The organism is Thalassospira sp. CH_XMU1420-2 (assembly GCF_037029325.1).
Classification (GTDB): domain Bacteria; phylum Pseudomonadota; class Alphaproteobacteria; order Rhodospirillales; family Thalassospiraceae; genus Thalassospira; species Thalassospira povalilytica.
In genome coordinates this window covers 173,015-229,298 of the sequence record NZ_JAYMEG010000003.1, presented here as the reverse complement: position 1 = coordinate 229,298, position 56,284 = coordinate 173,015, and the positions used below count along the sequence as shown (strand labels likewise).

The following is a 56,284-nucleotide window of genomic DNA, read 5'->3' as shown; positions in this document are numbered from 1 at the left end:
GGCGACCATCACCATGTCAGACAGATCGACGATCTCGTCGAGATGCTCGATTGCCTGTGGCTTTTCGAGCTTGGAAACGATCGCGGCACGACCCTGAATGATCTTGCGGGCTTCGGCGACATCTTCCGGGCGCTGCACGAATGACAGGGCGACAAAATCAACGCCCATCTCAAGACCATATACCAGATCGGCACGGTCCTTTTCGGTCAGCGGCGACAATGGCAACATCACATCGGGAAGATTGACACCCTTGCGGTTCGAAAGCGGACCACCGGTGATCACGGTACATTCGGCTGACTTGTCATCGCATTTTTCAACGCGCATGCGCAGCTTGCCATCGTCAAGCAACAGGTTCGCACCCGGCTTCAATGCGGCATAGACCTCGGGATGCGGCAAGGAGACGCGCTTATTGGTGCCCGGGGTCTTCTCCATATCAAAGGTGAAGGTATCGCCGGCTTCGAGTTCGACCTTTTCATCGGCAAAGGTGCCAACACGGATCTTCGGCCCCTGAAGGTCCATCAGAATTCCGATCGGACGGCCGAGCTTTTCTTCGACCGCGCGGATGGCTTCGAACCGGGCCAGATGTTCAGCGTGTTCCCCGTGCGAAAAGTTCAGGCGAAATACATCGACGCCCGACTTTACGATTTTCTCAAGGATTTCTGGCTTGGAACTCGCCGGCCCCAGGGTCGCGATGATTTTCGCCTTACGTTGACGGCGCATCGGCTACTACCTCTTGTTATTTGGTTTACACGTGAGCCCTGCCGCTTCGGCCTGCATCTGCGGCGAGGCGTCAAGGCGTCCTGATCTTTTTCTGGGGGTAACCCCTTAATAGTCAATCAGCCCCTATTTGAACAGGGGCTTTTCATTAAATGCCTTTACAAAAATGTGATTTTTCACTGGACAATTACAAGAAGCCCCCTCTTAAAAGGTAACCGGACACGCATCCGGGCAATGGGCAATCACCTGTCGATTGCCGCTTTTCAGTGACGCAAACAGGGCTTCTTTCGATGAGCAAATGGCACCACCGTTTTCTGGGCCTCGCCGCCCACATCGCAGACTGGTCAAAAGACCGCAGCACCCAGGTCGGTGCCGTTGTCATCGGCCCGAAAAAGGAAATCCGCGCAGTCGGCTATAACGGATTCCCGCGCGGCGTCGATGACGAAGTCGAAAGCCGCCATCAGCGTCCTGAAAAATACGCCTATACCGAACATGCCGAACGCAATGCCATTTATAATGCAAGCTATACCGGCACATCCCTTGATGGCTGTTCGCTGTATGTGACCCATTTTCCATGTTGCGACTGTGCGCGCGCCATTATCCAGGCCGGCATCGCCGAGGTTTTCGTCGATAAAACCAAACTGACCGCCGATTTTCTGGAACGCTGGGAACAGGATATGAAAATCTCGACCGAGATGTTCGAGGAATCCGGCGTTGCCGTGCAAGTCATTGATGATGATGGCACAACCGAACCGATGAAATAATCTATCAGCCCCTTTACTATTGCCCAAAGCCCCCAATATGGTGGGCGTGCAACTCGGGTACGAGCACCAATAAAAAAAAGACTATCGCGCTTTCTGTTCACAACCAGCGGCTGGTCCGGCGTCAGTATTTGTCAGATTCTCGGGGCTTCTCACGGGCGGTTTGACCTTGCTGGAAACCAGACAAAGGTATAAGGGTTTATACAACAGCAACCGAATTGATTTGCTGCTGTTGGTCCCTGAACAGCGACGCATTTCGTGATGATGCTCAGGAAACGAGGCCGGATGAACGCGAAAATCGACTTTAGTAAAATCAGTTTTCTGATCGTTGACGGGGACAAGATTTCAGCTCAAGTAGTGTACGACACGCTGGCCTATCTCGGCGCCAGTCACATTCAGCGCGTAAAGACACCGAATGACGCGTTTGATGTTCTGCGCAGTGAAAAGATTGATATCGTTGTGTGCGAATGGCGACTCCGGGGCATGGATGGCCTTGAATTCCTTGACGTCATGCGCAATTCGACCAATTCGCCCAACAGGTTCATTCCTGTGATTATGCTGACTGCACATTCGGAACACCGTTACGTGACCACTGCACGTGACCTTGGCATTACGGAATTTCTTGCCAAGCCCTTCAATGCCAAGGCACTTTATAGCCGACTGGTGTCGGTGATCGCGCGGCCCAGACGTTTCATCAATACCGGAACGTATTTCGGCCCCGACCGTCGCCGCAGACAGGTCCAGTTCGACGGCCCTGACCGAAGGAGCCTTGACGAATGACCCATTATGACTGGGGAAGCGGAGCAATCGTGAAACCGGAAGAGCCTATGAAAAAGAAGAATGTTCAGATCATCCCCGCACAGACTGACCTGAAGCGGCGGGCTGTCAACTTCGTCAAGGGCTTTGACATAAATCTGTCGCCTGAACAGCTCGAAGAGCTGGAAAAAGTCGTGCAGCGCAGCTCGGAAACCTTTGTGCGTGATATCGGCAAGGATCTGATGGATTGCCGCCGCATGATCATTCAGGCGCTTGGCGACAAAACCAAACGCCAGGATGCGGTTGCGACCAGCTCCGACCTTGCCTATTCGGTCAAGGCGCTTGGTGGCACCTTCCAGTATCCGCTGATGACGCAGATCGCCAAATCGATGGAAAACTTCGTGGCGGACCGCACCACCGCCAATGAAAAACAGCTGCTGGTCATCCAGCTGCATATCGACTCACTCTATGTCATTCTTGCGGGCCGCGTGACCGGCTTTGGCTCGACCGTTGAACAGGCAACTGTTGCGGCCCTGACCAAACTCGCCGAACGCTACGAACAGCCTCGCGAATAGGCTTCTGGAGACGCAACCTTCATGTTTGCGTTTCCGCCTTTCTGATCCCGATCCGAATATCCCTGCCTGATCCCGTCCGTTGCGCCCCGTATCGCGGCACCATGACGTCTGCCTGCATGCCGGAATGCCCGATACAACGGAACCCTGACGCTTCTCAATCACGGCGGGTTTCTACCCACAGAAGAAACGACAAAGAAATTTGAAATTCCGGTCAAAAACCGCTTGCGCCCCCATGGGGTGGCTGCTAAAAACCGCGCCACACACCATGCGGGTGTAGCTCAGTTGGTTAGAGCGCCGGCCTGTCACGCCGGAGGCCGCGGGTTCAAGTCCCGTCACTCGCGCCATTCCCTCCCAATGGGAATGACATTCAAAAAAGCACCACGGTTCATCCGCTGGTGCTTTTTTGTTTTTATCCCCGATACAAACGCACTGCTCCCACCTCCCCTTACCATCCGGTGGTCAGACCAGTGGCAATTTCCCGCCGCCATCACGATCATCAATCTTGATTTTTCTGCCCCCGGGTTTGTTTTGGCCAACTTTTCGGACTTGGCCCTGGCACTGCGCGTTGATCGGGTCTGGGCCCAGTACAGACGGCCACCATCGGTCATATAAGCAGGCATCTGACGGGGCTGATAAAACCGCGCACAACCTTTTGATATCTGGCATTTTTTCCCGATCGGGATCGCCGGTCTTATACGACTGTCCTTTTTTTGCAAAAAAGCCCTTGCCAGACTGAACCGCCCCTTATATAAACCGCGCCACACACCATGCGGGTGTAGCTCAGTTGGTTAGAGCGCCGGCCTGTCACGCCGGAGGCCGCGGGTTCAAGTCCCGTCACTCGCGCCATTCCCTCCCAATGGGAATGACATTCAAAAAAGCACCACGGTTTATCCGCTGGTGCTTTTTTGTTTTCGGCTCAAAGCCGCGCCAAAACGGCACTTTCCGGTGGCATTATTTTTCTTTGAAAAATCTGACAAAAAGCCCTTGCCAGACCGGACCACCCCTTATATAAACCGCGCCACACACCATGCGGGTGTAGCTCAGTTGGTTAGAGCGCCGGCCTGTCACGCCGGAGGCCGCGGGTTCAAGTCCCGTCACTCGCGCCATTCTCTCCCAATGGGAATGACATTCAAAAAAGCACCACGGTTTATCCGCTGGTGCTTTTTTGTTTTATTCCTCTTTTTTCTCCGTCTTTGCTTTCGCTGTGCGGTCACACCGCATCGCGGGCAAAACCACCTCCCCGACGCCATCCTGACGGTCACAACCACATTTGCGTGTAACAACTGCGCAATAATTCAACCTTTATACGAAAATCCCGCAACAAATTTCGGAATTGATCAGTTTTGGGGCAATCCTGACCGTCTGGTCATTGATTAATCGTATAAATTATGCTCAGCTTCGCAGGCATTTAGCGAAAAACTTGCAGGCCGCCCCACTTTGGGCTTGTAGGCATTGACCGCGATCCGTCGCGCTGACCCATTGGCGTCTCGCCTGCGGATTGTTGTTTGATTGTCTATCGGTCTTCGCCTTGGCCTGCAGTCCCACAACAACAAAACGGGAGGCGCATCATGCGCAAACTAATCGCAGGGCTGGTCATGGGGACCGCGCTCGCTACCATGCCGTTGGCGGCACAGGCTGAAACGCCGAAAAACGCACTTGTGATGGCAAACGCCATCGACGACATGATCACACTCGATCCTGCCGGTATGTTCGAGTTTTCTGCCCTTGAATATGAAGGCAACACCTATGACCGTCTGATTACCTTTGACAACGAAGACGTTTCAAAGATTTCCGGTCAGGTCGCAGAAAGCTGGGACATTTCGGAAGACGGCAAAACCTTCACCTTCCACATCCGCAAAGGCATCAAATTCGCGTCGGGCAATGACCTGACCGCAGAAGACGCTGCCTTCTCGCTTCAGCGCGTGATCCTGATTGACGGTTCACCGGCATTCATTCTTGGCCAGTTCGGCCTGACGCCTGAAAACGTCAAGGACAAGATCCGCGTCATTGATGACTACACCTTCTCGATGGAAGTCGATCAGCCATACGCGCCGAGCTTCGTTCTCTACTGCCTGACCGCTGGCGTTGGTGCAGTTGTCGACAAGAAACTCGTCCTCGAACATGAAGTCGATGGCGACCTTGGCGCAGAATGGATGAAAACCAACTATGCCGGTTCCGGTCCGTTCAAGCTGAACAAATGGACCCCGGGCGAAACACTTAGCCTGACCGCCAACGAAGATTACTGGGACGGCGCGCCAGCAATGAAGCGCGTCATCATCCGTAACGTCAAGGAAGCCGCCTCCCAGCAGCTCCTGCTTGAAAAAGGCGACATTGATATCGCCCGCAACCTTGAAGCTGACCAGATTGCGGCCATTTCCGGCAACGCAGATCTGAAAGTCATGCCGAAGGGCAAAGGCGCTCTGTGGTATCTCGGCCTGTCCCAGAAAAACGAATATCTGTCCAAGCCGAAAGTCCGCGAAGCTCTGAAATACCTCGTCGATTACAAGGGTATTTCCGAAACCATCATGGCTGGTCGCGCTCAGACCCATCAGGCATTCCTGCCCGAAGGTTTCCTTGGCGCCTATAACGAAAACCCCTACAGCCTCGATATCGAAAAAGCCAAATCGCTTCTTGCCGAAGCAGGCCTTGCTGACGGTTTTTCCGTAACCATGGACACCCGTAACACGACCGCTGTTATGGCGATGGCCCAGTCGATCCAGGCCACCTGGTCGCAGGCTGGCATCAATCTGGAAATCATTCCGGGTGACAACAAACAGACCCTGACCAAATACCGCGCCCGCCAGCACGATATCTATATCGGTCGCTGGGGCCCGGATTATCAGGATCCGCACACCAACGCATCCACCTTTGCCTGGAACCCGGACAATTCCGACGATGCATCGGCCAAGCCGCTGGCATGGCGTAACTCTTGGAACCCCGGCAGCCTGACCGAAGAAACAGATGCCGCGATCCTTGAGCGTGACAACGCGAAACGCGAAGCGATGTATATCGAACTTCAGAAAAAAGTTCTGGCTGATGGTCCGTTCGTGATCATGTTCCAGGAAACTGAAATTGCGTCCATGCGCGGTAACGTGAACAACTTCGTTCTCGGCCCGTCATTCGACACCAACTACTATCGTTTTGTCACCAAAGACTAAGGAGACAACGGTCGTAATGTCCGCTGTTACACGCAAACAACGGGACGGGCGCAAACGCGCCCGTCTCATTTCAGGCAAGGCAGGAAGCCTCCTGCGGATTGTCTTCTCGCTCGCCATCACCTTTTTCGGCCTGCTGCTTGTCACCTTCCTGATCGGTCGCGTTTTGCCCATCGATCCGGTTCTGGCTGCAGTCGGCGATCGTGCCCCCCAGGAAGTCTATGACCGCGTCCGCGAAGAAATGGGCCTCAATCTGCCGCTTTGGCAGCAATTCTTTATGTATATTGCGAATGTCCTGCAGGGGGATTTCGGCAAATCGGTTTTGACATCGAATGCCGTCCTTGATGACATTAAACGTGTTTTCCCGGCGACCCTGGAACTGGCAACCATTGCCACCGTCATTGGTGTTACCCTTGGCATTCCCGCGGGCGTTTTCGCCGCGATCAACAAGGGTAAATGGCCGGACCATGTCGTACGCGTGATCGGTCTTGCCGGTTATTCCATGCCGATCTTCTGGCTCGGTCTGATGGGGCTTCTGGTCTTTTACATGAAGCTCGACTGGGTCGCAGGCCCCGGACGTCTGGACGCCTTTTATATCGACTTTATCGAGCCAACTACCGGCCTGATGCTGATTGATACCCTGATCGAAGGCGACATGGACCTGTTCTGGAATGCGGTATCCCATATCATTCTGCCCGCGTCGATCCTTGCCTATTTCTCGTTGGCCTATATTGCCCGCATGACCCGGTCCTTCATGCTCGAACAGCTTAGTCAGGAATATATCCTGACCGCCCGGGTCAAAGGCATTTCCGAACATCGCATCATCTGGCGTCACGCGCTTGGCAATGTCATGGTGCCTCTGGTGACCGTGATTGCGCTGTCTTATGCCAACCTGCTCGAAGGTTCGGTTCTGACCGAAATCATCTTTGCCTGGCCGGGACTTGGTCTTTACATCACCAACTCGCTGCTCAATGCCGATATGAACGCGGTTCTTGGCGGCACGGTTGTCGTTGGCGCGGTCTTTATCGGCGTGAACATGCTGTCTGACGTGCTTTACCGCCTGCTCGATCCCAGAGCGCGGAGATAATCATGAATACACAAACAACCATCTCCAAACCGGGCCTGAAACAGTGGCTGACTTCCGATACTCCCCGCTCGCGACTTCAGGCAAAATGCGGCCGCGCGTGGCTGGGCTGGATCAAATTCACCGAAAACAAGCTGGCCATGATCGGGCTTTCGATTGTCATCGGCCTGATCCTTGTCACCATTTTTGCGCCCCTTCTGGCCCCCTATGATCCGCTTGCTGCCGACCTTGCCAACCGCATTCAGCCCCCCGGGGCCGATCACTGGTTCGGCACCGATCAGCTGGGCCGTGATATTCTGTCGCGTCTGATTTACGGCGCGCAATATACCCTGCTGATTGTCGGCCTTGTTGCCATTACCGCCGCCCCGCTTGGCCTTCTGGTCGGCACCGCGGCCGGTTTCTTTGGCGGCTGGGTTGATGCGACATTGATGCGCATCACCGATATCTTTCTGGCCTTCCCAAAACTGATCCTGGCACTGGCCTTTGTCTCGGCCCTTGGCCCGGGGCTTGAAAATGCCATTCTGGCAATTGCGATTACCGCCTGGCCGCCCTATGCCCGTATCGCACGTGCTGAAACCATCACGGTGCGCAAATCCGACTTCATCGAAGCCGCCCGCCTTCAGGGCACCTCGAATATGGGTCTGATCATCGGCCATATCATGCCGATGTGCATGAGCTCGCTGGTCGTCCGCGTTACCCTTGATATGGCGGGCATGATCCTGATTGCCGCCGGTCTTGGCTTCCTTGGTCTTGGGGCACAGCCGCCAATGCCCGAATGGGGTGCGATGGTCTCGGACGGTCGTCAGTTCCTGCTCGAACAATGGTGGGTTGCCACGGTTCCCGGTATTGCCATTTTCGTCGTCAGCCTTGGCTTCAACCTTCTGGGTGATGGCCTGCGTGATGTTCTTGATCCGCGTGGAGGGGATTGATCATGTCAAACGACCCCCTTTTGAACGTCAAAAACCTCAAGGTCACCTTCAACACCCCCAAGGGTGAGGTCAATGCCGTGCGCGGTGTGTCCTTCAGCCTCGGGCGGGAACGCCTCGGGATTGTCGGGGAATCCGGTTCGGGCAAGTCCCAGACCGGGCGGGCCATTCTTGGCCTGACGGCGGCAAATGGTCGCATCACCGCAGACGAGCTTAAATTCCACGATGTCGACCTGGCCAACCTGACGCCCAAACAATGGCGCAAGGTGCGGGGCGCGCGTATTTCCATGATCATGCAGGATCCGAAATACTCGCTCAACCCGGTCATGACCATTGGCGATCAGATCATCGAGGCCTATCGCGAACACCACAAGGTCAACGCCAGAGAAGCCCGTCATCGCGCCATTGATATGCTTGAAGCAGTCAAAATCCGCGATCCCGAACGCGTCTTCAATTCCTATCCGCACGAAGTTTCGGGCGGCATGGGACAGCGCGTGATGATCGCCATGATGCTGATCCCCGAACCCGAACTGATCATTGCCGATGAACCGACATCGGCCCTTGATGTCACGGTTCAGCTTCAGGTAATGGCAATTCTTGACGATCTGGTGCGCGATCGCGGCATGGCCCTTATTTTCATCAGCCATGACCTGCATCTGGTCTCAAGCTTCTGCGACCGGGTTCTGGTCATGTATCAGGGCCACGTGGTCGAAGAACTGGCCGCTTCTGCCCTGCACGAAGCCAAACATCCCTACACCAAGGGCCTTTTGAACTGCTTGCCGAAAATGGATGGCGATCAATCCGATCTGCCGATCCTTGAACGCGAAGCAAGCTGGGCAGAAGGATAAGAACCACAATGATTGAAATCAGCAAACTCAACGCATGGTTCGATGATCATCACGTTCTCAAGGACGTCGATATCTCTGTGCCTGCAAACGGATCATTCGGGCTGGTCGGGGAATCCGGATCGGGAAAATCAACGGTCCTGCGTACCATTACCGGCCTTGTTGACGACTGGGAAGGCAATATTCTGGTCAATAACAAGGAACTGGGCACCACCCGCGACAAAGCCTTTTATCGTCTTGTCCAGATGGTGTTTCAGGACCCGTTCGGATCGCTCCATCCGCGTCATACCATTGACCGCATCCTGACCGAACCGGTCAACATTCACGGTCTTGGCAATTCCGATAGCCGCGTGGTTGAGGCGCTTAAACAGGTCGGTCTGGATAACTCCTTCCGGTTCCGTTACCCGCATCAGCTTTCCGGCGGTCAACGTCAGCGCGTGGCAATTGCCCGCGCGCTGATCCTTGAACCCAAAGTGCTGTTGCTTGATGAACCGACATCGGCCCTTGATGTGTCCATTCAGGCCGAAGTGCTTAACCTTCTCAGCCGTTTGCGCCGGGATCTGGGCCTGACCTATATCATGGTCAGTCACGATCTCGCGGTTGTGGCCCATATGTGTGACGATATTGCCATCATGAACCATGGTCGCATTGTCGAACGCGCCACCGCCGGTCAACTTGCCGAAGGGTCGCTTGAACACCCCTACTCCCAACAGCTTTACAAAGCTGCTGGCGGCTATGATCGTGCTGTGGTTGACAGTTTTGTCGATTGGGATTGATCCGCCCTTTCACGTCGCCACACCAAACGAAGAAACGGGAACCTGTTTGAATGACGATTGCCACCAACCCATCGCGCCCGGCAACCTATCGCCCCAGCTTTACCTGGGATGCACATGCCTGCCTGCCTTTGGATGAAAAAACACCCGAAAGCCTTCTGGACGAATATGTGAAGGGCAACGTGGATTATGTCTGTGTCAATGTCGGCATGGACATGAACACCATCCCCCACATTCTGCGCGTCATTGCCGCCTTCCGCGCCAAGATCGCCGCCCATCCCGACAAATACATGCAGATCGACAGCTTTGACGATCTTGCCATCGCCAAGCAAAAAGGCCTGCTCGGCGTCGGCTTCGATCTGGAAGGCTCGGTCATGCTGCAAGACATGCCCGCAATGATCCCTGTCTTTGCCAGACTGGGGGTCAAGCAGATCCACTTTGCCTATAACCGCAACAACTCGGTCGCGGGCGGCTGTCACGATGTTGATATGCCCCTGACCGACCTTGGGGTGGAAATGGTCAAATCGGTCAATGCCAATGGCATGATCATGGATTGTTCCCATACCGGACGGCAAAGCTCGCTTGATATCATGCGGGTATCATCCAAACCGGTGGTCTTCAGCCACGCCAATCCCAAGGTTCTCGGCGGTCATGAACGCTGCGTTGATGATGAACAGATCAAGGCCTGTGCCGATACCGGCGGGGTTATCGGCATTTGCGGTTTCCAGCGTTTCATCAAATCGCCCAACGCCCCCGAAGTCCCCGATATGATCCGCCACATCAAATATGCGGTCGATCTGGTCGGTGTTGATCATGTCGGCATCGGGCTTGATACCATGCCCGAAGTTGCCGGCTGCAACGACTTCCCCGATGGCGTTGACCGTTCCTATTACTGGCCGGTCGCAAGCGGCTATGGCCCGGGCGCAGGCGGTGCTGCGGTATTTGACCCGAAAAAACTCCCTGCCCTTGCCGATGCCCTGATTGCAACCGGCTATTCGACCGATGATGTCGATAAAATCATGGGTGAAAACTTCATCCGTGTTGCCAAGGCAAGCTGGTAGCAGCCTTCGCGACCCTGCCAGTCGCCATAAATGACAAAGCCCCGCCCGAGTGTCTCAGGCGGGGCCTTTGTTTTCTGAAATGCGCGCTTTGGCTCAGACCTTGGCTTCGTCGGAGCGTACCGGACGCGGGCGGCCTTCGGCGTCGATGGCAACAAAGGTAAAGGTGGCCTCGGTGACCTTGATGCGTGGCGGCTGGTTGCGGCGCAGTACCCAGGCTTCGAGATGCAGAACGATTGATGTATTGCCGATCCGTTCGATATCGCCATACACGCAAACCGTATCACCGACATAAACCGGACGCAGGAAGGTCATGCCGTCAACCGCGACGGTTGCAATTCGGCCTTCGGCGATCTGGCTTGCCAGAACACCCCCGGCAATATCCATCTGCGACATCAGCCAGCCGCCAAAGATATCCCCGCTCGGGTTTGTATCGGCGGGCATTGCCAATGTCCGGGTACAAAGATCGCCACGCGGCATCGTATTGTCGCTGACGTGTGTTTGCTCATTCTCTGTCGCCATCGGGCTCACTCCTGTTTCGGGCACGTTGAAAAAAGACGTGCATATTTTTTTATTGGACCTCCCGGTCTCGGTTTTCTGCGCCGCAGCTTTAAAAATGTGATCTTTGGCAAAGACCACCACTTGCATTGGACTTGAAAACACATTTTTATGGTCCGTGCTAACCGACATGTGGCACGAACCATCGAACATATGGTACTCGTTTAGCGCCGAGGCATCCAACGCTCAATATCGATCAACAGATATGCGTTGTTGGACCTTGTTTTAACACAATAAAAGAAGTTGCGTTCCGGGGCATGACCGACCTTTTTGAAGATTCAAACCAATCCACAGACAAAGCCTATTCCGCCAAGGACATCGAGGTTCTCGAAGGCCTGGAGCCTGTGCGTCGCCGCCCCGGTATGTATATCGGCGGCACCGATGATGCGGCCCTGCACCATCTGGTCGCAGAGATCCTGGATAACTCCATGGACGAAGCGGTCGCTGGCCACGCGGACTGGATCGAACTGGAACTGAAACCGGACAATACCGTACTTGTCCGCGATAACGGCCGCGGTATTCCGACCGATCCGCATCCGAAGTTCCCCGACAAATCCGCCCTTGAAGTCATTCTGACCACCCTGCATTCCGGTGGTAAGTTTTCGGGCAAGGCCTATGAGACATCGGGCGGTTTGCACGGCGTGGGTATGTCTGTCGTGAACGCCCTGACCGAGAAATTCCGGGTTGAGGTCTGCCGCGATCGCAAAATGGTATTCCAGGAATATTCCCGCGGTGTGCCGCAGATGCCGCTTCAGGATGGCGGTGCGATCAATAACCGCCGCGGCACCACGGTCATTTTCAAACCCGATCCCGAGATTTTTGGCGCCCGCGCCAAACTCAAACCGGGCACCATCTTCCGCATGGCGCGGTCCAAGGCCTATCTCTATAAGGGCGTTGAAATCCGCTGGTCGGTTGATCCGTCGCTTTTGACAAGTGATGACCCGACCCCGCAGCAGGAAGTCCTGAAATTCCCGAACGGGATTCTCGACTATCTGGAAATGACGCTTGAGGGCCGCGAACTCGTCACCGAACGCCCGTTCGCCGGCGAAGCCAAATTTTCCGACAGTCCCGGACGTGTTGAATGGGCAATTGGCTGGCCCGAAAGCGGCGAAGGCTATTTCCATTCTTACTGTAACACCGTCCCGACCCCGCTTGGCGGCACGCACGAGGCCGGTTTCCGCTATGCCCTGACCAAGGCAATCAAAGCCTATGGCGACATGGTCGGTCAGAAAAAGGCCGCGGCCATCACTGCCGAAGACGTGTTTGGCGGCGGCTGCATCATGCTGTCGGTCTTTATTCCCGATCCGCAGTTCCAGGGTCAGACCAAGGAAAAGCTCGGCACCCAGAATGCTACCAAACTGGTTGAAACCGCGGTCCGCGACCATTTCGACCACTGGCTGACAGGGGACACCGAAAACGCCAAACGTCTGCTCGAACGCATCATCCTGCGCGCCGAGGAACGCCAGCGCCGCAAGGAGAAAAAGGAAACCAAACGTCAGTCGGCGACCCGCCGCCTGCGTCTGCCGGGTAAACTTGCCGACTGCTCGCGCTCAATTGCCGCTGGCACTGAAATCTTCCTGGTCGAGGGTGACTCGGCAGGTGGTTCTGCCAAGCAGGCCCGTGACCGTGAAACACAGGCCGTCCTGCCGCTGCGCGGTAAAATCCTGAACGTTGCCTCGGCCACCCGCGAAAAGATGATGGCCAACCAGGAAATCAAGGACATGATCGAGGCCTTTGGCTGCGGTTCCGGGTCCGATTTCCGCCTCAATGACCTGCGCTACGAACGCATCATCATCATGACCGATGCTGACGTTGACGGCGCGCATATCGCATCACTTCTGATGACCTTCTTCTATCAGGAAATGCCCGGTCTGATCGAAAGCGGCCATCTCTATCTGGCGATGCCGCCGCTTTATCGTCTGACGCAGGGCGGAAAATCGATCTATGCGATGGATGACGCCGAAAAGGAAGTCATCCTGAGCACCGAGTTCAAGAACCCGAACAAGGTCGAGATTTCCCGATTTAAAGGTCTGGGTGAAATGCCCCCGCAACAGCTGCGTGAAACCACGATGGCGCATAAAAAGCGGACATTGCTGCGTGTCACCCTGCCCGATGCGGCCGAACCCGATGAACGCGGCCAGACCAAGGACCTGGTCACCCGCCTGATGGGCAAGAAACCGGAACTGCGTTTCCAGTTCATTCAGGAACATGCCCGCTTCGTCGAAGATATCGACGTCTGATCGGCAAACCGATTGCGAAAAACCCGGCCAGTGTGCCGGGTTTTTTATTGGCCCCGCCACAGCATCGCCGCAAAAGCGCGCCTTAATGACCGTCATATCTTTCAGACCGGGTGATCACGCCTGCAATGTGATAGGCTATCTTGCCCGATAAGCTGTCAAAGGACTTGTCCAATGAACATGCGCGCATTTTCCCGTTTTTTGCCGACCGCGACCGGCACGGCGTTGCTTTTGCTTGGCGGGTGCAGTGCCGCCCTGATCGAAGCGCCCAATTACAAGGTCACCGAAGTCCACAGCTTCAAGACCACCGGCGCGCCAAGTCAGGTCATGCTGCTTGAAATCGTTGATCCGGCCAACAGCCTTCCGGCCAAAACATGGACCGATGCACTTTCCAATCACGGCTTTGCGCCGCGCCTGCGCTTTGTCACCGATCCCGCCGATATTTCGGCAAATGAAACCATCAAACCGGAAAACCGGCTGGTGGCTGTGGTCAACCCGTCGCAAAACACCTTTGGCGATGCGATCTGCACCAACCCGCAAACCGGCGGCATGGAACACATTTCTGATCGCCTGATTGTGCGGTTCGGCTTTTGCTCCGGCGATAATGTCATCTCTGAAACCCGGGCGCGTTTTGTGCCTGAAAACTTTGAAAGCCAGCTGTTTGCCAATGCCGACACGCTAAGCTACCAACTGTTCCCGCGCCATATCCGCAACAATGACGATGACCGTTTCTGCAGCCCGTTCCAGACGGTTTGCTGATCCGGGCTGCCTAAACAATCAGTCAGCGATCAACATGTTGGTGAGAACCGGTAATGCAAACGCACGCATCCGCGATCAAGCATTTGCGTACTGATCAATGTCGGACTGCTGCGAAAACCTGTCTGGGGGAAAAGCGGTTTTCCCCCACCCAGAATTTCGGGCATGACGTAAATTTCAATTTCGTCAAGCGCACCTCGTTCAATGAACGCCATTTGCAGCTTTCCACCGCCCAGCATCCAGACATCCCCATCATCAAAAGCACGAAGTTCGGCAATCAATGCGTCAACGTCACTTCGCACGTCAATATCCGCGACAGGATTATCAATCGGACGGGATGTAACCACAATTACCCGCTTTCCGTGATAAGGCCATTCCGATGGTTGGCGTGCAACAAAGTCGTAGGTTGCCCGCCCCATCACCAGGGTTTGAATGCGCTTGATGAACTTGTTGTAATCGTATTCACCAAGATCCATCCCGTCATATGCAAACAACCAATCGAGATTGTCATTTCTGTCCGCGATCATCCCGTCAAGACTGGTTGCGATATACCCAAGAATTCTTGCCATGACCAAATCTCCATTGATTTATAAATGAATATACGTTTATAAATAATCATGGCAAGAAACAAGACAATTCCCGACGATCAGGTGCTCGACACCATCTTTGAAACCGTGGTTGAAACCGGACCGTCAAACCTGACATTTGCCCGGGCATCAAAAGCCTGCGGTCTCTCACCGGCGACACTTGTGCAACGCTATGGCACGCGTGATGCTCTGCTCGTTGCAACATTGCTCCGGGCTTGGGACCGCCTAGATTCTGAAACGCATGCTGCGGATCAGGAAGAAGCACTTGCCCCCAATGGCGCAATCGAAATTCTACTGCGCCTGATGCCCCCGGAAACGGCAGACCGGGACAGCACCAACGGCTTGCTGGTTCTGCATGAAGACATTTGCAACCCGCAACTTCGCGCACGCGGCGCGGCTTGGGGACATCACCTTGCCGCAATCCTTGGCCGCCGCCTGTCAGACCACCCCGAAGAGGGAAAAAAGCTTGGCTGGCAAATGGCCAGCATATGGCAAGGAGCACATATATGGTGGGCTTTCACCCGTGAACAGCCAGCCGATCAGTCGATCCGGGCAACGCTCGAAGAATGGGTTGCCCGTAACATATAAAAATGCCGCCCTACCGTAAAAGAAGGTCAACCAAAGCACGGGCAAAAATCGCAGGCTGTTCAAGCGGCACATAATGCCCTGCCCCGGCGACTTCGTGATAATTTGCGTCGGCAATCCGGCTTGCCATATCCCGGTGGCTTTCCGGGCTGATCACCTGATCGGCTTCGCCTGACATCACACAGCTCGGGATATCAATCCTGGCAAGCGTCCCCTGACTGTCGGGGCGATGGGCAACCGCGATGCTTTGACGCAGAAAGACCTCCGCACCGGCCTGCTCGGCCATTTTGCCCAAAAGCCGGATCAAGGCGTCATTGCTGCGATTATCGGGATGGATCATCTCGTCAAGCAGCGTGTCATTGATTCCGACAAAACGCTGCGCGCGCCCGGCAATCCGGGCAAGAAGGACACGACGGCGTTTGACTGCCTCTGTATCGGCTGTTGCCCGGGTATTAACCAGCATCAGATGACTGACGCGTGCTTTCGCCTGACGCAGGATTTCAAAGGCGACATAGCCGCCCATCGACATCCCCACCAGCGCAAACCGGTCTGGCGCAGCATCAAGAACCGCGCGCGCCATCGCCGCCACACTGTCCTGATCAAACAGATCAAAATGAACCGGACGGATCGCAGGTTTGCCGTCCATTTCAACCCGGCCATAGGCCGCAATTGCCGGTTCCCACATCCGCTGATCGGCCAGCATTCCTGATAAAAACACAACGGGCACGCCATCCATGCCGGCGTGCCCGAAATCCTGATCCGGTCCGGATGTCATTTGATCAGCGCACTTAATTCCTTGAATTCCGGGGTGCCGGCAACGCGCAGCCATTCAAACATCACGCTTTCGCGGGTGACGATCTTTGCCCCGGCATCGCGCATGCGTTCAAGCCCGAAAATCTTGTCCTGGGTGCTGCGCGATGTCACCGCATCGGCAACCACATAGACCTCGCGTCCGCGTTCAAGAAGCTCCAGCACCGTCTGAAGCACACAAACATGGGTTTCCATACCGATCACCACCACCTGGTCACGGCCCGGATTTTCTTCCATTTTTTCGATAAAGCCGTCCGCCGGGATTGCCGAAAACGCCACCTTGGCAACCACATTGCCGCCATCGGCAACATCACCGGGTTTTTCCACCAGATCCAGAATGGGTTTTGCCGTATGGCCAAGCCCCTTGGGATATTGTTCGGTGACGATCACGGGCACGCCAAGCCGGTTGGCACATTTGATCAGGAAACAGCAATTGGCAATGATCTGTTCGGGCTCCTGACAAGCCGGATAAAGCTTTTCCTGAACATCGATAACCAGCAAACTTGCGCGTGTCGCATCCATCAGCACGGCTTTTCTCCCATGTGTGATTGTTATTTTGACAGGTTACGCTGCCAAATTGTTGCAAACAAGCCTCTCAACAGGGTGTTTATCGGTTTTCGAAGCGAATTTTGCGGCGTTTTTCTTGACTTAATTCAGGGTTAGCTTTACGACCCAAACTGATTTTTGCATATCCGCTTCACTTAACGCATTCTATTGCGGGAAAACGAACCATATGAATTTCGCCGATCTCGGTCTGAGCGAAGATATCCTCAAAGCCGTTGCAGACGCCGGCTACGACACCCCAACCCCGATCCAGGCTCAAGCTATCCCGTCGGTGCTGATGGCACGCGACATTCTGGGCTGTGCACAGACGGGCACGGGTAAAACGGCCAGCTTCACCCTGCCGATGCTTGATATCCTGCATCACGGCCGCGCGCGTATGCGTATGCCGCGTTCCATCATTCTGGAACCGACCCGCGAACTTGCGACCCAGGTTGCGGCAAACTTCGACACCTATGGCAAATACATGTCCCTGTCGAAGGCATTGATCATCGGGGGCGAGTCCGCCGCCGAACAGGGCAAAATCCTGGAAAAGGGCGCAGATGTCATCATCGCGACGCCAGGCCGCCTGATCGATACCTTTGAACGTGGCAAGCTGCTTCTGTCTGACTGCAAATTGCTGGTGATTGACGAAGCCGACCGTATGCTCGACATGGGCTTCATCCCCGACATCGAAAAGATCGTCAATATGCTGCCCAAGCAGCGCCAGACGCTTTTCTTCTCAGCGACCATGCCCAAGGAAATCCGTCGCCTTGCCGACAAATTCCTGTCCAATCCCAAGGAAATCACCGTCGCCCCGCCATCCAGCATGGCCGCAACGGTTGAACACAAACTTCTGGTCCTTGATGACTTTGACAAGCGCGAAGCACTTCGTCAGCTGATCCGCCAGGAAAATGTCAAAAACGCCTTTGTGTTCTGCAACCGCAAAAAAGACGTTGATATCCTTTACAAGTCGCTGACCAAGCACGGCTTCAATGCCGGGCGCATGCATGGCGACATGGCCCAAAGCGAACGTACCGAAACGCTGGCAAAGTTTAAATCGGGCGAGATCACCCTGCTGGTCTGCTCTGACGTTGCTGCGCGCGGGATCGATATCGCCGATGTTTCGCACGTCTTTAACTTCGACGTTCCGTTCAACGCCGAAGATTACGTCCACCGTACCGGTCGTACCGGTCGTGCGGGCCGCGATGGCAAGGCCTTCACCCTTGCCGTGCCCGAAGACGGCAAACTGGTCGCAGCCATCCACAAGACGATCAACAAAGACATTCCGCTGACCGAACTTGACGGCATTGAAACGCTTGAGCTGGACTTCACCGGCAAAAAACGGCGTAACAAGAAAAGCCGCAAGTCCAATACGCGTGATGACAAACCGGCCCGTTCGGCAAAATCAAATGACCGTGGCAATGGCGACACCGCCAAGGCACAGCCGGAAACCCCGGCCCAGCCCGCCGCCGCCAAGGATGCCGATCAGAACAAGGCCCCTGCCCGCGACACAAGGGGCAGCAATGAGCGCTTTGATCGCAATGACCGAAACGATCGCAGTGATCGCAACAATAACCGCAACCACCGGCGCGATCGCGATGACCGCGATGACAAGCCGGTCATCGGTTTTGGCGATCATGTTCCGTCCTTCCTGCTGACGGCGGTTCCGGCTTCAAGCCTTGGCAAAAAGCCTGAGGCAGAAGAAGAAGCACCGAAAAAGACCACCAAACGCAAAACCGCGACGAAATCGGCCGCCAAGTCTGACGCCAAGTCGGAAAAGACCACGCGTGCCAAATCGCCGCGTCGTAGCGCGAAAAAGAAAACCGATGACAAGCCGGCAGAAGAAGCTGCACCAACTGCGGTTGATGCACCGATCGACGCCCCGGTAGAAGCCAAAGCAGAGGCCAAAGCTGACGCCAAGACCGAAACCCCGGTCGAAGCAGACGCCGCACCGGCCCCGGCCAAGACCGCAGAAAAGAAACGCAGCCCTCGTCGCCCGCGCAAAAAAGCAGCCCCCAAGGCCGCCAGCAGCGACACCGCCGAAAGCACCGCGCCAGCATCAGAACCCGCTGCCCCGGCCACCAGCGAAGGCTAGGCTTGCGACATCCCCAAACAAAAGGCCGTCAGAACATTCTGACGGCCTTTTTTTCTGTCTGGAAACGGTGCCCGGCTTCTGTAATCAGACCGCGCGGAACAATCCGGTTGATGTCGGTTTTTCCGGGCGACGCTTACGCATCAGCTTCAGCATCGTTTCGATCGTGATCGACAACAGCGTCGCGTGGGTGATTTCCTCGATCTCGTCCATCACCAGCGACAGTGCCGCCCCGGCATTGGTATTTTGCACAATGCTGTTGGACGGGCCGGTGCCGACCTCCTCAAACAGCTGCACCACATCAAGAAGCGTCGTGCGCTTGGCATTGCCACAAAAACGATATCCGCCCCCGGCACCACGCACCGATTCAACAAGCCCCGCCCGACCAAGATCACGCAGAACCTTTGCCAGATGGTTGGTGGAAATATTGTACCGTTCGGCAATTTCGGACGCCGAAAGCTGACGGTCGGTATCTTCGGCCAGTTCAAGCACGGCATAGAGGGCAAACAGGGTTGCCTTTTGCAAGGACATCATGGCTTAGGCCCCCTCTTCCATATCGGTCTCAAGCTGGATGAACGGTCCGGCCATCATGCCCTGGGATCGGAAGAATGACATCAGGTCGGTGGCATCGCGCGGGATCATGGTGCGGACCTTGGTCACACCGGCCTTGCGGAAACACCGGCAGATTTCCTTATAAAGAATGGTGCCGATCCCGCCCATGCGCAGATCCGGCTCGACACTGACGGTACCGACCCAGCCACATGGCACGGAATTGAATTCCCACGACCGCACTTCACCGAAAATACAGCCCAGAAGCGTGCTGCCTTCTTCTGCAATCAGGAAAAATCGGGAATCCTTGCGGTTGCCATACCGGGTAAACAGATCGTCCCAATAATCAGGCTTGCGCAAACCTGTTGTCCGGTCATCCAGATCGACAACATTTGGCAGATCTTCAAGGACTGCCGGACGGATATTGATTTTATGCTCGCCAATCGTAACCAGGTTATATCCCGGTGCATTTTGCGCAGCGTCCACCTTGTATGCCTTTCAGTAACGTGGTTGGCCGTGCCAACCTCTCCCGGCGTCGGATCAGGAGAATAACCACAATCAAAATAAGTAAATTGGTACGATTATACTATACTGTTCAGACCGGGCACGGCAATGATAAGTTCCGCTGCAACTGCGAGCAGTCCGGCCCGTCTATGCCAAGCATTTCAAGGAACTGAAGGACATACTTGCATTCATCTGATCTTGCAAGCATCAAGCAGATGGCTGCTTTGGCTCTTTCACCTTTGTCATATACACAGACAGCCCGTAAAAAATGCGATGCGCGATCACGCAATCATTGACAGAAACCCGAAGTCATGGCTTATCGCGCAGCAGAAAATACTTACATCGGGCCTGAAATTTGGCAAATTGTAGCCCGCTGTTTATGACCCAAAGGAGTGTGGCACGCTATGGCGCGCAACGGATTCGACGCAATTGATCGCAAAATTCTTCGTGAAATTCAGGAAGACGGTCGCATTTCGATGGTCGAATTGGCTGACAAGGTCGGCCTGTCTGTTTCTCCCTGTCTGCGGCGTTTGCGCAAACTCGAAGAAAGCGGCGTGATCCGCAAATATGTTGCCCTGCTTGATCCGGCACATCTTCATCTTGGCGTGAATGTCTTTGTCACCGTCTCCCTGACCCAGCATGACGAACCGTCGCTCCGCCGCTTTGAAACCGCGGTCCAGGAACATCCGGAAATCGTCGATTGCTATGCCATGGTCGGCAATCAGGATTACATGATGCGCATCGTCGTGCCCGACCCCGCATCCTATCAGCGCTTCCTGTCCGAAGTGATGATGAAGCTTCCCGGTGTTGCCAACATGAAATCAAGCTTCACCCTGCATGAAGTCAAAAACAGCACCACCCTTCCGGTTTCCGACATCGACTGATCCTGATCCGTACACTTTTACCTACGCCGCCACCGGCCCCGCATCTGGATCATGGCCGGACAATTGTTTGCTCGACAATAGCGTCAAGTGGAAACGGGCCTTCAAAGTGTACCCAATGTTCATCGTCCTCAGGAAATGAAGGTTGGGAAACATACTCATTGATCCGATAAATGGTTGCCCCTGCTTCAATTAGCTTCTCAATCGAAATCGTCACAACTGTCCCAAAGGCATAACCTCCTTCGGGCAAATGCAACGCATACTTCCTCGCAATATCAAATTTTGGAGAAGTAGAGAGCCCACAAGTCGGCTGTCCGCAACCTCCAAACTCATGCGCATGAAGCAAGTTGTTAATTGAATGACCAGAAGAGAAATCAGGGTCTCCGCATTGCACCCTATCACCAAAACGGTCTTCTTCGGTGACTGTCCCGCACTCAGGCGCCATCTCTATCGGCATACTGGGCGCTGCAATTTCCATTGCTCGAAGCAGTTCCTTATCGCAGTTAAATCCCCGGTATAGGTACTTCATAATCGATCACACCTATTAGATTTAAAAACTAAAGCGGTGAATATCAGTTTACCCGCCGATCCGGGATAATGGTCGGGAACAGAACGGCCAGAGTCAGACCGCGCAACAGGAAAAAGGCGTTAAACGCCGCCCACAGCAAATGGTTGCTGTCCATCGCCACAGCCCCCCACGCCATCAGCGCATAAATCCCCACCGATACCAGCATCATGTTTCGCCAGTGCTTGGTCTGCATCGCCCCCAGAAACACCCCGTCAAACTGAAAGCCCAGAACCCCGGTAACCGGCAAAATGACCGCCCATAGCAAATAGGTATAGGACGCCTCGCGCACCTCGGGGATGCTGGTCAGGGCATCAATGATCCACGGGCCGGTCACGGCAAAGATCGCCGCCATACACACCGCTGATACAATCCCCCAGATCGTGGTCTTGCGTACCGCCCACAGGAACTGTTTGCGTCGCTCCGCCCCATAGGCCTGCCCGACAAGGGTTTCTGCGGCATGGGCAAAGCCATCAAGGGCAAAAGACCCGAACATCAAAAAGTTCTGCAACACCGCATTCGCGGCAAGGGTAACCTCGCCAAATCGGGCCGAGAAACTGGTAAACAGCGCAAAGGCCGATGTCAGCGCCATGGTGCGCACAAAGATATCACCATTGATCTTCATCAGCTTGGCAAGCTGCACCCGATCAAGAACCCCGATCCCGCGCCATGTGCCACCCAGACGTTTCAGGTGCGGCTGCATCAAAAACCAGCCCAGAACCACGCCGGAATAATCGGCAATCACCGTCGCGCCAGCCACCCCTTTGACGTCCCAGCCGAACCCTTGCACAAACAGGATATCAAGAACGATGTTCAGCGAGTTCAGCACCACCTGGAAAATGAACACCGCCCGGCTGTCGCGCATCGCAAGCAACCATCCCAGCATGCAATATTGCATCAATGTCGCCGGTGACGCCCAGATCCGCACATGGAAATAGTCCCGTGCGGCCGCCTCGACCGCCGGTGTTGGCGCAATCAATGACATCGCAAGCTCGATGATCGGCCATTGCAATATCATCACCGCAAGCCCGGCAGTCATGGCGATCAGGGCCGCGCGCGCAAACACCGCCCGCACCCCGTTGGGATCACGCCGGCCATAGGCCTGTGCCGCAAGCCCGGTGGTCGCCATGCGCAGGAAACCGAAACTCCAGAACACATAGGAAAAAATCAGCGCCCCGACCGCAACCGCACCAATATAGTGCGGGCTGTCAAGATGACCGACCACTGCCGTATCAACCGCGCCAAGCAACGGAACTGTGGCATTGGACAAAATGATCGGCAGGGTCAGTGACAGAACACGTCGATCCCCCTTGCCGAACCAGCGGCGCGTGCGGTTCATCTGGGCCTCGGAATTGGACTTGATTTGGGGCGTTTTGCCGAACAGTGCCGGCAACCGGAAGATTTCTTGTCGCACAGATTAAGGCAAGACAAAAGACGGGTTGTCATGACAACCACAGGCAAAAAATCCACATCGTTGAATTTTGTCCGACCTTGCACCTATCATTTTGCAATAATCGTATTTCATTTTTGTGACATCCGACGCGATTTTCGGAATACCAAATTCGCCAATGCGTAAAAATATCGACGCAACCATTTGATTTTCAATGACAAATAAAGTTTCACAATATCCACACTGGAAAAAAGGTCACTTTGCGAAAACCGATACCAACGGATAGATCATTCTTCAGATGATCGTAAAAATGGCGGTGGAATTATAAAAATTCGCCTATACCGGCCTTTCCATCCACACACTTATCCACAGGCTGATGATCCCGACCGGTTCGCGCACGCGAAACCCGATCTTCCCGAAACGGTCCCGGTTCCTTATCACCAGTCATCATCCATCCTGTTGCCATGACCAGCTTGATCTGGTTCCAACCATCCGGTCGTTGCCCTCACGCCTTTGCGGCCTTTGCAAAATTTCCGATCCGTGCAACTTTATTGCCAGCACAAAGGAAACCGGCATGTTTGATCTCACCAGTCTTCTGACCATTGCCATTGCCTTCTTCATTGCCGCGGCATCGCCGGGGCCGGCGACCCTTGCCGTTGCGACGGTCTCGATGCATTCCGGGCGAAAATCGGGCCTGCTTTTCGGGGCCGGACTTGCGCTCGGACTGGCCTTTTGGGGATTGGTGGCGGCAACCGGTCTTGGCGCGATCCTTCAGGCATCAAGCTACGCGCTCTCGGTTCTGAAGCTGGTCGGCGGGGCTTATCTTCTGTGGCTGGCATGGATGTCGGCCCGTTCTGCCATGGTCAAAGCCGATATGTCTGTGCCCCCCAAATCCACGCGTCACCCCGGCTTCCGCCACGGGCTGGTTCTCAACCTGTCCAATCCCAAGGCCGTGATTGCCTGGATGGCGGTTCTGGCACTTGGCCTTGATGATGGCGGGTCTACTGCCCAGGTGATGCTGGCAACCGGCACCTGCATGGTGCTGGGGCTTGCGATCTATATGCTCTATGCGCTGGTCTTTTCGACATCGGGGGCGATGGCGCTTTATCGCAAAACCCGGCGCTGGATCGATGGCGCGGTTGCCGGGCTGTTCGCAGCAGCCGGGATCGGTTTGATCCGCTCTGCCTTTGTAAAACAGTGATCATCTTTCCCCGCTGACTCGCTGAATTTGCCGAACTTGCCGCACCTTTAAGCGGGACAGCCCGCGCAGATCATCCTGTTTACGCCCTTCCGGCTCTTCCGCCATACCCTCTGCCGTGCCGCCCACTTGTCCGCCATATGTCAGCTTTCCAGTTGCATGCCTGCTGGCCCTCCATGCCCAAGAATTCCGCAAGATTTCCCGATATTTGCCCTGCACATGACCGACAGCGTGCCGGATCGCAAAAATAACTGGTGGTCAGCTGTCTGCATTGCTAATCAGGGGAAAAGGATTTTTCAGGAAAGTCATTATGAGCACTGATCATCTATTGTCTGGCCCGACACTGCCGGCGGCTTCGGGAACCTCCAAAAGCGTTGTGATCCTGCTGCACGGATATGGCGCGGATGGCAACGACCTGATCGGGCTGGCCCCGCATCTGGCGCGCGCCCTGCCTGACACCAGCTTCTATTCACCCAATGCGCCGTTCCCGTGCGAAATGTCGCCATTCGGTCGCCAATGGTTCAGCCTGGCCGAATATGATCCGGAATTCCTGCGCCGTGCGCCCGAAACCATGTCCGGTGCCCTTGCCGCCATGGCCGAAGGGGCCAATAAAAGCGCATCCTACGTCAATGACTTCATTGATCATGTCATGGAAACCCATGGCATTGGCGAAGACCGGATCGCACTGGTCGGCTTTTCGCAAGGCACCATGATGTCGCTGCAAACCGCCCCGCGCCGTACCAAACCGCTTGCCGGTGTGGTCGGTTTTTCCGGGGCACTTCTGGGCGATGGCGCCTTTGCCACCGATCTGAAATCGCGCCCGCCTGTCCTGCTGGTGCATGGCACCGCCGATCCGGTGGTCCCGATCGAGGCATCGCGCATCGCACGCGATACCCTGGCCGCCAACGGCATCGATGTCTCGTTGCATGAACGGCCGAACCTGCAACATGGTATCGACGAAGAAGGTCTGGGTCTCGCGCTTGAATTTTTGCGCAAACATCTCGGCTAAGACCGCTTCAAAACACAAAAAAATGCAAAAGCACCTGCTGTTAGACAGTCAGGTGCTTTTTTTATTGAAAACAGCCCCAACATATCCCCGGTTATCGCGCGGGTCTTGCCGGTGATTTCAACAACCGGGCCGCACAAAGCCCCTGTGATCAACACCATACAACTCGCGTGGCACGCAAATAACTGATGCGCATTTTCGCATCACACCCTATACTTTCGAGATAAGAACCTATCCATAACATTAATAAAATTCTAAACGGCATCGCTTCCTGCCGTGGCTCAAACGGAAACAATCAAGAAAACGGGTACACAGACCATGCTTCAAAACATCAGGATCGGTAAAAAGGTTGCAAGCTTGTCGCTACTGTCGCTTGTCGCTTTGCTTTTGATTGCCGCACTTGAACTTCAAACGTTGCGCAGCGGGATGCTCGAAGACCGCAAAGACAAAATTCAGACAACTGTTTCAATGCTGGTAACAGCGGCCCAGTCCTATCAGGACCGCGTAAACATTGGTGAACTCACTCAGGAAGCAGCTACAACCGAGTTCTATCGCTGGAGCACCGCGGCAAGGTTTGATGACGGCACGGGCTATTTCTTTGCCTATGACAAAAACGGCATCAACAAGCTACATGGCGCCAAACCGTCTCTTAACGGCACGGATATGAGCCAGGTTAAAGACCCTACGGGCAACTTCATCGTGCAGGACCTCTTGGCTGCGGCGCAAAACCCGGAAGGCGGTTTCTTCTCTTATTACTGGCCAAAACCCGGCGAACCAGAGGAGAAACTTTTCGAAAAGCTTTCTTATTCCGCTATGCTCCCATGGGGTGATGCAATCGGCACCGGGATCTATATTGACGATGTGGATGCCGCCTTCTGGGAACAGGCCGTTTTTGTGATGGTATTCATTGCGATCGTTGTTGCCCTGATGATTGCCCTATCTCTTGCGATCGGACGCAACATCACAGTTGGCCTGAATAAACTCTCAACCCGTATGACTGAAATCGCCAATGGCAAACTCGAAGGCGAAATCGAAGGTCAGGACCGTGGCGACGAAGTCGGCGACATGGCACGCACTGTCGTGTCCTTCCGTCAGCAGGCGCTTGAAAACCGCGAATTGCAGGATCGCCAGAAACAGCTGGAAATCCAGGCGGACAAACAGCGCCGCAAGGACATCACCGATATGGCCGATAGCCTTGAACAGCGCGTCAAAAACCTGATCCGCTCGATCTCGACCTCGATCGCCGAGATGAAGCAGGCCACCTCCTCGATGCAGGAAGCCAGCAACACCAACAGCCAGCTGTCTGCGGCTGTGGCATCTGCTACGACCCAAACGTCAACCAACGTTCAGACCGTTTCGGCCGCGACCGAGGAACTGACCGCATCAAGCGACGAAATCGCCCATCAGATCGCCCAGTCGGCCGACATTGCCAATCAGGCCAATGAACAGGCCGCACGCACCAACGAAACCGTTACCGGCCTTGCCGATGCGGCCCAGAAAATCGGGGATGTGGCAAAACTGATCGGCGACATTGCCGAACAGACCAACCTGCTGGCTCTTAACGCCACGATTGAGGCGGCCCGTGCCGGTGACGCCGGCAAAGGCTTCGCCGTCGTCGCAAGCGAGGTCAAAAACCTTGCCAATCAGACCGCCAAGGCGACCGAGGAAATCAACCAGCAAATCCTCTCGGTTCAGAATGAAACCGGCGAGGCCGTTGATGCCATCCGTCTGATTTCCGAAACCATCGCACGCGTTGCCGACAGTTCGACCGCAATTGCCGCCGCTGTTGAAGAACAGCATGCCGCAATCGGTGAAATTTCGCGCAACGTTCAGCAGGCTGCCGATGGCACTGCCGAAGTGTCCCAGCGCATTGAAACCGTCAATGAAAATGCCGGGCGCGTATCTTCCGGCACCAGCCAGCTGGCCCATTCGGCCGAAAAACTGGTCGATGAAGCCCGCTCGCTTGATCAGGCGGTCGAAAACTTCCTGGCCGATCTGCGTCAAAGCGCGACCAAATAACCGCGCTTTGATCCCTGCGGATATTTCCGCCCCCGCTTTCATCCCCCGGTGCCCGCCACCGGGGGATTTTTGTCTCTCCGGCATGTCTTCCTGTCCGCCCGCTTCGTGCGTATTGACCCGCTTGTCTGACCGCATTTCAACGGCATCTCCAACGAAAATTCGGATCACGCTTCGGACGGCCCCCGGACCTGTTGCCCTGGCTGTTTATCAGGCTGTGTCTCTGGCCATTTCAATCGTCCCTTCACTGGTCGGCTTCTCTTGTCACGTCCCAGGCCCCGTCTCTTGCCACGTTTCTGGCCACGTCTCTAGCCACGTCCCCGGCCGCTCCCGTCTACCGCCCTCCGGACCGCTTCCCAAACTGCGTTCCAAACCTGCCCCGCCCGCAACCACGCCCCGAACATCGCCGCCCGTCATCCTGACAAGCCCCCGACGTTCCGGGCGCGTCTCAAAACACGGCTCGCATCCTTTGGGTCAAACAGTTCGCCGATCCATGCGCCATATGGCTCTGGCCTGATTGTGGTCTTGGATTTACACTGAGTGCGACTTCAGTTCATTGATCGACCGGCCGCCATGCGGTCTTGGCCATCGGAAGGACGGAATATCATGACGCCTTCAACCAGTCTGAACACGGCATTTCGCCATGTTTTATCGGGCATCGCGATTGCGGCACTCCTTGTGACTTTCAATCCGCTTGATGTTCGCGCCAATGACCGGAACCCGTCCCTGCATGGCATTGATACGTCCCATCACAATGGCGATATCGACTGGCAGAAGGTGCAAAATAACGGCATTGCCTTCACCTTTGTAAAGGCCACCGACGGGCTGGATTATCTTGATCCGACCTTCACCGACCATTTCGCCGCCGCCCGCAAGGCAGGGCTGTTGCGCGGGGCCTATCATTTCTATGAAACCAATGATGACGGTGCCGGTCAGGCCGACTGGTTTATCAAAAATGTCACCCTTGAACCGGGGGATCTGCCGCCGGTTGTTGATATCGAACGGATCAAACCGCCGGTAAAGGGCGATCTGCATCAACAGTTCGAAACCTTCCTGACCAGACTGGAAACCCATTATGGCCGTCGCCCGATCATCTATACCGGCCCGACATTCTGGGAACACGCCATGAAGGATCATTTTCCCGGCAATCAGCTATGGATTGCCGAATATGACGTTGATCAACCAACCATCCCGGTGGAATGGGCCAGTTGGAGTTTCTGGCAATATACCGAAGAACTAAGCGTGCCGGGCGTACCGACCAAGGTTGACGGCACCTATTTCAACGGTGACCACGCCCATCTGCGCGCCATGCTGATCCCGGCCAAATAGCCCCCCGTGCCAGCCCCATCACACAGCTTCAGGCACATAGCATCAGGCACATAGCATCAGGCACACTGGCACATTCACGCTGGCAAATTCACACTGGCATCACCCCTCCGAACGCCACAAACAACAAAGGACGGAAAGCATCCTTTCCGTCCTTCATCATCAGCAATTTTTTATTGGCAGTTCCGGGCCAGCCCCGATGCCCGATGCCCGAAACTTCACGCTATGCCCCGGCATCCCCGACCGCATCGGCCGTCATGACAGGGGGCTGGCGCCTGCCGCGTTATTTCGACGCCGCAATCGTGATATTGATCGTCACATCATCGCCGACCTGGCTGGTATCGGCCCACTGGCCCTGCCCGACGCCAAAATCGGTACGTGCGATAGTGACGCTGCCTTTTGCCTCGGCCTGATCGCCAGTAATCACAAGATCAAATGGCAAGGTCACTTCACGCGTCACATCACGGATCGTCAGATCGGCGACCGCCTGATAGCGGCCCGGCTCGATCTCGGAAAACGACTTGGTTTCAAATTTGGCGGTTGGCCATTGTGCCGCATCAAACCAGTCGGGCGAAACGATCTGACTGTCGCGGTCACCATTCTGGGTATCGACCGATGCAATATCAATCAGCACCTCGACCGAGGATCCGGCAAGATCGTCTGGCGAAAAGGCAATGGTTGCGGTGAAATCTTCAAACACCCCGTCAAACCCCGCGCCAAGCTGCGTTCCGGTAAAGGCAATCGTGCTTTGGCTGTCGTCAACAGTCCACTGGTCCGCGGCCTTTGCCGGGGTGGCAAATACCATAAGCGATGTCACGAACGCGACGGCAAGCGGACGCATCAGTGTCGATTTGAAAGTCAAACCCATCAGGAATTCTCCTTGGCAGTCGTATTGGCGCCGATATCGGCATTGTCATTGCCGCCAAACGCCGGCAGCATCCGGCGCAATGTGGCATCGCGATCAATAAAGTGATGTTTCAGGGCCGCACACACATGTCCGCCAACCAGGGCAACAATCACCCAGGACAACACGAAATGCGCAGTCCTGAGACTTTCAAAAAGCCCCTGATCCGGCGCGACAAGGTTTGGCAATGTAAACAGTCCGAAAACACTGACCGGGAAATTGGCCGCGGACGACATCATCCAGCCAGTCAGCGGCATGGCAATCATCACCCCATACAGGCCAAGATGCCCGATCTTTGCCGCCAGCCGTTCAATCGCATGTTTGCCCAGTGCCGCGGGCGTCGGTTCGGACAAACGCCAGATAATCCGCAACACCGCAAGCATCAGGATCGTCACACCAAGCGACTTGTGCCGTGACATCCATTCAAGTTTGGCCATGCCAAGCGGCAGGAAATCCATATACCAGCCAATGGCAAACACACCGATAAACAGTGCGGCAACAATCCAGTGCAGGCTTTTGGTCACGCTGCCAAAACCGTTGCGGTGACTACGCAATGCCATACCCATCCCCTTCCACGCAGAAGACGAAAATGGCAGGTCGGCCGTGATGCCAAACCCGCCATTCTCCTTTAAAAAAAGTCGGCTTATTTCTGCTTCAGGAATTCCGAAGAAATCTGCAATTCGACGTCATCGCCAACGCCCGGAACCAGGAAGTTCATGCCATATTCCGAACGGGTCACGGTACCGGTCGCGCCAAAGCCGACAACATGATCGCCGGTCATCGGATGATCGCCTTCACCGGTCAGGGTAACATCAAGAACCAGCGGCTTGGTTTCGCCAAGCAGGGTCAGATCACCGGTGATTTTGGCTGCATTGTCGCCAACCAGCTCGACCGAGGTGCTTTTGAACGTCGCGGTCGGGAATTTTTCAACATTCAGGAAATCGGCGGTTTTCATATGATTGTCGAGCGCCTCGACACCGCTATCAACCTGGTTAAGGTCGATCGTGATGATCGCAGCCGATGCTGCCGGGTTTTCACGATCAAGGGTCAGTTCGCCCGAAACACCGGCAAAACGGCCCTGGAAATTCGAAAAACCAAGATGGTTAACAATAAAGATCACGCTGGTATGGGTCGGATCAAGCTTATAGCTTTCTGCCGCCTGTGCCGAAAAAGCAGCTGCCGAAAGACCGGTTGCAAGTGCCAGTGCAAGACCGGCTTTTTTCATCGCTTTGAACATTGTCTATTTCCCTCATTTTCGGATCGCGATCCGCAATGCTGCGTCGCAAAACTTGTGGCATGAGGATGACAGTCAAACCACCGGCTCTCAAGCCGGTGCTGCGGCAACATATATTTTCTATTCAGGAAACAATATCCGGCGTTTTTGCCATATTTGGGACAACATCCAAACAATCAAATATTGGTTCGCCCGGCATTCACAACCCTGAAATGGTGCAAAACCGCCAAAAACCGCAATCCCGCCCGCAAACCACATATCGTCACGGCCTGTCCCTGCATTCCGTCAAAATGGCACGACTGGGTCCGTTCCGTGAACGATCAAACATTCACCTAAAGACACCAAACAGATGACGGAAAAAACCCAGGATCAGGAGCCCACTGCCCGAGTGCCCGAGAGCACAAGGCTGATGACAGCCTTACATCCATACTTGTATGGCTGCCATATTAAGGCTGCGAACTTATAGCTGCGATTTTATGGCTGCTATTTTATGGCTGCTCGGGGGCCGGTTTGCCCTGTGCGGCTTCGGGTTTGGAGTCGTCCGCATCGGCCGGATCAAGACATTCTTTCAGCCACACATCGTAAACCGGATGTTCAAGTGCCGAAAGACCGGGGCTTGATGCAAACATCCATCCCGAAAACAGCTGTTGGCGCGTCGCGTTACCATCATCGCGCACATCGGCGATCTCAAGGAAGGTCGCGCTTTCCGGGCGTTCTTCGGGCGGGGTCCGGTAACAGGCATCCACCCGGATCGACAGGGTGCCGAAACTGGCGACCTGCCCGACCGGCACTTCAAAGGTCGAAATGCGGGCGGTAATTTTATCAAGCCCCTGAAGCTGGGCAACCGGGGCCGGACGATAATCAAGCGCGGCATAGGCCGTTCCGATCATTGCACATGTCGAACAGATCGCGGCAATCGCAAAAGATCGTTTCATCTTGTTATTCAGTCCTGTGTGTCGCTGGTATCATAGGGATTGTGCAATTCGGCCACGAGATCGCGCATCACCTTGCGGAATTGCTCCTCGTCGCAGCCCATCAGAAGCGCATCTTCAAGCGCATCCTGCATCATCTCGCGCAATTCGCCGAAATTGTCGTTCAAAACCTTGATCTTTTCCACGCAGGACAAAGGCGACCCGTCTGTCGCCTGCCAGGTTGGAAAATGTTCCATCTGTTCGGTTTTCTTCATCGAACGCTCCGACATTTCTTGCACAGCAGACCATTTTGCTGCCATTGCCCGGCACCCTGCCCGGCAAAACCGGCAAAATCATGACCGGTTTGATCTTGCCCTGCGAGTTGCAAGGGCACCATTCCCGAACTGGTCACAATAGCCCGTCACAATATGGTGTGCTTGTGCCTATTCGCTGCTACTGGTCGAGGAATAAATAACCTGACCAATCAGATCTTCAAGATTGACCGACCCTTGCGTGTATTCGATTTCACCACCAGCCTGGATCATGTCGATATCCCCGCCCGGCTCGATCGAAACGAACTTGCCGCCCAAAAGACCATCCGATGCCACCTTGGCCGAACTATCCATCGGCAGCGACAGGTCCGCACGCACCGACATTTTGACAACCGCCATATAGGTATCGGGATCAAGTTCCTGTCCGGTAACGCTGCCAACCTTCACGCCGGAAATCCGCACGTCGTTGCCCACGACCAGACCATCAATACGGTTAAAGCTGGCTTTGATTTCATACCCTTCTACCGTGTCGATCCCCGCACGGCTGTATGAATATGCTGCAAACCCGATCGCGACTGCGATCACCGCAGCACCTGCAAGGGTTTCAATCAGTCTGTTGCTCATGGACCTTATCCGATCTGTATCTCTTTGATTGGCATATTGTATTGCACAGCGCCAAAACACAACCGCCCAAAACAGAACCACTTAAACAAAAAGCAGGCCCCGAAACAAAAACGGGCGCGAGTTGCCCCGCGCCCGCCTGAATTTTCAAATTTCCGGCTGATCAGCCTTCCGGCGACCAGGCCTGATAATCGCCGGTCGCTTTCGCGCGCTTGCCACCGCTATATTCGTGGCCCTGCGGGCGATATGCGTGTTTGGTCCCGGTCAGGTTCGGCAGATGCTCTTTCTGCCAGTCATAACGGTCCTCGGCCTTTTCCGACAGCGGCGCATCAAGGGTATAATGCAGCCATGCATGCCATTCGGCCGGAACTTTCGATCCTTCGTCAACGCCCTTGTAGATCACCCAGCGCTTGGTGCGGCGGCCCTTGGCCGGAGTCTTTTCGGTGTAATAGACATTGCCGAAACGGTCTTCGCCAACGCGCTTGCCAAACAGCGCAGTATAAATACGGGTGCCGACGGTGGCCATGTTGGGTCTCTCTCCAGATTTGGTTTGTCCGCCAGACTGAAACCGGCGGAACAGGGGTCATGCGGTGTGAACCCTGTCGAACAAGTGACTTATATGTCGTGATGCGGTTTGAAAGTCAATGTTTCAACACACAGCCAATTCCAACTCGTATCCGAATTGCTTTTTACCCGCTCCACGGCCTACGCTGCGGTCCTCACAAACAAACCGAAACAAACCGTCGATGATAGTAATATTGTTGCGAGAAAATTGTGACGTTTGGCCCAGAGAACTTTAAGGTTTTCCTCTGGATGCTTTCGCAACAGCGGGGATCAAGCTATTGAGATAGACAACCTCCCTCTCAATGGCTTCGCTGGCCGACAAGGCGTAACCTTCGTTTAACAGACGACGGCTGGTTTGCAATGCCTCGGCAGGTTTTCCGGCGAGGCAAACGGCATAGTCCCGGGCCACGGAATGCACATCGGCATCCGGTTTTACGCATGAGACAAATCTATGGAGCAAAGCCTCGTCTGCGGATATTCGACGGGCACTTAATAGCCAGTCTCTGGCAACGATGTCCCCTACTCTGCGTGCTAATAGTGCTGTAGCCCCGGCTTCCGGGACGATGCCCAAATCGGCGAAAGGAAATTTGAAAACTGCACTTTCACCCGCCACAACCCAGTCGGCGTGCAAAAGCATGGTGGCACCAAATCCCACAGCCGCACCAGTAACGGCGGCAACCATTGGCTTGGATTGTTTGGCAAAGGCAGAAATACAGCGACGCACCGAACCGTCTTCGGGTTGCGGCCACAATCTGGCAAATTCAGCGATGTCATGACCCGCGCTGTAGTGTGGGCCTGTTCCTTGCAACAAGACACAATGCACATTTGTATCTGCATCTGCACGGTTCATCGCATTTGCCAATGCATCAAACATTGCACCATCAAGGGCGTTGCGTTTATCGGGACGATTAATGCTGATCGTGCAGATGTTATCGCTAATTTCTGACGTAATTCTGGCTTCCACAATAGGCCCCATCCTGTAAAGACATACATCGATACTGCTTTACTTTTACGTAAACGTCAACACGCACAAAATCGAGAACAACCAAGCCACCATACTGTGCCGATTTGGGTTCAGGCTCTCGAATCACCCTCTCTCCCAAACTTAGCCAATTTTCACGACGGGAAATCAGCGTTGCATCCAACACAACCACCCCGGTCTGACAAATATTTACCGGTTCAAAACAACCCACAACTGCTTGTAGTGCAACGACTCATTGATCCGCATATATCTGGGGCGTCTGTCCACCCGGTTATCCACAATCACGCACATATATATGGTATGGGCTGTTGGCTGATATCTGCGGATTTGCGCCTGCGATAAAATCAATACTTTAATATAAATATCAAACTGTTATCATTGCCGCATGTGCTAAGAACATCATTGTTACGGCACATTTTCAGCTTCGCACTGGAAATGAAACGCAAACAGCGTTAGCTTGGGTTCGTGTTCGGGAAAACCGATCCTTCCCACACAACATCTAGTCCGAGTCTTAGGACAGGCACACAATCTCGCGGTAACAGAAACCGCAGTTTTACAGGCCCTTAGCCTTGATTCAGAGATTGTTAACACGAATCCCACCAGCATCGAATCAGCAAGACAGCAATCGACCCACTACATGTTGTGGTAAAAATTGCTGTCAACCACAAAGATTAGTGGACTGTGGCGAAATTTTGCCATTATAGTCTTCCCCACGGACCGGATGGTTCCAAGGGGGGACCACACCACCGAATTCAGATAGATGCGAGGCGCCAAAAACACCGGAAAATATCGGGTATTGGGGCAGCGCAAGAGCGATGAGCAAACTATATAAAGTCAGGCGATGTTGGCGCATTACCAGATAGCGCCCCCTCACGTCTGATCAAAACCGGAGCAGACCATGCGGATTACCAGAAAGTTCACTCAGGACGGTGTCAGCCCTTACGCCGACATCGAGTTTCGTAAGTCATCTTCTGTCATCAAAAACCCGGATGGTTCCGTTGTTTTTGCGATGAATGACATCGACATGCCCGCTTCCTGGTCACAGGTGGCGAGTGACGTTCTGGCTCAGAAATATTTCCGCAAGGCCGGTGTTCCGGTTGCCCTCAAACCGGTCAAGGAAAAGGACGTCCCGTCCTGGCTGTGGCGCAAGACTGCCGACACCGCCAAGCTTGACAAAATGCCGGCTGAAAAACGCTATACCAGCGAAACCAGCGCGACCCAGGTCTTTGATCGCCTTGCCGGCACCTGGACCTATTGGGGTTGGAAAGGCGGCTATTTTGACGCCGAATCTGACGCGCAGGCCTTCTTTGATGAAATGCGTTATCAGCTCTCCCACCAGATGGGTGCGCCGAACTCTCCGCAGTGGTTCAACACCGGCCTGCATTGGGCCTATGGCATTGACGGCCCGGCACAGGGTCACTCCTATGTTGATTTCAAAACCGGCGAACTGACCAAATCGGCCAGTGCCTATGAACATCCGCAGCCCCATGCCTGCTTCATCCAGTCGGTTGCCGATGACCTGGTCAATGAAGGCGGCATCATGGATCTGTGGACCCGTGAAGCCCGTCTGTTCAAATTCGGTTCGGGTACCGGTTCGAACTTCTCGAACGTTCGCGGTGCGGGCGAAACCCTGTCGGGTGGCGGTCGTTCTTCGGGCCTGATGAGCTTCCTGAAAATCGGTGACCGTGCTGCTGGCGCGATCAAGTCGGGTGGCACCACCCGCCGTGCAGCCAAAATGGTCGTGGTTGATATCGACCATCCGGATATCGAAGAATATATCGACTGGAAAGTTGTCGAAGAACAGAAAGTTGCAGCCCTTGTTGCCGGTTCCAAACTTGCTGAGAAGCACCTGACCGCAGTTCTTGCGGCCTGCACCAACTGGGACGGTGCCGCTGATTCGGAAGACCGTTTCATTCCGCGCGCCAACCCGCAGCTCAAAGAAGCTGTGCTTGCTGCCCGCGCTGTGATGATCCCGGATTCCTATATCAACAAGATCATCGAATTCGCCCGTCAGGGCTTCACCGAAATCAGCTTCAAGACCTATGACACTGACTGGGATTCCGAAGCATATCTGACCGTTTCGGGTCAGAACTCGAACAACTCTGTTCGTGTGTCGAACGACTTCCTTCAGGCTGTTCTTGATAACGGTGACTGGAACCTGATCCGTCGTATCGACGGCAAGGTCGCAAAAACCATCTCTGCCCGCGAATTGTGGGACAAGGTTGGCGAAGCAGCCTGGGCCTGTGCCGATCCAGGCATCCAGTACGACACCACCATTAACGAATGGCACACCTGCCCGAATTCGGGTCGCATCAATGCGTCCAACCCGTGCTCGGAATACATGTTCCTTGATGACACCGCATGTAACCTCGCATCGCTCAACCTGATGAACTTCCGTTCCGATGATGGCGGCGTTGATATCGAGGCCTACGAACATGCCGTTCGTCTGTGGACTGTGGTTCTGGAAATCTCGGTTCTGATGGCACAGTTCCCGTCCGACCGTATTGCCGAACTGTCCTATCGTTACCGTACCCTTGGCCTTGGCTATGCCAACATTGGCGGCCTGCTGATGAGCATGGGCATCCCTTATGACAGCGACGAAGGCCGTGCGATCGGTGCGTCCCTGACCGCGATCATGTGTGGTATTTCCTATGCGACCTCGGCCGAAATGGCTGGCGAACAGGGTCCGTTCCCGGGCTATGCCGACAATGCCGATGAAATGCTGCGCGTCATGCGCAACCATCGCCGTGCGGCTTATGGCGAACAGGAAGGCTACGAAGGCCTGTCGATCAATCCGGTTCCGCTGGTTGCTGCTGACAGCCCCTATGCCGATCTTCCGGTTGCAGCGCGTGCTGCATGGGACAAGGCACTGGAACTGGGTGAAAAGCACGGTTACCGCAACGCCCAGACCACCGTTATTGCGCCGACCGGCACCATCGGTCTGGTCATGGATTGCGACACCACCGGGATCGAGCCGGACTTCGCCCTTGTGAAGTTCAAAAAGCTTGCTGGCGGCGGTTACTTCAAGATCATCAACCGCACCGTTCCGGTTGCGCTTGCGACCCTTGGCTATACCGAAAACCAGATCCGCGACATTGAAAAATACGCGGTTGGTCACGGAACCCTCGTTGGTTCGCCAGCCGTCTCCCATGACGATCTGCGCGCCAAGGGCTTTGATGACGACGCCATTGCCAAGGTTGAAGGTGCGCTTAAAAACGCATTCGACATCAAGTTCGTCTTTAACAAATACACCTTTGGCGATGATTTCTGCGTCAACACCCTGGGCCTCGATGCCAAAGCCATCAACTCTATGGACTTTGACATGCTTGCCGCTCTTGGTTTCGACAAGAAACAGATCGAAGCAGCCAACACCTATGTTTGCGGTTCGATGACCCTTGAAGGTGCCCCGCATCTGCGTGACGAAGACCTTCCGGTCTTTGATTGTGCAAACCCGTGCGGCCGTATCGGCAAGCGTTACCTGTCGGCTGAAAGCCACATCCGCATGATGGCAGCAGCCCAGCCGTTCATCTCGGGTGCGATTTCCAAAACCATCAACATGCCGAGCAGTGCTAACATTCAGGATTGCAAGGACGCCTATATGCTGTCCTGGCGCCTGGGTCTGAAAGCCAACGCTCTGTATCGTGATGGCTCGAAACTCAGCCAGCCGCTCAACGCTGCCCTGGTTGAAGAAGACGATTACGCCGATCAGCCGACCGCTGCCAAGGCAACGGCCGTGTCTGAACAGATCGTTGAAAAAATCATTGAACGCGTCATCCGCGGCGAGCGTCGCTCGCTTCCGGGTCGCCGCAAGGGTTACACCCAGAAGGCCACCGTTGGCGGTCACAAGGTTTACCTGCGCACCGGTGAATATGAAGACGGCAAGCTTGGCGAAATCTTCATCGACATGCACAAGGAAGGCGCTGCTTTCCGCTCGTTGATGAACAACTTCGCAATCGCGGTTTCCATCGGCCTTCAGTATGGCGTACCGCTCGAAGAATATGTCGAAGCCTTCACCTTCACCCGTTTTGAACCGTCGGGTATGGTTTCGGGCAACGATGCGATCAAGATGGCAACCTCCATCCTTGATTACATGTTCCGCGAACTCGCCATCTCTTACCTTGGCCGTAACGACCTTGCCCACGTTCAGCCGTCCGACATCCTTCCCGATGCCGTTGGCGAAGGTGTCGCCGAAGGTGATCTTGGCGAAACCGCCCAGAAAGCCGGCGATCAGGCGATCGAAACCATCCGCAAGGTCGCATCAAGCGGCTTCGTACGTCGCAACCTCTATGTTGTCGATGGCGGCGCCCAGACCGAAGAACGCGTTGTCGAAGTCAAGTCCACCGGCACGGACGGTCATGGCCACAATCACAGCCATGAAACCACCGCAAGTGCCGCAACCACCGCGACCCCGTCCGCACCGCAGACCTCTGCGATCCTGACGGCAAGCGAAGAAGTCATCGCCAAAACCGATGACAAGATGGACAAAATTCGCGAAGCCCGCATGAAGGGCTACGAAGGCGACGGTTGCCCCGATTGCGGCAACTTCACCCTGGTGCGTAACGGCACCTGCCTGAAATGCGACTCTTGCGGCGCGACCACTGGTTGCTCCTAAGGGTTACGGCCCGAACGACTTTCTGATCTGATCAGCAAAACGGCCGGGATTTTCCCGGCCGTTTTTGGTTTGCCCCGGCCCGTCAGACAAGGAAACACCACCATGCCCGTTCCAACGCTTGGCCAAGATACCGCCCTGATCATTCTTGATGTGCAAAAGGCAATGGATCATCCGCGATGGAATGCCAAAAACAATCCCGGCTATGCCGATGTGATTGCCAAACTGCTCGCGACCTTTCGCGCCGCCGACCTGCCCGTGATCCATATCCGCCACGAAGAAGCCAATCCGGCTTCAAGCTTCTATGTCAACGGCCCCGGACAGCCGTTCAAGGACGAAGTCGCGCCCATTGCCGGTGAAACCGTCTTCGCCAAGCAGCAAAACTGCGCATTCGTCGGCACCACGCTTGAAAAACACCTGCACGATCAAGGGATCAAACGCCTGATCTTTACCGGTGTGGTTATTCATAACTCGATGGATGTCACCATCCGCATGGCCCATTGTCTGGGCTTTGAAAACTGGTTGCCGCTCGATGCGACCACGGCAATCGATGTGACCGATGCCAACGGCAAAACCTTCCCGGCACAGGATGTGTTTGACCTTTATGCCGCCGTTCTGGCCTCGGAATATTGTCAACTGACCACCAGCAGTGACGTCGTTGATACCCTGCCAGACATCTCCTGATGTCACAATAATGGACAAAATGGACATTTTGACTATAATGGCGATGACTTGCAGGAGATAAAAATGACCCGTGTTTCGGCAACAGAATTCAAAAACAATATTGGTACATTCAGTGATGCGGCCATGCATGAGCCGGTGATTATCACCAGCCATCAACGCGACCGCCTTGTTCTGTTATCCGCAGAAGAATATCGTCGCCTGACCGAAACACTAACCGATCCGGCAGAGCAACGCCGTCGCCAGATCGAAGAACGGGCTAACTATCACCGCGAAACAATCATTGAACTGGCGCGACGGTGATCCCGCCAAAATGGCCAAATCGACTTGATGTCGAAACCGTACACAAATTCATGATTGATATCGGTGGCGGGTCTTATGGTCTGCGGGATGCAGCATTGCTTGAATCCGCACTTGGTCGCCCCAAAAACCTTTTTGCCTATGGCGAGACGGATATTTTCATCCTTGCTGCATGCTTCGCAGAGGGAATAGCCCGCAATCACCCATTCGTTGACGGCAACAAACGTACGGCCCTGCTTACCGCCGATTTGTTTCTTGCCGACAATGGCGTGCATTTGAACCGCGCATCAGATCACGAATATGTGGAAATGATGGAAAAGCTTGGCCAAGGCCTTATTTCCCGCGAAGAAGCAGCACAATGTTTGCGCTCAAATGCACAACCTGCATGATTTTGCGCATCAATGACACAGCACACTGAACAACCTTGATCATTCCGATACAACAATCCATGGAACAAGCTTCCCGATTGCGCGTTATCAACCCTGTTCAAAAGTTCTGGCAAACGGAACCGAAAAAAAACAGGAGCAAACATCATGTCGATTGGCCGCATTCTTGGCGTTGTTATCCTTGTGATTGGCGTTGGCCTTCTGGTGACGGGCTATAACGCATCGGAAAGTGCTGTGGATCAGATTTCCGAAACACTGGTTGGTCGCTATACCGATGAAACCATCTGGTATCTGATCGCCGGGATTGCCGGCATCGTCGGCGGTGTCTTGCTGATGCTGTTTGGTCGCCGTCGCTAATTCTCCCCCCCGACAGCCTGTTGCCATCGCCCTCGGCCCTCCCCCCACTGTAACGCGGGCCTTGGCAACAGACTGTTGCCAAACCGGGTCTGGTCTTGCCGCCCGCAGCGGCGCATAGTCATGGCAAATGATGCAATTCTGACCAAGGTAGTCCGCCATGACTGACACCGCGATCTCCCCGTCCCGGCCGGATCAATCCGTATCGCAAGACCGGCATAATCTGGCCCCGATCTTTATTTCGCACGGCTCGCCGATGCTGGTGGCGCGCCAAAGCACGCCGGCATTTGATTTCTTTGTCGGCAATCTTGGCCGTCATACCGATGGCGTGCGCGCCATCCTGATGGTTTCCGCCCACTGGCAAACAGCTGAACCGACCATATCGACCGCTGCGCGTCAGGAAACCATTCACGATTTCTATGGTTTCCCGCAGCCCCTTTATCAGTTGCACTATGACGTTGCTGGCGATCCGGCACTGGCCCGGCAGATTGCCGACCAGATCGGCTGTGCCACCGACGATGCGCGCGGTCTTGATCACGGAGCCTGGATGCCACTGATCCTTGCAAGGCCCGATGCCGACATCCCGGTTTTCCAGCTTTCCATGCTGGCCCATGGCGGTCCGGCCGATCATTTTGAACTGGGCAAAAAATTGCGCGGTTTGCGCGATCTTGGCGTGCTGGTGGTGGCAAGCGGGGCGATGACCCACAATCTGCGTGCGCTTGATCGTCACGAAGGCCCGATTGATCCCTGGGCGATCGAATTCACCACCTGGATGATCGACCGGGTCAGGGCCCATGATATTGACGCCCTGCTCGATTATCGCCGCCTTGCGCCCCATGCCGCCATGGCCCATCCCGAAGACGACCATCTGATGCCGTTCTATGTCGCCCTTGGCGCCGCATCCGATGATTTCGCCCCCGATGTCATCCATGACAGCTATGAATTTGGCAATCTTGCCATGACGGCCCTTCGTTTCTATGGACCGAACGAGGACCGCATTGCGGCCTGATCAAGCTACCCATCTGATCTGCCGGGTCTTGCTGATCCTCACATATAAAAAGGGCCGGAAGGAAGTCCTCCCGGCCCTTGTTTCTAGAACATCAACCGAAGCCCCGTGACGATATAGGTCGCCTCGAAATCCTCGCCGTCTTCCTTGGCAAAGTCGGCGGTATCGCCAAATTTGCGTTCATAGGACACCCCGATATAGGGCGCGACACTGCGATCAATCAGATCGTAGCTTAACCGCAATCCGATCTCTGCACTTGATATCCCAGTGCCGACTTCGATTTCCCGATCCTCGGAAAAGGCGGCATTCAGCTCAATCGACGGGGTCAGGATCACGCGATTGGTAATTAGCCCCTCATATTCAAGATCAAGCCGCGCGCTGCCATCCCCGGTTTCGCTGACAAAAAGATCGGCATCAACTTCGATCCATTGCGGCGCAAGCCCCATGATCCCGATCGTCCCGTACCAGCGATCAGTGCCCGTTGGGGTATCGAGCCTGACCCCCGCCTTGGCATCGAAAAAGTCACTGATCGGGGTTTGCAGCACCAACCGGTTTTCAAGCCCTTCATTGATATCGGCATCAAGGTCGCGTTCGCCCTCGCCCTGCCAGCGCAGTTTGAGCTCGTCCGTTCCCCAAAAGGCATCCGCATCCCAGACCAGCCGTTTTTCATTCTCGTCACCAAGACGATATTCAAACTGTTCGGCCTGGAACCCGTAATAGGTCCGCCCTTCTGCGGCCTGTCCGGTGCCCGAAACGGCGGCCATCACCATGGCGACAAAGCCGCCCTTCATCATCAGATCATATCGTTTCATGATGGATCAATTCCCGTTCTTCAGTGTCGCAACCGCCGGACCGCCTTCAACCACGACCTTGCGGAACATGCCCGTCGCCATGTGATAGCTCAGATGGCAATGAAACGCCCATTGGCCGGGCTCATCGACCTCGGTCTCGGAATAGACCGTGGTGCCGGGATTGATATTGATGGTGTGCTTGACCGGGTTCCATTTGCCCTGCCCGGTATCAAGGATCGACCACATGCCATGCAGATGCATCGGGTGCGACATCATGGTTTCATTGACAAACTTGAACCGCACCCGTTCGCCGTATTTCAGGCGGATCGGCTCGGCATCCTCGTATTTCACGCCATTGATCGACCAGCTATAGCGTTCCATATTCCCGGTCAGGCGCAGCTCGATCTCGCGCGTGGCCGGACGGTCGGCATAAAGCGGCTTTTGCGCCTTGAGATCGGCATAAGACAGGAACTTGCCGCCATTTGCCGCCTTGGGCGTCAATCCGCTACCCGCCGCATAAAACGGATCGGCGCGATTGCCCATCGCCATCGCCGAATGCTCCATCCCCGCCATATTTGAATGGTCCATGCCCGCCATTTTAGAATGGTCCATGGCAGTCATATTCGAATGGTCCATGCCGGTCATGCCGGAATGATCCATGCCTGGCATCGACCCGGCCGATCCATGATCCATTGCCGCATTACCCGATGGTGCTGTGCTAGGATCCATTCCGGCCATATCGCCTTTGCCCGTCTCACTTTGGCCCATATCACCGTGCCCCATCTCACCATGGTTCATGCCCATATCGGCCATGGTCAGAAGCGGTGCTTCCTTGCGCAATTCGGGCATTTCGGCACGCATGCCCTCATGCGGGGCCAATGTGCCAAATCCGTATCCCGAACGCCCCATTGATTCCGCCATGATCGCATAGGCCTTGTCGTCCTTGGGCTGGACAATCACGTCATAGGTTTCGGCAACCGCAATGCGGAATTCATCAACCTTTACCGGCTGCACATTATTGCCATCGGCCTGCACCACCGTCATTTCAAGTCCGGGGATCCGCACATCGAAATAGGTCATGGCCGATGCATTGATGAACCGCAACCGCACCCGTTCTTCGGGATGAAACACCCCCGTCCAGTTCTGGTCGGGCGACATGCCGTTGATCAGGCCGACAAAGCCCTGCACATCCTCGATATCGGTCGGCATCATGCGCATCGCGCCCCAGTCGGCACGCTCCGAAAGTGTCGCGCCCAGGCCGTTCTTGCGCACATCCATGATGAAATCGCCAAGGCTGCGCTGATTGCGGTTGTAATAATCAGGCATCATTTTCAGATTGCGCAGGATGCGTTCGCCCGAATGCGGGTGCTTGTCTTTCAGAACCACCACATATTCGCGGTCAAATTTGAACGGTTCGCGCTTTTGCGGCTCGATAATGATCGACCCATAGGCCCCGTCGGGTTCCTGAAAACCCGAATGGCTGTGAAACCAGTAGGTGCCGCTTTGTGAAACCGGAATGCGATAGGTAAAAGTTTCGCCCGGTTCGATGCCGGGGAAACTGATGCCCGGCACCCCGTCCATCTGATAGGGCAGGATCAACCCGTGCCAGTGGATCGACGTTGCTTCTTCGAGATTGTTGGTGACATTGATCACCACGTCTTCGCCTTCCTTGAACCGCAAGGTCGGCCCGGGCGATGACCCGTTATATCCGATGCCGCGCGTTTTCATGGTTCCGGTATCGATCTCGACATAGTCGACCGTCAGATCATAGGTCGCGGCAAAACTGGGCGCAGACAGCATAACCGTCCCCAGCGCACCCAACAGGGCGCGTAAGACAATTCGTTGTTTCATTTCAAATTACCTGAAAAGGCCGGACAGACGCCCGGGATGGCAGACAAGCCGATCCCGAACGCCCCCGGTCACATCAATGATGATTACTGAAGACGGATTTTGCCCATCATGCCGCTTTCATAGTGGCCCGGCACATTGCACGCGAATTCAAGTTCGGTGTCCTTGGGGAATGTCCAGATCACTTCGGCACTTTGGCCCGGCTCAAGCAGGACACTGTTGGGATCGTCATGCTTCATCGTCATGCCGTTGCCCATGTCCATTTCCATCATCGCCATGTTGATTTTGTCGGCTTCAAGCGCGCCATGCTCCATCATCATGAACATTTCCTTCTGATGGTCTGCATGCATTGCTGCGGTGCCGATATTGAATTCGTGAACGAATTCGCCCTTGTTCTCGATCATGAAGCGTACGGTTTCGCCCGCACGCACAATGATCTTTTCCTGATCAAAGAAATTGTCTTCCATCACGATCCGGATGGTCCGGCGAACATCGGACAACTGGCCGGGCGCACCAATATCGGTCGATGCCCCGCCATGACCACCGCTATGGCCTGCACCGGCAAAGGCCGGGGCCTGCATACCGGCAAGCGTGCTCAAAAGAACGGTCGATGCCGCGATGTGACGGATAAGGGATTTCTTGAAACTGGGCATATCATGCTCCTGAAAATAATCGTCAGAATGATTGCCATCGCCGCATGAAGACATGCGCAAACCTTGCTGCTTTGCCCGACACTGGTCAAACAGACACGGGCCAAACAAACGACGGCGTTTTCTTTAAAACGGGATTATTTTCAGGCGCGCGGCGGCTTGTAGCTGCCATCCGCCTCGGCGGGAACAAGGGTACGGTCCTGCACCCAATAGGTCACAGACGTCACCACCGGCATGAACAATGCCGTGCTGACATGTTCCTCGGCATAGGGACCGCACACCGTCATGCCACAAATATCGGCATGGGATGAATGCGGATCATGGGACACCGGTTTGGTGACATCGATCGTCACAACATGGTGCCCGTCACCGGACGAACCGGAACCTGCCTGCACGGTGCCATGCCCAGACAGCAGAACTGTCAGGCTGATCAGGATCACAAGCATGCAGGAAATGAAACGCAACGGATTTTCCAGTCGAAAGTTAACGCCCAGATCGTTATTCACACCGGCCGTTTGCGTCAAGTGGCAATATTGTGGCACGGATAACATGCTGAAAACGCGATAGTTTCACTGCACCCGCCAACAAACATGACAGCCCCCTTGTCAGCAACAGATCGCACTTCTACCATCACCGCCAGGCCAATTTCCCGTCAATGACAGGCAAGATGAAATGATGCTGCGTCAGGATCAATGCACCCTTGAAATCAAAACCAGTACCCAGGGACTGACTGAAATCACCGATCAGGTGCAATCATGGGTCGCCTCGACCGGCATTGCACGTGGGCAGTTGACGGTCTTTGTCCGCCACACATCGGCCAGCCTGACCATTCAGGAAAATGCCGATCCCGATGTGCGTCTTGATCTGGAAACATTCTTTGGCCGGCTGGTTCAGGAAAATCCAAGCCTTTATCGCCATACCTGCGAAGGCCCCGATGACATGCCCGCCCACATCAAATCGGCCCTGACCGACGTGTCCCTTACCATCCCGGTTGCCGATGGCTTTGCCCTGCTTGGCACCTGGCAGGGCATCTATCTGTTCGAACATCGCCACGCCCCGCATCGACGCCAGGTCATCCTGCATCTGATCGGGGAATAGGTCCAGTTACGCCGCACATTCGGGTTTGCGTGCCCAAAGTCCGATTGTCTGGACCTCGATCAGTTCGCGCAGCGTCGCACACATATCTTCGCAGTCGAAATTCTGCGTGCTCATATGTTCGTGGATCGTAAACAGAAACAGCGCCATCAGGCTTTTGCGGATCAGGGTCGGTGACAGATCCGGGTTCAATTCCCCCGAAAGTTGCGCTTCTTCGATCAGGTCGGTAATCGCCTTGATCAGGCCGCTGCGCTGCATCATGTCATGCACCGCCCCCTTGCGCGGCGCAAAGGTCAGCTGGCGCATGATCACGTTCCAAAGTGTCGGATGAAGGCCGATCTGGGTAAAGCGGTATGACGCCACATGCATCAGCTTATCCACAAAGCACCATTCCGGGTCCATCGTATAAAGACCCTTTTCAATGGCTTCGGCCAGCTGCGTGGTCACACAGCTGATGATCAGTTCTTCCTTGGTCGAAAAGTGATGAAAAATCGTCCCTTCGGCGACCCCGGCCCGCTTGGCGATTTCGCGCGTCGATGCCTCCTCGAAATCACCGCTTTCAAGGATGCCCCGCGCCGCCTCAAGTATCTTCTGACGGGTTTCTTCACGTCTGGTTGCCCGAATGCTCATCGGGGCCCTCCAACTCATCAAGCAAACTCACTGAGTTCACTCAACTAATACGAAGTGCCCCGTCTGTCAATTCCTTGCGGGCCTTGTCCCGGCACCTTACTGCCGTTGCGGACCGGCCGCGGACACTGTCGCAAGGGCCGCTTCAACGGCCCCGTCGCGCCGCCCTGCCATGTCGGCATCGCTGGCGGCACAGCGCGCCAGAATATCCTTGGCCGGCTGATAAAGCCCGGTTTCGACCCCCATGACGCCAAGCACGGTTGAAAACAGATTGTCATGGGAAAACGCGCCATTTTGCGCCTGATCACCAAGGCACTCCTGCCCGACCGCGCGCGCGGTCTGATATCCATCGGACATCCACATCATCATCGGCACATGGGTCTGTTCATCCGGGGCCAGCATATAGGGCGCGCCATGCAGATAAAGCCCGCCCTCGCCAAGCGATTCCCCGTGATCGGACACATAAAGCAACACGGTGTTATAGCGATCCTCATAGGATTTAAGCTTCGCCACCAGTTCCGCCACCACATAATCGGTATAGCGGATTGTATTGTCATAGGTATTGATCAGCTCGCTGGCGCTGCAATTTTCAATATCGCTGCGCGGGCAGTCCGGCGCAAAGGCACGATGGGCCTCGGGATAACGTTTGTAATAGGTCGGCCCGTGGCTTCCCATCAGGTGAAAGGCAATAAGCTGATCGACCGGCTTATCTGCCACCTGCTGATCAAGGTTGCGCAACATCACCTCGTCATAACAGGTGCCAAGAACGCATTCTTCGGGAAACGCATCGGCTGAAATCTCGATGCTCGGAATGCGGTCACAGACCCCCTTGCAACCTTCATCATTATCCTTCCACAGAACTTTGACCCCGGCACGCTGCAACACATCCATCAGGCTTTCGCTGTGGCGCGCGATTTCACCGTCATAATTGGCATGATCCATCGGTGAAAACATGCAGGGAACCGAAACCGCGGTCGCCGTGCCACAGGACTGCACATTCTGAAAGGCCAGAAGCCCGTCAATCTGACTGGTAAAGGGCGATGTCGGGCGATCATACCCGTTGGCCGCCACACTTTGAGCCCGCGCTGTTTCCCCGATCACCAGAAACATCAATGTCGGCTTGGTCTTTCCCGGTGCGGCGACAAGACGCGCATCCTCGCCGATCTTGCGAAACGGCATATCGGCATAAAGATAGCGCCGCTTGACCAGCTGGATCGTCCCGGTGATGAAATTTGACGGGATGATCTCCTTGCCCAGCACCTTGTTATTGCGCCCGACCGATGCGTAATCCTTGAAATAAAGGCCGCCAATCCCGCCCAGCAACACCAGCGGCACAAGCATCATGACAATGCGCTGCCCGACCCCGCGCAACACTGTTGATGGATAGCGCAACGGCACGATCAAAAGAACACATATCGGCACGATACCGGTTGCCACAAACCACAACAGGGCCGGCACACTGAAATAGGATGCCGCTTCAAGCTGGTTGGTTTCGATCACGTTTTCCATCATGCCGCGATCAAACACGATGCCGTATTTCATCATCCCGTAATGGGCAAGCGCACTTGTTGCGATCAGCACCACGAAAAACGGCTTGAACAGATAGCGCCACGAAAACGGCGTAAACACCACAAGCGATGCCAAAATCAGCACAAACGGCGCACTGATCGCAAATCCGCGGTCATAGGCGCCAAGCGCGCCCAGAATGTCATAGAAATGACCAAGCACCCTGGCATTGAGAACCAGCGTGAAAAAGACCGCCAGCACAACAAGAACAATACGATAATCAATCGGTGGAATTTTCGGCACGAACCGGGAACGGGGCATAAAGGCCTACCTGCTATCTGGGCACATCCACCCCGCAGCAGAAAGCGCACCTCAACAGATGCCCTGCGGGGCGATTGGTCCTTGACCAACCCCGCAACATTTAAAGCCCCAACCTGACAGCAACCTGAAAGATGTGCGCTGGCAATAACCGCCCCGGTCAGGCCGATGCACCAACCCGCATCCGGCGCACTTCACGAATGCCAAGATAGCTGTGAAACACCAGTGTCACGATCACCACCGATCCGCAAATCAGTGTCGTGTTGCTTGGTACTTCACCGATAAACAGCCACACCAGAAACGATCCGAAAATCGCCTCGTTCAACATGATCAGCCCAACCTCGGCCGCCGGAATTTTGCGCGCCCCTGCCGAAATGAACAGAAACGATACCGGCAACACCCAAAAGCCCAGCATCGCCAGCCACAGCCAGTCCATGCCGGTCACAGTGAACGGCTCCGCTGTCGGCAGCAAAATCACCGCCCCCAGAACAGCGCCCAGCAACATTGCCTTGATTTCATTGATTTCGGGCTTGGCCCCGATCACGTTGAAGAACCCGGCCATACAGGTCGCCGTTCCCAGCGCCAGAAGATCGCCAAGCGCATTCTTGCCGCCAAACCCGGCCCCGACAATCATGCCCAGTGCCGCCAGCACGACAAAGGATGCCACCCAGGTCCGCATCGGTTGTCCGCGCTTGAAGATGAAGACCCCCATCACCCCGGCAATCAGCGGGGTTGCGGCAATGATCACCAGCGTATTGGCCGCATCGGTATTGCGTACCGACAAAATGAAAAAGATCGTCGTCCCGCAATAAAACAAGGCTGCCGGGATCTCGGCCCTGCCCGGTGTGACCGATTGCAAAACACCTTCGCCGCGCCGCTGCCCTTTCCACAAGGCCAGCATCAGGGTCGCAACACTCAACAATGCCAGACGCCAGAACGACGCCGTCATGTCATCGACTTCAATCAGCCGGATCAACAGCGCATCCGGGCAAATCACCAGTACCCCGATCAGGGCAAGCCACCCGCCATGCAAATTTCCGATCTGGTCGCGCAATGCCATGAAGTCCCCTTTGGCGAACTGGTTTCATTCCAAACATGTGCCCGGCATCTGCCACCGGCACCGGTTGTTGTGCATACAGTTTTGCGGTGCTTTGCCGCCCGGCACAATTTGATTTTTCTCAACTATCGGTGAAATGCGGCACCGCAGCAATGCCCAATCCCCGCCATCGTCATAAATCCCCGATGACCGACGAACCAAAAGAAACTGTTTTGTTCGGCGGTCAGGATCGGTAAGTTTGCCTCAAACGAGGGTTCCGACCCTGTGCCACCACAGTCTGAAGGATGGAAATCATGGCTGGTAAAATCGACGCACGTCTTGCCGAACTTGGCATCACCCTGCCCAATGCCACCGCACCGGTTGCGAATTATGTGCCCTATGTTGTCTCGAACAATCTGGTTCACATTTCCGGTCAGATCACCATGGAAAATGGCGAACTGAAATTTGTCGGCAAACTCGGCAAGGATTATCAGGTCGAAGACGGCCAAAAGGCCGCCCGCCTGTGCGCGCTCAACCTGATTGCCCAGCTCAAGGCTGCGATCGGCGACCTTGATAAGGTCACCCGCGTTGTCAAACTCAATGCCTTTGTCAATTCCGCCCCGGAATTCACCGATCAGCCCAAAGTCGTCAATGGCGCGTCTGACACCATGGTCGAAATATTTGGCGATGTCGGCAAACATGCCCGCTCCGCTGTGGGCGTGGCATCGCTTCCGCTTGGCGTTGCGGTTGAAATTGACGGCATTTTCGAAGTCGCCTGATCAAATCGCCGATCACAATTCCAAAGCCGGGCAAATGCCCGGCTTTTTTGTTTGCCCGGATTTTGATTACCCCGATAAAACCGCTTGACCTCAATCGTGGTTGAGGTCGGAAAACACCCCCTGTGGCCATCGCCAAATCTGTTCTCACAGGAAGGAATTTCAGATGCGTGTTTTCATTACCGGCGGAACCGGACTGATCGGCTCGGCACTTGTTGACACCCTGATTTCCCGTCAATATCGGGTCTTTGCGCTGGCCCGATCTGAAACCGCCTGCACCAGATTGCGCGCGGTCGGGGCTGTTCCGATCCATGGTGATTTGACCGATCCCGCCCGCTGGTGTGCGACCCTGCCGCCCGTTGATGCGGTCATTCATGCGGCCTGCGATTTTTCCGATGCCATGACCGATATCGACCGCACCCTGCTTGATCACCTGATCCCGGCGATGCACGCCATGCCCGGACCTGTGCGCTTCCTCTATACCGGTGGCAGCTGGTTGTTTGCGCAAACGCCGCCCGGACAGTCAATCGATGAAGGCAGCCCCTTTGATCCGCTGCCCGAATTTCAATGGATGTGCTCCGGCATTGATCGCGTGCTGGGCGATGAACGATTGCACGGCATCGTCATTCACCCGGGCTGTGTCTATGCCACCGGGCGGCACGGGCATTACGGGCTTCTTGGCCGTGATCTGAATACCGCACGTACCAAGGGCCGCGTCACCCTGATTGGCGATGGCGATGTGACCCTGCCGATGGTTCATGCCGATGATCTGGCCGAACTTTATTGTCTGGCCCTTGGCAACGCCACCCCCGGTTCAAGCTATTTCGGGGTTGCGATCAATGATCTGACCAACCGTGCGCTGGCCGGTCTGATCGCCCGCCATGTCGGCACGCCCGATTGCCAGATTGATGCGATCACGGTGCAAACCGCAATGACCCGACTGGGCTGCTGGGCGGCGGGACTTGCCCGCCATCAAACCATGACCGCGACAAGGGCCGTCACCGACCTTGGCTGGAATCCGGCTCATTGCGACATCGAAAATGATCTGCCCCGGATCGGCATGCAGTTTCGGGATTAGCTTTCCGAACTGATCGCCTTTAATCCGACCACACCGCCAATGATCATCAACAGGAAAACACCCTTAAGGGCGGTCATCGGCTCCTTGAAAAACACCAGGCCAATGACCGCGACGGCCGCCGTACCAAGCCCCGACCACACCGCATAGGCCGTGCTGATCGGCAAAACCTTCAAGGTCAGCGCCAGCACCCAGAAGCTCAGCCCGTACATCACAAGTGTCAGGACCGAAAATTTCAGGTCGGTAAATCCGTTGGAAAATTTAAGCGACACGGTCCCGATCACTTCAAGACCGATCGCGCCCATCAAATAGACCCAGGCGAGCATGGCAAATATCCTGCACATAAAGGTGGTGGCAACAAACGCCCGCCCAAAATGCCCGATCCGCCCTTCCGGCGCAATCCCGCCCGCCACATGCCTGCTGTGACATGCCCCCGGAACGGCCTGAACCATACCGAGCCACCGCAATTCCTGTCACCCTACCCTTGCAAGCACCACATCACGGCACCAAAACACCACGGCAACACAGCACCACCAGCTCGCCCCCTGCTCCGACGCCCCAAACACCTCCCGTCCCCGATACGATGCCTCTTGCACCTTTCTGCTGCCTGCTGCTTGCATGATCAATCGGATGGCGGGTGCAATGCGTATAGCAAGACGATCTGTATCAAGACATTTGGCAAAACAATTGCGTATAGTCCGCCAAACGGGCACATTGCCCGACATCAAATGTATGGCTTTGGCCGTTGCATTTTGCCGTGAAGACAGGAAAGACCGATCATGATCGAAACCGATATTCTGATTGCTGGTGGCGGGATCGCCGGAATGAGTGCAGCCGCACGGTTTGCGGCCGACGGACATCAGATCGTGATTGTCGATCCGGCCCCCGCCGACATTGGCGAAGGCACGGATTTGCGGACCACCGCCTTTCTTGAGCCGGGCATCGAAACCCTTAAAAAGGCCGGTGTCTGGGATGCGATCAAACCGACCGGGGCGGAGCTTCGCGTCATGCGGATCGTCGATGCCGGCGGTTCCGAATGGCAACCGCGCGAAACCGCCGATTTTGACGGGGCCGAAACCAAACAGGGATTTTTTGGCTGGAACGTTTCAAACAAGGCGGCCCGCGTTGCCCTGATGGCCCGTCTGGCCGAACTTGAAAATGTCGATTTCCGGTTTTCGACCACGGTAACCGGCTTCAAAAGCACGGCGCGTTTTGGCGAAGTCACACTGTCCGATGGTGAAACCGTCCGGGCGAAAGTCGTGATCGCCGCCGATGGCCGCAATTCCAGCTTGCGCGACATGGCCGGGATCAAACACAAACGCTGGGCCTATGATCAAAGCGCGCTGGTCTTTGTCGTCACCCATGACAAGCCGCATGACAATATCTCGACCGAAATCCACCGCACCGGCGGGCCGCTGACACTGGTGCCGATGCCCGATCTTGATGGCAAACCGTGCTCGTCCGTGGTCTGGATGACGCCTGCGGCCCGTGCCGATGAGCTTAATGCCATGAGTGACGATGCACTGTCCGCCGAAATCACCCATGACACCATGAACCTGTTTGGTCCGCTAAGCGTGGCATCCCCGCGGGCGGTCTGGCCAATGATCGCACAGATCCCCACCCGTCTGATTGCCGCCCGTCTTGCCCTGATCGCCGAGGCCGCCCACGTCGTGCCGCCGATTGGCGCACAAGGGCTGAATATGAGCCTGCATGACATCGAAACCCTGGCCGAACTGATGGCAAAGGCCAAGCTGCACGGCAAGGATATCGGCGAAACCCCGCTTCTGAAATCCTATGAACGCCGCCAGTTGCCCAAAACCGTGATGCGGGTCGGCGGTATCGATATCCTGAACCGCGCATCGATGCTTGAACCCAAACCGTTGCGCGACCTGCGTCTGGCTGGCCTGTCGGCAATCAACCGCATCAGCCCGCTTCGCAAACTGGCCATCAAGGTCGGGGTCGGCAAATAGCCCGCACCATCTTCGCGCTTTGCGCGCTTTTCGCGGATATCACGATACCAATAACGCAAAGGCCACCTTCGGGCGGCCTTTTTGCGTTCAGCTTTGATGCAGGATCAATTCCGCCATGAAACCGTCCGTCTTGCCCGGACGCGGCGAATAAAGCTTCAGCTCGGACCGTGTATTGCGGACAATCGCATCAACGATGGCAAGTCCAAGCCCCGCCCCGTCCCCGCTGTTATGGGATCGTTTGAACCGGGTTTTAAGATCATCAAGATTGCCTGCGGCGATCGCCGGTCCGCCATTGGCCACCCGGATGATGTGACGATCTGTGACCGTAATCTCGACCGGCTGGTCCTTTGCCCCGTGCCTGAGCGCATTTTCAATCAGATTGCGCAAACAGATGGCAAAGGCATCATGGTCGATATTGGCCTCAAGCGTTGCCACCGCGTCGCTGTCATAGACGATATCACCACCATCGATTCCCGCACGCATCAGATCATCAATCACCAGCAAAAGCGTCGATCCAAGCTTCTGATCATGCCCGGTCGGGCTAAAGCCGCCGCCCGCTTCGGCCCGCGCCAGCTGCAAAAGCTTTTCGGCCAGCCGCGACAACCGTTTAAGCGATGCCTCGGTCTGAAGGGCGCGCTTGCGGCTTTCATGCCCTTCGGGCAGTTCAAGCACAAGCCGCTGGGTCTGTGCCAGGGCTGCGGCAATCGGGGTACGCAATTCATGGGCGCTGTTGGCGGTAAAGCTGCGCTCGACATTCAGCGCTGCCTCAAGCTTGCCCATCAGGCTGTTGACCGCCGATACGATGGTGGTGATTTCTTCGGGGGCTTCTTCCTGTTCAATCGGCGTCAGGTTGCCTTCGCCGCGCGCCTCGATCTCGTCGCGCACCCGCTGTACCGGCCTAAGCCCCTGACGCACGCCAAGGATGATCCCGATAATCACCGCCGGGATCAGAAGCGCAATCGGCAAAAACTGTGCCGCCACACTTTCAAGAATTGCCTCGTGGCGATGCTCAAGCGGCTCTGCCACCTGCATGTAAAGCTGCCCGTCGCCACTGCGGGCGGTATAAATCCGGAAATCGTCATCCTGATAAAACCCGACCGCTACCGGGGCGGCAAACGGTGCGGCCATGGCATTATGCGACCGTAACAGCACATCCCCGTTAGCCGCCCGCAACTGATAAAGCAGGTAATCGGCGACATTTTCCTCGTCCCCGTCATTATCGGTGCTTGCCACTTGATCGGCGGGGGTCGGCATCACCACCATGGATGATCCGTCCCAATGGGCATCGAAATAAAACCGCATAAGGGTCGAACCCCGCCGGGCGGTTTCAACAAGCCCGGTATCGGCGGCCTCTTCAAGTTCGTGATACATGCTATAGGCCGCAAGAACCGACCCCGCGATCCAGCACAGCGCGACAATGATCGTCAGCCGCTTGGTCAGGATGAATTGCAGGCTGTTTTGCTGCTTGATTTTCATCATGCCGGCCCCGCCCTATACCCGATAACCCACACCGCGCACGGTCTTGATCACATCGCGCCCAAGCTTGCGGCGCACCCGGCTGACATAGACTTCAACCGTATTGCTTTCAATTTCCGCCCCGAATTCATAAAGCGCTTCTTCAAGCTGGCGTTTTGACAATGTCTGACCGGGGCGACGCACCATCTGGTCAAGCAACGCCCATTCGCGCGATGTCAGATCGGTCTGCACCCCGTCCACCAGAACCGTCCGCCCGGCAAGGTCAACCTCGACCCCGCTATCAAGGGTGACAAACGGATTGGGATTGCCGCTATAACGCCGCGCAACCGCGGCCAGACGGGCCGATAATTCATTCAGATCAAACGGCTTGACCAGATAATCATCCGCCCCGGCATTCAGCCCGGCAATCCGGTCGGAAATCTGATCCTGGGCGGTCAGGATGATACAGGGAATGGCCGATCCGCGCCGCCTGAGCCCGCGCAAAAGATCAAGCCCGCTGCCATCTGGCAAATTAAGATCAAGCAACAGCACATCATAATTGGTGGTGCGCATCATGATCTCGGCATCGGTGACATTTTCGCTGTGATCCACCGCCTCGCCACTGGCCAGCAAATGATCGCGCACTGCCTCGCCCAGCATGATCTCGTCTTCGACCAGAAGAATTCGCAACGATTTTCCATCCACGATATCTGCACCAGACCGTTATTGAACCAAACCGTCTGGCTATGCCCCTGTCCTGACAGCAACCTGAACAACGCACATGGCGCCTTCAGTTGGCTGTCAGGAAACACCGTCATTCTTGTTCCTGTTCGGCGCATCGTTGACACGGCACATCCCGGAAATGTCCGTCACATCGCCTGCGTCCGCCGGAATTCCTGCATCGTTCCCTCTGCCGGATCCGCGTCCCACAGTTATGAAGGATTATGCCCATGAAAAGAACTGTTTTCCCAACTGCCCTTTTTGCCGTTGCCATCACGGCCCTTCTGGCCGGGGCGGTCGCGTCGCTTTCCTCGACTGCGGCCTTTGCCGACGAGGATTACTGCAAGGTTCCGAAATCGGAATGGAAAACCACCGATGAACTCAAGGCCAAGCTGACCGGCGAAGGCTGGGACGTGCGCAAGATCAAGGAAGACGAAGGCTGCTTTGAAGTTTACGCCATCGACAGCGACGGCAAGAAAATCGAAGCCTATTTCGATCCGGCATCTTTCGTGATCGTCAAACAGGATGGCGAAGACGACTGATCCCCAAAGTCAGTTGTTGCCATATCCGGGTGTTTCTGGCGGCGCCAATAGTCCCCCGCGTCGCCGGAAACGCTTTCTGTCTGTCTGAAAGGAACCATCATGTCGATCAAGGTCTGGGATCCGTTCATCCGCCTGTTTCACTGGGGATTGGCAACAAGCTTCCTGATCGCCTGGATCACGGCCGATGAATGGCACGCCCTTCATCACTGGGCCGGTTATGCTGCCGGGTGCCTGATTGCGCTGCGTCTGGTCTGGGGATTGGTCGGTACGCACTATGCCCGCTTTGCCCAGTTCATCAAGGGCCCGGCAACCACACTTGGCTATCTTGGCGATATCGCGCGCGGTCGTGAACACCGCTATATCGGCCATAATCCGGCCGGGGCAGCCATGATCATCGCCCTGCTGCTTGCCATGGGCGGTTGTGCCTTTACCGGCTGGCTTTACACCACCGATGCCTTCTGGGGCTCTGATGCCCTCGAACATATTCACGAATTTCTGGCCAACGGCCTGCTTGCGCTTGTGCTGTTGCATATTGGCGGTGTGCTGCTGGCAAGTCTGCGCCATCACGAAAACCTGATCCGCGCCATGATTACCGGGCGCAAACGCCGCCCGATGTCTGACGATATCGCCTGAATTCGAACTTTCCCTCATACTGCAAACTTGCGGCGGCCGGTCCTCAACCCCTTCTGGCTGCCGCATTTTTTTTTGGGGGGGATTTTTGGGAAAAGTCAAAATGATCCGAAGATCACCCGATGGCCCGTGCCGGATTACCGACAACCGTGGCTCCCGGCGCAACGT

58 protein-coding genes, 3 tRNA genes and 1 pseudogene (2 of these 62 cut by a window edge) are annotated in these 56,284 nt (G+C 55.4%); 34 read left to right on the top strand and 28 right to left on the bottom strand.

The window, feature by feature from the left end:
* A protein-coding gene (gene pyk / locus WA429_RS10700) for a pyruvate kinase (protein WP_287466023.1) crosses the window boundary here: on the bottom strand, positions 1 to 720 show its 5' portion. Its footprint begins 699 nt before the window's first position; the window shows 720 of its 1,419 coding nt (coding positions 1-720); its start codon is at positions 718 to 720; its stop codon lies off the left edge, out of view.
* Between the two features lie 287 nt (positions 721 to 1,007).
* Between pyk and WA429_RS10695 the strand changes: the two genes are divergently transcribed.
* The 12 genes from WA429_RS10695 (at position 1,008) to WA429_RS10640 (ending at position 10,653) form a co-directional block, all read left to right on the top strand.
* A complete protein-coding gene (locus WA429_RS10695; protein ID WP_068519227.1) occupies positions 1,008 to 1,481 on the top strand; it encodes a deoxycytidylate deaminase in 474 nt (157 codons plus the stop codon).
* A gap of 282 nt (positions 1,482 to 1,763) precedes the next feature.
* A complete protein-coding gene (locus WA429_RS10690) occupies positions 1,764 to 2,258 on the top strand; it encodes a response regulator (protein WP_068519226.1) in 495 nt (164 codons plus the stop codon).
* Positions 2,259 to 2,305: 47 nt separating this feature from the next.
* Positions 2,306 to 2,809: a transcriptional regulator gene (locus WA429_RS10685; protein WP_228195980.1), complete on the top strand. Its 504-nt coding sequence runs from the start codon at positions 2,306 to 2,308 to the stop codon at positions 2,807 to 2,809.
* A 267-nt stretch (positions 2,810 to 3,076) separates the two neighbouring features.
* Positions 3,077 to 3,153: transfer RNA gene (locus WA429_RS10680), tRNA-Asp, on the top strand.
* Between the two features lie 425 nt (positions 3,154 to 3,578).
* Positions 3,579 to 3,655: transfer RNA gene (locus WA429_RS10675), tRNA-Asp, on the top strand.
* A gap of 183 nt (positions 3,656 to 3,838) precedes the next feature.
* A tRNA-Asp gene (locus WA429_RS10670) sits at positions 3,839 to 3,915 on the top strand.
* 462 nt (positions 3,916 to 4,377) lie between these two features.
* Positions 4,378 to 5,967, top strand: a complete 1,590-nt coding sequence (locus tag WA429_RS10665) for an ABC transporter substrate-binding protein (RefSeq protein ID WP_250283151.1) — start codon at positions 4,378 to 4,380, stop codon at positions 5,965 to 5,967.
* Positions 5,968 to 5,983: 16 nt separating this feature from the next.
* Positions 5,984 to 7,051, top strand: a complete 1,068-nt coding sequence (locus WA429_RS10660; RefSeq protein WP_250283149.1) for an ABC transporter permease — start codon at positions 5,984 to 5,986, stop codon at positions 7,049 to 7,051.
* A 2-nt stretch (positions 7,052 to 7,053) separates the two neighbouring features.
* Entirely contained in the window at positions 7,054 to 7,977 is a 924-nt protein-coding gene (nikC, locus tag WA429_RS10655) for a nickel transporter permease (protein ID WP_068518413.1), read from the top strand.
* A gap of 2 nt (positions 7,978 to 7,979) precedes the next feature.
* Positions 7,980 to 8,822, top strand: a complete 843-nt coding sequence (locus tag WA429_RS10650; protein WP_101245994.1) for an ABC transporter ATP-binding protein — start codon at positions 7,980 to 7,982, stop codon at positions 8,820 to 8,822.
* Between the two features lie 8 nt (positions 8,823 to 8,830).
* Positions 8,831 to 9,595: an ABC transporter ATP-binding protein gene (locus tag WA429_RS10645; RefSeq protein WP_068518415.1), complete on the top strand. Its 765-nt coding sequence runs from the start codon at positions 8,831 to 8,833 to the stop codon at positions 9,593 to 9,595.
* 50 nt (positions 9,596 to 9,645) lie between these two features.
* Entirely contained in the window at positions 9,646 to 10,653 is a 1,008-nt protein-coding gene (locus WA429_RS10640; RefSeq protein WP_101245993.1) for a dipeptidase, read from the top strand.
* A 93-nt stretch (positions 10,654 to 10,746) separates the two neighbouring features.
* Here the strand turns inward: WA429_RS10640 and WA429_RS10635 are convergent, their stop codons facing one another.
* Positions 10,747 to 11,172: an acyl-CoA thioesterase gene (locus WA429_RS10635; RefSeq protein ID WP_068518417.1), complete on the bottom strand. Its 426-nt coding sequence runs from the start codon at positions 11,170 to 11,172 to the stop codon at positions 10,747 to 10,749.
* Positions 11,173 to 11,465: 293 nt separating this feature from the next.
* On the opposite strand from WA429_RS10635, the gene parE reads away from it, so the two are divergent.
* Positions 11,466 to 13,448 (top strand): DNA topoisomerase IV subunit B, encoded by a 1,983-nt coding sequence (gene parE, locus WA429_RS10630; RefSeq protein ID WP_101245992.1) that lies wholly within the window; start codon positions 11,466 to 11,468, stop codon positions 13,446 to 13,448.
* A 171-nt stretch (positions 13,449 to 13,619) separates the two neighbouring features.
* Complete coding sequence (locus tag WA429_RS10625; RefSeq protein WP_206927407.1) at positions 13,620 to 14,204, top strand: hypothetical protein; 585 nt, start codon at positions 13,620 to 13,622, stop codon at positions 14,202 to 14,204.
* A gap of 95 nt (positions 14,205 to 14,299) precedes the next feature.
* On the opposite strand, the pseudogene WA429_RS10620 reads toward WA429_RS10625, so the two are convergent.
* Positions 14,300 to 14,770 (bottom strand): annotated as a pseudogene (locus WA429_RS10620) (dihydrofolate reductase family protein); the annotation flags it as partial.
* 48 nt (positions 14,771 to 14,818) lie between these two features.
* Here WA429_RS10620 and WA429_RS10615 point away from each other — a divergent pair.
* Complete coding sequence (locus WA429_RS10615) at positions 14,819 to 15,376, top strand: TetR/AcrR family transcriptional regulator (RefSeq protein WP_206927405.1); 558 nt, start codon at positions 14,819 to 14,821, stop codon at positions 15,374 to 15,376.
* 10 nt (positions 15,377 to 15,386) lie between these two features.
* On the opposite strand, the gene WA429_RS10610 is transcribed toward WA429_RS10615, so the two are convergent.
* Together WA429_RS10610 and WA429_RS10605 are read right to left on the bottom strand one after the other, a co-directional pair.
* Positions 15,387 to 16,148, bottom strand: coding sequence for an alpha/beta fold hydrolase (locus tag WA429_RS10610; RefSeq protein ID WP_287466017.1), 762 nt, complete (start codon positions 16,146 to 16,148; stop codon positions 15,387 to 15,389).
* Positions 16,145 to 16,705, bottom strand: coding sequence for a hydrolase (locus WA429_RS10605; protein WP_068518423.1), 561 nt, complete (start codon positions 16,703 to 16,705; stop codon positions 16,145 to 16,147). Before WA429_RS10605 ends, WA429_RS10610 begins: the two co-directional genes overlap by 4 nt.
* A 211-nt stretch (positions 16,706 to 16,916) precedes the next feature.
* Between WA429_RS10605 and WA429_RS10600 the strand changes: the two genes are divergently transcribed.
* The gene (locus tag WA429_RS10600) at positions 16,917 to 18,821 is read left to right on the top strand and encodes a DEAD/DEAH box helicase (protein WP_287466015.1); all 1,905 of its coding nucleotides are present in this window, start codon (positions 16,917 to 16,919) and stop codon (positions 18,819 to 18,821) included.
* An 84-nt stretch (positions 18,822 to 18,905) separates the two neighbouring features.
* Here the strand turns inward: WA429_RS10600 and WA429_RS10595 are convergent, their stop codons facing one another.
* Positions 18,906 to 19,352, bottom strand: coding sequence for an Rrf2 family transcriptional regulator (locus tag WA429_RS10595; protein ID WP_068518425.1), 447 nt, complete (start codon positions 19,350 to 19,352; stop codon positions 18,906 to 18,908).
* Between the two features lie 3 nt (positions 19,353 to 19,355).
* Positions 19,356 to 19,853: a GNAT family N-acetyltransferase gene (locus tag WA429_RS10590; RefSeq protein WP_082817773.1), complete on the bottom strand. Its 498-nt coding sequence runs from the start codon at positions 19,851 to 19,853 to the stop codon at positions 19,356 to 19,358.
* Between the two features lie 422 nt (positions 19,854 to 20,275).
* Here WA429_RS10590 and WA429_RS10585 point away from each other — a divergent pair, with 422 nt between their 5' ends.
* Positions 20,276 to 20,755, top strand: a complete 480-nt coding sequence (locus WA429_RS10585) for an Lrp/AsnC family transcriptional regulator (protein ID WP_068518426.1) — start codon at positions 20,276 to 20,278, stop codon at positions 20,753 to 20,755.
* A 49-nt stretch (positions 20,756 to 20,804) separates the two neighbouring features.
* Here WA429_RS10585 and WA429_RS10580 read toward each other — a convergent pair whose 3' ends face one another.
* Positions 20,805 to 21,230, bottom strand: coding sequence for a hypothetical protein (locus WA429_RS10580; RefSeq protein ID WP_287466014.1), 426 nt, complete (start codon positions 21,228 to 21,230; stop codon positions 20,805 to 20,807).
* A 94-nt stretch (positions 21,231 to 21,324) separates the two neighbouring features.
* Positions 21,325 to 22,656, bottom strand: a complete 1,332-nt coding sequence (locus tag WA429_RS10575; RefSeq protein ID WP_287466012.1) for an MATE family efflux transporter — start codon at positions 22,654 to 22,656, stop codon at positions 21,325 to 21,327.
* 625 nt (positions 22,657 to 23,281) lie between these two features.
* Between WA429_RS10575 and WA429_RS10570 the strand changes: the two genes are divergently transcribed.
* The 4 genes from WA429_RS10570 (at position 23,282) to WA429_RS10555 (ending at position 28,256) form a co-directional block, all read left to right on the top strand.
* Positions 23,282 to 23,908 carry a LysE family translocator gene (locus tag WA429_RS10570; protein ID WP_206927401.1) on the top strand — a complete coding sequence of 209 codons (627 nt, stop codon included), beginning with the start codon at positions 23,282 to 23,284 and terminating at the stop codon, positions 23,906 to 23,908.
* 307 nt (positions 23,909 to 24,215) lie between these two features.
* Positions 24,216 to 24,914, top strand: coding sequence for an alpha/beta hydrolase (locus WA429_RS10565; protein ID WP_287466011.1), 699 nt, complete (start codon positions 24,216 to 24,218; stop codon positions 24,912 to 24,914).
* A 315-nt stretch (positions 24,915 to 25,229) separates the two neighbouring features.
* Complete coding sequence (locus WA429_RS10560) at positions 25,230 to 26,930, top strand: methyl-accepting chemotaxis protein (RefSeq protein ID WP_336107312.1); 1,701 nt, start codon at positions 25,230 to 25,232, stop codon at positions 26,928 to 26,930.
* 603 nt (positions 26,931 to 27,533) lie between these two features.
* Positions 27,534 to 28,256 (top strand): glycoside hydrolase family 25 protein, encoded by a 723-nt coding sequence (locus tag WA429_RS10555; RefSeq protein WP_287466008.1) that lies wholly within the window; start codon positions 27,534 to 27,536, stop codon positions 28,254 to 28,256.
* A gap of 280 nt (positions 28,257 to 28,536) precedes the next feature.
* On the opposite strand, the gene WA429_RS10550 is transcribed toward WA429_RS10555, so the two are convergent.
* From WA429_RS10550 to WA429_RS10540, 3 genes are all read right to left on the bottom strand, one after another.
* Positions 28,537 to 29,121: a YceI family protein gene (locus WA429_RS10550; RefSeq protein ID WP_287466006.1), complete on the bottom strand. Its 585-nt coding sequence runs from the start codon at positions 29,119 to 29,121 to the stop codon at positions 28,537 to 28,539.
* Complete coding sequence (locus WA429_RS10545) at positions 29,121 to 29,717, bottom strand: cytochrome b (RefSeq protein WP_068518273.1); 597 nt, start codon at positions 29,715 to 29,717, stop codon at positions 29,121 to 29,123. The genes WA429_RS10550 and WA429_RS10545 overlap by 1 nt, the downstream gene beginning before the upstream one ends.
* Before the next feature lie 83 nt (positions 29,718 to 29,800).
* The gene (locus WA429_RS10540) at positions 29,801 to 30,394 is read right to left on the bottom strand and encodes a YceI family protein (protein ID WP_114112561.1); all 594 of its coding nucleotides are present in this window, start codon (positions 30,392 to 30,394) and stop codon (positions 29,801 to 29,803) included.
* A gap of 35 nt (positions 30,395 to 30,429) precedes the next feature.
* Between WA429_RS10540 and WA429_RS10535 the strand changes: the two genes are divergently transcribed.
* Entirely contained in the window at positions 30,430 to 30,744 is a 315-nt protein-coding gene (locus WA429_RS10535) for a hypothetical protein (RefSeq protein ID WP_287466004.1), read from the top strand.
* Between the two features lie 135 nt (positions 30,745 to 30,879).
* Here the strand turns inward: WA429_RS10535 and WA429_RS10530 are convergent, their stop codons facing one another.
* From WA429_RS10530 to WA429_RS10510, 5 genes are all read right to left on the bottom strand, one after another.
* The gene (locus WA429_RS10530) at positions 30,880 to 31,326 is read right to left on the bottom strand and encodes a DUF2155 domain-containing protein (protein ID WP_068518048.1); all 447 of its coding nucleotides are present in this window, start codon (positions 31,324 to 31,326) and stop codon (positions 30,880 to 30,882) included.
* A gap of 8 nt (positions 31,327 to 31,334) precedes the next feature.
* Positions 31,335 to 31,577, bottom strand: a complete 243-nt coding sequence (locus WA429_RS10525) for a hypothetical protein (protein WP_068518049.1) — start codon at positions 31,575 to 31,577, stop codon at positions 31,335 to 31,337.
* Between the two features lie 168 nt (positions 31,578 to 31,745).
* Positions 31,746 to 32,198, bottom strand: coding sequence for an outer membrane lipid asymmetry maintenance protein MlaD (gene mlaD, locus WA429_RS10520; RefSeq protein WP_068518050.1), 453 nt, complete (start codon positions 32,196 to 32,198; stop codon positions 31,746 to 31,748).
* Positions 32,199 to 32,358: 160 nt separating this feature from the next.
* Positions 32,359 to 32,721: an NADH:ubiquinone oxidoreductase subunit NDUFA12 gene (locus WA429_RS10515; RefSeq protein WP_068518051.1), complete on the bottom strand. Its 363-nt coding sequence runs from the start codon at positions 32,719 to 32,721 to the stop codon at positions 32,359 to 32,361.
* A gap of 270 nt (positions 32,722 to 32,991) precedes the next feature.
* Complete coding sequence (locus WA429_RS10510) at positions 32,992 to 33,723, bottom strand: enoyl-CoA hydratase-related protein (RefSeq protein ID WP_287466001.1); 732 nt, start codon at positions 33,721 to 33,723, stop codon at positions 32,992 to 32,994.
* 916 nt (positions 33,724 to 34,639) lie between these two features.
* Between WA429_RS10510 and WA429_RS10505 the strand changes: the two genes are divergently transcribed.
* From WA429_RS10505 to WA429_RS10480, 6 genes are all read left to right on the top strand, one after another.
* The gene (locus WA429_RS10505; RefSeq protein WP_068518052.1) at positions 34,640 to 38,353 is read left to right on the top strand and encodes a vitamin B12-dependent ribonucleotide reductase; all 3,714 of its coding nucleotides are present in this window, start codon (positions 34,640 to 34,642) and stop codon (positions 38,351 to 38,353) included.
* 102 nt (positions 38,354 to 38,455) lie between these two features.
* Positions 38,456 to 39,034, top strand: a complete 579-nt coding sequence (locus tag WA429_RS10500) for an isochorismatase family protein (protein ID WP_101245979.1) — start codon at positions 38,456 to 38,458, stop codon at positions 39,032 to 39,034.
* Positions 39,035 to 39,097: 63 nt separating this feature from the next.
* A complete protein-coding gene (locus WA429_RS10495; protein ID WP_212733765.1) occupies positions 39,098 to 39,334 on the top strand; it encodes a type II toxin-antitoxin system Phd/YefM family antitoxin in 237 nt (78 codons plus the stop codon).
* A complete protein-coding gene (locus tag WA429_RS10490; RefSeq protein WP_101245978.1) occupies positions 39,331 to 39,720 on the top strand; it encodes a type II toxin-antitoxin system death-on-curing family toxin in 390 nt (129 codons plus the stop codon). Before WA429_RS10495 ends, WA429_RS10490 begins: the two co-directional genes overlap by 4 nt.
* A 144-nt stretch (positions 39,721 to 39,864) precedes the next feature.
* Complete coding sequence (locus tag WA429_RS10485; RefSeq protein ID WP_068518054.1) at positions 39,865 to 40,074, top strand: DUF3185 family protein; 210 nt, start codon at positions 39,865 to 39,867, stop codon at positions 40,072 to 40,074.
* A 157-nt stretch (positions 40,075 to 40,231) separates the two neighbouring features.
* Positions 40,232 to 41,080: a DODA-type extradiol aromatic ring-opening family dioxygenase gene (locus WA429_RS10480; RefSeq protein WP_287465998.1), complete on the top strand. Its 849-nt coding sequence runs from the start codon at positions 40,232 to 40,234 to the stop codon at positions 41,078 to 41,080.
* A gap of 83 nt (positions 41,081 to 41,163) precedes the next feature.
* Here WA429_RS10480 and WA429_RS10475 read toward each other — a convergent pair whose 3' ends face one another.
* From WA429_RS10475 to WA429_RS10460, 4 genes are all read right to left on the bottom strand, one after another.
* Positions 41,164 to 41,889, bottom strand: a complete 726-nt coding sequence (locus tag WA429_RS10475) for a copper resistance protein B (protein WP_287465996.1) — start codon at positions 41,887 to 41,889, stop codon at positions 41,164 to 41,166.
* Between the two features lie 6 nt (positions 41,890 to 41,895).
* Entirely contained in the window at positions 41,896 to 43,719 is a 1,824-nt protein-coding gene (locus WA429_RS10470; protein ID WP_287465994.1) for a copper resistance system multicopper oxidase, read from the bottom strand.
* Between the two features lie 83 nt (positions 43,720 to 43,802).
* Positions 43,803 to 44,369 carry a cupredoxin domain-containing protein gene (locus tag WA429_RS10465; RefSeq protein ID WP_287465992.1) on the bottom strand — a complete coding sequence of 189 codons (567 nt, stop codon included), beginning with the start codon at positions 44,367 to 44,369 and terminating at the stop codon, positions 43,803 to 43,805.
* Positions 44,370 to 44,509: 140 nt separating this feature from the next.
* Positions 44,510 to 44,872: a hypothetical protein gene (locus WA429_RS10460; protein WP_287465990.1), complete on the bottom strand. Its 363-nt coding sequence runs from the start codon at positions 44,870 to 44,872 to the stop codon at positions 44,510 to 44,512.
* 169 nt (positions 44,873 to 45,041) lie between these two features.
* Here WA429_RS10460 and WA429_RS10455 point away from each other — a divergent pair, with 169 nt between their 5' ends.
* A complete protein-coding gene (locus tag WA429_RS10455) occupies positions 45,042 to 45,464 on the top strand; it encodes a secondary thiamine-phosphate synthase enzyme YjbQ (protein WP_287466147.1) in 423 nt (140 codons plus the stop codon).
* A gap of 6 nt (positions 45,465 to 45,470) precedes the next feature.
* Here WA429_RS10455 and WA429_RS10450 read toward each other — a convergent pair whose 3' ends face one another.
* The 3 genes from WA429_RS10450 to WA429_RS10440 all read right to left on the bottom strand — a co-directional run bounded on the left by WA429_RS10450 (position 45,471) and on the right by WA429_RS10440 (position 48,972).
* The gene (locus WA429_RS10450) at positions 45,471 to 46,091 is read right to left on the bottom strand and encodes a TetR/AcrR family transcriptional regulator (RefSeq protein ID WP_101245973.1); all 621 of its coding nucleotides are present in this window, start codon (positions 46,089 to 46,091) and stop codon (positions 45,471 to 45,473) included.
* Between the two features lie 96 nt (positions 46,092 to 46,187).
* The gene (locus WA429_RS10445; RefSeq protein WP_287465988.1) at positions 46,188 to 47,915 is read right to left on the bottom strand and encodes a phosphoethanolamine transferase; all 1,728 of its coding nucleotides are present in this window, start codon (positions 47,913 to 47,915) and stop codon (positions 46,188 to 46,190) included.
* 157 nt (positions 47,916 to 48,072) lie between these two features.
* On the bottom strand, positions 48,073 to 48,972 hold the full coding sequence (locus WA429_RS10440) for a DMT family transporter (protein ID WP_101245971.1): 900 nt from the start codon (positions 48,970 to 48,972) through the stop codon (positions 48,073 to 48,075).
* Positions 48,973 to 49,262: 290 nt separating this feature from the next.
* On the opposite strand from WA429_RS10440, the gene WA429_RS10435 reads away from it, so the two are divergent.
* Both WA429_RS10435 and WA429_RS10430 read left to right on the top strand, forming a co-directional pair.
* Complete coding sequence (locus WA429_RS10435) at positions 49,263 to 49,727, top strand: RidA family protein (RefSeq protein ID WP_068518275.1); 465 nt, start codon at positions 49,263 to 49,265, stop codon at positions 49,725 to 49,727.
* Positions 49,728 to 49,890: 163 nt separating this feature from the next.
* Positions 49,891 to 50,802 carry an NAD-dependent epimerase/dehydratase family protein gene (locus WA429_RS10430; RefSeq protein ID WP_287465987.1) on the top strand — a complete coding sequence of 304 codons (912 nt, stop codon included), beginning with the start codon at positions 49,891 to 49,893 and terminating at the stop codon, positions 50,800 to 50,802.
* Here WA429_RS10430 and WA429_RS10425 read toward each other — a convergent pair.
* Positions 50,799 to 51,125 (bottom strand): DMT family transporter, encoded by a 327-nt coding sequence (locus WA429_RS10425; RefSeq protein WP_287465985.1) that lies wholly within the window; start codon positions 51,123 to 51,125, stop codon positions 50,799 to 50,801. The two genes, WA429_RS10430 and WA429_RS10425, sit on opposite strands and share 4 nt — an antisense overlap.
* Positions 51,126 to 51,578: 453 nt before the next feature.
* On the opposite strand from WA429_RS10425, the gene WA429_RS10420 reads away from it, so the two are divergent.
* Positions 51,579 to 52,769, top strand: a complete 1,191-nt coding sequence (locus tag WA429_RS10420; RefSeq protein WP_101245968.1) for an FAD-dependent oxidoreductase — start codon at positions 51,579 to 51,581, stop codon at positions 52,767 to 52,769.
* A gap of 87 nt (positions 52,770 to 52,856) precedes the next feature.
* Here WA429_RS10420 and WA429_RS10415 read toward each other — a convergent pair whose 3' ends face one another.
* Together WA429_RS10415 and WA429_RS10410 are read right to left on the bottom strand one after the other, a co-directional pair.
* Entirely contained in the window at positions 52,857 to 54,248 is a 1,392-nt protein-coding gene (locus tag WA429_RS10415; protein ID WP_287465983.1) for an ATP-binding protein, read from the bottom strand.
* A gap of 12 nt (positions 54,249 to 54,260) precedes the next feature.
* Positions 54,261 to 54,929: a response regulator transcription factor gene (locus tag WA429_RS10410; protein ID WP_443082678.1), complete on the bottom strand. Its 669-nt coding sequence runs from the start codon at positions 54,927 to 54,929 to the stop codon at positions 54,261 to 54,263.
* 245 nt (positions 54,930 to 55,174) lie between these two features.
* On the opposite strand from WA429_RS10410, the gene WA429_RS10405 reads away from it, so the two are divergent.
* Positions 55,175 to 55,486: a PepSY domain-containing protein gene (locus tag WA429_RS10405; protein ID WP_068518068.1), complete on the top strand. Its 312-nt coding sequence runs from the start codon at positions 55,175 to 55,177 to the stop codon at positions 55,484 to 55,486.
* 99 nt (positions 55,487 to 55,585) lie between these two features.
* Positions 55,586 to 56,119, top strand: coding sequence for a cytochrome b/b6 domain-containing protein (locus WA429_RS10400; protein WP_114112573.1), 534 nt, complete (start codon positions 55,586 to 55,588; stop codon positions 56,117 to 56,119).
* A 112-nt stretch (positions 56,120 to 56,231) separates the two neighbouring features.
* Here the strand turns inward: WA429_RS10400 and WA429_RS10395 are convergent, their stop codons facing one another.
* Positions 56,232 to 56,284, bottom strand: the final stretch of a protein-coding gene (locus WA429_RS10395; protein ID WP_287465981.1) for a sugar O-acetyltransferase. The gene runs 499 nt beyond the window's last position; 53 of the gene's 552 nt are visible here — the last part of the coding sequence; the start codon falls outside the window, past its right edge — the gene reads right to left on this strand; the stop codon is at positions 56,232 to 56,234.

Excerpts from the sequence above, each read along its gene's own strand:
- WA429_RS10695 (WP_068519227.1), top strand. The coding sequence starts at position 1,008 with ATGAGCAAATGGCACCACCGTTTTCTGGGCCTCGCCGCCCACATCGCA.
- WA429_RS10690 (WP_068519226.1), top strand. The coding sequence starts at position 1,764 with ATGAACGCGAAAATCGACTTTAGTAAAATCAGTTTTCTGATCGTTGAC.
- WA429_RS10685 (WP_228195980.1), top strand. The coding sequence starts at position 2,306 with ATGAAAAAGAAGAATGTTCAGATCATCCCCGCACAGACTGACCTGAAG.
- WA429_RS10665 (WP_250283151.1), top strand. The coding sequence starts at position 4,378 with ATGCGCAAACTAATCGCAGGGCTGGTCATGGGGACCGCGCTCGCTACC.
- WA429_RS10660 (WP_250283149.1), top strand. The coding sequence starts at position 5,984 with ATGTCCGCTGTTACACGCAAACAACGGGACGGGCGCAAACGCGCCCGT.
- nikC (WP_068518413.1), top strand. The coding sequence starts at position 7,054 with ATGAATACACAAACAACCATCTCCAAACCGGGCCTGAAACAGTGGCTG.
- WA429_RS10650 (WP_101245994.1), top strand. The coding sequence starts at position 7,980 with ATGTCAAACGACCCCCTTTTGAACGTCAAAAACCTCAAGGTCACCTTC.
- WA429_RS10645 (WP_068518415.1), top strand. The coding sequence starts at position 8,831 with ATGATTGAAATCAGCAAACTCAACGCATGGTTCGATGATCATCACGTT.
- WA429_RS10640 (WP_101245993.1), top strand. The coding sequence starts at position 9,646 with ATGACGATTGCCACCAACCCATCGCGCCCGGCAACCTATCGCCCCAGC.
- WA429_RS10635 (WP_068518417.1), bottom strand. The coding sequence starts at position 11,172 with ATGGCGACAGAGAATGAGCAAACACACGTCAGCGACAATACGATGCCG.
- parE (WP_101245992.1), top strand. The coding sequence starts at position 11,466 with ATGACCGACCTTTTTGAAGATTCAAACCAATCCACAGACAAAGCCTAT.
- WA429_RS10625 (WP_206927407.1), top strand. The coding sequence starts at position 13,620 with ATGAACATGCGCGCATTTTCCCGTTTTTTGCCGACCGCGACCGGCACG.
- WA429_RS10615 (WP_206927405.1), top strand. The coding sequence starts at position 14,819 with ATGGCAAGAAACAAGACAATTCCCGACGATCAGGTGCTCGACACCATC.
- WA429_RS10610 (WP_287466017.1), bottom strand. The coding sequence starts at position 16,148 with ATGACATCCGGACCGGATCAGGATTTCGGGCACGCCGGCATGGATGGC.
- WA429_RS10605 (WP_068518423.1), bottom strand. The coding sequence starts at position 16,705 with ATGGATGCGACACGCGCAAGTTTGCTGGTTATCGATGTTCAGGAAAAG.
- WA429_RS10600 (WP_287466015.1), top strand. The coding sequence starts at position 16,917 with ATGAATTTCGCCGATCTCGGTCTGAGCGAAGATATCCTCAAAGCCGTT.
- WA429_RS10595 (WP_068518425.1), bottom strand. The coding sequence starts at position 19,352 with ATGATGTCCTTGCAAAAGGCAACCCTGTTTGCCCTCTATGCCGTGCTT.
- WA429_RS10585 (WP_068518426.1), top strand. The coding sequence starts at position 20,276 with ATGGCGCGCAACGGATTCGACGCAATTGATCGCAAAATTCTTCGTGAA.
- WA429_RS10580 (WP_287466014.1), bottom strand. The coding sequence starts at position 21,230 with ATGGAAATTGCAGCGCCCAGTATGCCGATAGAGATGGCGCCTGAGTGC.
- WA429_RS10575 (WP_287466012.1), bottom strand. The coding sequence starts at position 22,656 with ATGAACCGCACGCGCCGCTGGTTCGGCAAGGGGGATCGACGTGTTCTG.
- WA429_RS10570 (WP_206927401.1), top strand. The coding sequence starts at position 23,282 with ATGTTTGATCTCACCAGTCTTCTGACCATTGCCATTGCCTTCTTCATT.
- WA429_RS10565 (WP_287466011.1), top strand. The coding sequence starts at position 24,216 with ATGAGCACTGATCATCTATTGTCTGGCCCGACACTGCCGGCGGCTTCG.
- WA429_RS10560 (WP_336107312.1), top strand. The coding sequence starts at position 25,230 with ATGCTTCAAAACATCAGGATCGGTAAAAAGGTTGCAAGCTTGTCGCTA.
- WA429_RS10555 (WP_287466008.1), top strand. The coding sequence starts at position 27,534 with ATGACGCCTTCAACCAGTCTGAACACGGCATTTCGCCATGTTTTATCG.
- WA429_RS10550 (WP_287466006.1), bottom strand. The coding sequence starts at position 29,121 with ATGGGTTTGACTTTCAAATCGACACTGATGCGTCCGCTTGCCGTCGCG.
- WA429_RS10545 (WP_068518273.1), bottom strand. The coding sequence starts at position 29,717 with ATGGCATTGCGTAGTCACCGCAACGGTTTTGGCAGCGTGACCAAAAGC.
- WA429_RS10540 (WP_114112561.1), bottom strand. The coding sequence starts at position 30,394 with ATGTTCAAAGCGATGAAAAAAGCCGGTCTTGCACTGGCACTTGCAACC.
- WA429_RS10535 (WP_287466004.1), top strand. The coding sequence starts at position 30,430 with ATGCTGCGTCGCAAAACTTGTGGCATGAGGATGACAGTCAAACCACCG.
- WA429_RS10530 (WP_068518048.1), bottom strand. The coding sequence starts at position 31,326 with ATGAAACGATCTTTTGCGATTGCCGCGATCTGTTCGACATGTGCAATG.
- WA429_RS10525 (WP_068518049.1), bottom strand. The coding sequence starts at position 31,577 with ATGAAGAAAACCGAACAGATGGAACATTTTCCAACCTGGCAGGCGACA.
- mlaD (WP_068518050.1), bottom strand. The coding sequence starts at position 32,198 with ATGAGCAACAGACTGATTGAAACCCTTGCAGGTGCTGCGGTGATCGCA.
- WA429_RS10515 (WP_068518051.1), bottom strand. The coding sequence starts at position 32,721 with ATGGCCACCGTCGGCACCCGTATTTATACTGCGCTGTTTGGCAAGCGC.
- WA429_RS10505 (WP_068518052.1), top strand. The coding sequence starts at position 34,640 with ATGCGGATTACCAGAAAGTTCACTCAGGACGGTGTCAGCCCTTACGCC.
- WA429_RS10500 (WP_101245979.1), top strand. The coding sequence starts at position 38,456 with ATGCCCGTTCCAACGCTTGGCCAAGATACCGCCCTGATCATTCTTGAT.
- WA429_RS10495 (WP_212733765.1), top strand. The coding sequence starts at position 39,098 with ATGACCCGTGTTTCGGCAACAGAATTCAAAAACAATATTGGTACATTC.
- WA429_RS10485 (WP_068518054.1), top strand. The coding sequence starts at position 39,865 with ATGTCGATTGGCCGCATTCTTGGCGTTGTTATCCTTGTGATTGGCGTT.
- WA429_RS10480 (WP_287465998.1), top strand. The coding sequence starts at position 40,232 with ATGACTGACACCGCGATCTCCCCGTCCCGGCCGGATCAATCCGTATCG.
- WA429_RS10475 (WP_287465996.1), bottom strand. The coding sequence starts at position 41,889 with ATGAAACGATATGATCTGATGATGAAGGGCGGCTTTGTCGCCATGGTG.
- WA429_RS10470 (WP_287465994.1), bottom strand. The coding sequence starts at position 43,719 with ATGAAACAACGAATTGTCTTACGCGCCCTGTTGGGTGCGCTGGGGACG.
- WA429_RS10465 (WP_287465992.1), bottom strand. The coding sequence starts at position 44,369 with ATGCCCAGTTTCAAGAAATCCCTTATCCGTCACATCGCGGCATCGACC.
- WA429_RS10455 (WP_287466147.1), top strand. The coding sequence starts at position 45,042 with ATGCTGCGTCAGGATCAATGCACCCTTGAAATCAAAACCAGTACCCAG.
- WA429_RS10450 (WP_101245973.1), bottom strand. The coding sequence starts at position 46,091 with ATGAGCATTCGGGCAACCAGACGTGAAGAAACCCGTCAGAAGATACTT.
- WA429_RS10445 (WP_287465988.1), bottom strand. The coding sequence starts at position 47,915 with ATGCCCCGTTCCCGGTTCGTGCCGAAAATTCCACCGATTGATTATCGT.
- WA429_RS10440 (WP_101245971.1), bottom strand. The coding sequence starts at position 48,972 with ATGGCATTGCGCGACCAGATCGGAAATTTGCATGGCGGGTGGCTTGCC.
- WA429_RS10435 (WP_068518275.1), top strand. The coding sequence starts at position 49,263 with ATGGCTGGTAAAATCGACGCACGTCTTGCCGAACTTGGCATCACCCTG.
- WA429_RS10430 (WP_287465987.1), top strand. The coding sequence starts at position 49,891 with ATGCGTGTTTTCATTACCGGCGGAACCGGACTGATCGGCTCGGCACTT.
- WA429_RS10425 (WP_287465985.1), bottom strand. The coding sequence starts at position 51,125 with ATGCTCGCCTGGGTCTATTTGATGGGCGCGATCGGTCTTGAAGTGATC.
- WA429_RS10420 (WP_101245968.1), top strand. The coding sequence starts at position 51,579 with ATGATCGAAACCGATATTCTGATTGCTGGTGGCGGGATCGCCGGAATG.
- WA429_RS10415 (WP_287465983.1), bottom strand. The coding sequence starts at position 54,248 with ATGATGAAAATCAAGCAGCAAAACAGCCTGCAATTCATCCTGACCAAG.
- WA429_RS10405 (WP_068518068.1), top strand. The coding sequence starts at position 55,175 with ATGAAAAGAACTGTTTTCCCAACTGCCCTTTTTGCCGTTGCCATCACG.
- WA429_RS10400 (WP_114112573.1), top strand. The coding sequence starts at position 55,586 with ATGTCGATCAAGGTCTGGGATCCGTTCATCCGCCTGTTTCACTGGGGA.